Annotated in this window: 33 protein-coding genes and 1 pseudogene (1 of these 34 running past the window's edge); 18 read left to right on the plus strand and 16 right to left on the minus strand. The window is 67.1% G+C overall.

Annotated features, from left to right (window positions below; translation table 11 throughout):
* From ABT115_RS19215 to tnpA, 7 genes are all read right to left on the minus strand, one after another.
* Positions 1 to 780: the 5' portion of an ABC transporter ATP-binding protein gene (locus ABT115_RS19215; RefSeq protein WP_351790990.1), read on the minus strand. It extends 249 nt beyond the left edge of the window; 780 of the gene's 1029 nt are visible here — the first part of the coding sequence; the start codon lies at positions 778 to 780; its stop codon lies off the left edge, out of view.
* Complete coding sequence (locus tag ABT115_RS19220) at positions 777 to 1697, minus strand: ABC transporter permease (protein WP_351790992.1); 921 nt, start codon at positions 1695 to 1697, stop codon at positions 777 to 779. The genes ABT115_RS19215 and ABT115_RS19220 overlap by 4 nt, the downstream gene beginning before the upstream one ends.
* Positions 1698 to 1708: 11 nt before the next feature.
* Complete coding sequence (locus ABT115_RS19225; protein WP_351790995.1) at positions 1709 to 2815, minus strand: ABC transporter permease; 1107 nt, start codon at positions 2813 to 2815, stop codon at positions 1709 to 1711.
* Positions 2816 to 2949: 134 nt separating this feature from the next.
* Positions 2950 to 4836: an ABC transporter substrate-binding protein gene (locus ABT115_RS19230; RefSeq protein ID WP_351790998.1), complete on the minus strand. Its 1887-nt coding sequence runs from the start codon at positions 4834 to 4836 to the stop codon at positions 2950 to 2952.
* 197 nt (positions 4837 to 5033) lie between these two features.
* Positions 5034 to 7748, minus strand: a complete 2715-nt coding sequence (locus ABT115_RS19235) for an SCO5717 family growth-regulating ATPase (protein ID WP_351791001.1) — start codon at positions 7746 to 7748, stop codon at positions 5034 to 5036.
* Between the two features lie 335 nt (positions 7749 to 8083).
* Positions 8084 to 8317: a DUF397 domain-containing protein gene (locus ABT115_RS19240; protein WP_351276327.1), complete on the minus strand. Its 234-nt coding sequence runs from the start codon at positions 8315 to 8317 to the stop codon at positions 8084 to 8086.
* A 201-nt stretch (positions 8318 to 8518) separates the two neighbouring features.
* Positions 8519 to 8947 carry an IS200/IS605 family transposase gene (gene tnpA, locus ABT115_RS19245; protein ID WP_351791074.1) on the minus strand — a complete coding sequence of 143 codons (429 nt, stop codon included), beginning with the start codon at positions 8945 to 8947 and terminating at the stop codon, positions 8519 to 8521.
* Positions 8948 to 8992: 45 nt separating this feature from the next.
* Here tnpA and ABT115_RS19250 point away from each other — a divergent pair, with 45 nt between their 5' ends.
* Positions 8993 to 10153, plus strand: coding sequence for an RNA-guided endonuclease InsQ/TnpB family protein (locus tag ABT115_RS19250; RefSeq protein WP_351791004.1), 1161 nt, complete (start codon positions 8993 to 8995; stop codon positions 10151 to 10153).
* Positions 10154 to 10224: 71 nt separating this feature from the next.
* On the opposite strand, the gene ABT115_RS19255 is transcribed toward ABT115_RS19250, so the two are convergent.
* Entirely contained in the window at positions 10225 to 10950 is a 726-nt protein-coding gene (locus ABT115_RS19255) for a hypothetical protein (RefSeq protein WP_351791007.1), read from the minus strand.
* Positions 10947 to 12287 carry a type VII secretion protein EccE gene (gene eccE / locus ABT115_RS19260; RefSeq protein WP_351791010.1) on the minus strand — a complete coding sequence of 447 codons (1341 nt, stop codon included), beginning with the start codon at positions 12285 to 12287 and terminating at the stop codon, positions 10947 to 10949. Before eccE ends, ABT115_RS19255 begins: the two co-directional genes overlap by 4 nt.
* Before the next feature lie 183 nt (positions 12288 to 12470).
* Here eccE and eccB point away from each other — a divergent pair, with 183 nt between their 5' ends.
* The 3 genes from eccB to ABT115_RS19275 all read left to right on the plus strand — a co-directional run bounded on the left by eccB (position 12471) and on the right by ABT115_RS19275 (position 15907).
* Entirely contained in the window at positions 12471 to 14003 is a 1533-nt protein-coding gene (gene eccB, locus ABT115_RS19265) for a type VII secretion protein EccB (protein WP_351791013.1), read from the plus strand.
* Positions 14004 to 14014: 11 nt separating this feature from the next.
* Positions 14015 to 15274, plus strand: coding sequence for a type VII secretion-associated serine protease mycosin (gene mycP / locus ABT115_RS19270; protein WP_351791015.1), 1260 nt, complete (start codon positions 14015 to 14017; stop codon positions 15272 to 15274).
* Between the two features lie 189 nt (positions 15275 to 15463).
* On the plus strand, positions 15464 to 15907 hold the full coding sequence (locus tag ABT115_RS19275; protein ID WP_351791017.1) for a DUF2563 family protein: 444 nt from the start codon (positions 15464 to 15466) through the stop codon (positions 15905 to 15907).
* 179 nt (positions 15908 to 16086) lie between these two features.
* Here ABT115_RS19275 and ABT115_RS19280 read toward each other — a convergent pair whose 3' ends face one another.
* Positions 16087 to 16491: a hypothetical protein gene (locus tag ABT115_RS19280; protein WP_351791020.1), complete on the minus strand. Its 405-nt coding sequence runs from the start codon at positions 16489 to 16491 to the stop codon at positions 16087 to 16089.
* A 1191-nt stretch (positions 16492 to 17682) separates the two neighbouring features.
* On the opposite strand from ABT115_RS19280, the gene ABT115_RS19285 reads away from it, so the two are divergent.
* From ABT115_RS19285 to ABT115_RS19305, 5 genes and pseudogenes are all read left to right on the plus strand, one after another.
* Entirely contained in the window at positions 17683 to 18936 is a 1254-nt protein-coding gene (locus tag ABT115_RS19285; RefSeq protein ID WP_351791023.1) for a S8 family serine peptidase, read from the plus strand.
* A gap of 80 nt (positions 18937 to 19016) precedes the next feature.
* On the plus strand, positions 19017 to 19376 hold the full coding sequence (locus tag ABT115_RS19290; RefSeq protein WP_351791025.1) for a WXG100 family type VII secretion target: 360 nt from the start codon (positions 19017 to 19019) through the stop codon (positions 19374 to 19376).
* Between the two features lie 64 nt (positions 19377 to 19440).
* A complete protein-coding gene (locus tag ABT115_RS19295) occupies positions 19441 to 19740 on the plus strand; it encodes a WXG100 family type VII secretion target (RefSeq protein WP_351791028.1) in 300 nt (99 codons plus the stop codon).
* 387 nt (positions 19741 to 20127) lie between these two features.
* Positions 20128 to 20445 carry a Scr1 family TA system antitoxin-like transcriptional regulator gene (locus ABT115_RS19300; protein WP_351791030.1) on the plus strand — a complete coding sequence of 106 codons (318 nt, stop codon included), beginning with the start codon at positions 20128 to 20130 and terminating at the stop codon, positions 20443 to 20445.
* An 11-nt stretch (positions 20446 to 20456) separates the two neighbouring features.
* Positions 20457 to 20612, plus strand: a pseudogene (locus ABT115_RS19305) (DUF397 domain-containing protein); the annotation flags it as partial.
* A gap of 41 nt (positions 20613 to 20653) precedes the next feature.
* On the opposite strand, the gene ABT115_RS19310 reads toward ABT115_RS19305, so the two are convergent.
* The 4 genes from ABT115_RS19310 to eccCa all read right to left on the minus strand — a co-directional run bounded on the left by ABT115_RS19310 (position 20654) and on the right by eccCa (position 28887).
* Entirely contained in the window at positions 20654 to 21364 is a 711-nt protein-coding gene (locus tag ABT115_RS19310) for a hypothetical protein (RefSeq protein ID WP_351791033.1), read from the minus strand.
* 606 nt (positions 21365 to 21970) lie between these two features.
* Entirely contained in the window at positions 21971 to 24277 is a 2307-nt protein-coding gene (locus tag ABT115_RS19315; protein WP_351791036.1) for a hypothetical protein, read from the minus strand.
* The gene (locus ABT115_RS19320) at positions 24277 to 24747 is read right to left on the minus strand and encodes a hypothetical protein (RefSeq protein WP_351791039.1); all 471 of its coding nucleotides are present in this window, start codon (positions 24745 to 24747) and stop codon (positions 24277 to 24279) included. The genes ABT115_RS19315 and ABT115_RS19320 overlap by 1 nt, the downstream gene beginning before the upstream one ends.
* 165 nt (positions 24748 to 24912) lie before the next feature.
* Complete coding sequence (gene eccCa, locus ABT115_RS19325; protein WP_351791042.1) at positions 24913 to 28887, minus strand: type VII secretion protein EccCa; 3975 nt, start codon at positions 28885 to 28887, stop codon at positions 24913 to 24915.
* A 268-nt stretch (positions 28888 to 29155) separates the two neighbouring features.
* Between eccCa and eccD the strand changes: the two genes are divergently transcribed.
* The 6 genes from eccD (at position 29156) to ABT115_RS19355 (ending at position 36247) form a co-directional block, all read left to right on the plus strand.
* Entirely contained in the window at positions 29156 to 30658 is a 1503-nt protein-coding gene (gene eccD / locus ABT115_RS19330) for a type VII secretion integral membrane protein EccD (protein ID WP_351791076.1), read from the plus strand.
* Between the two features lie 189 nt (positions 30659 to 30847).
* The gene (rpsO, locus tag ABT115_RS19335) at positions 30848 to 31138 is read left to right on the plus strand and encodes a 30S ribosomal protein S15 (protein WP_189546018.1); all 291 of its coding nucleotides are present in this window, start codon (positions 30848 to 30850) and stop codon (positions 31136 to 31138) included.
* Between the two features lie 272 nt (positions 31139 to 31410).
* Positions 31411 to 33624: a polyribonucleotide nucleotidyltransferase gene (locus tag ABT115_RS19340; RefSeq protein ID WP_351791079.1), complete on the plus strand. Its 2214-nt coding sequence runs from the start codon at positions 31411 to 31413 to the stop codon at positions 33622 to 33624.
* Positions 33621 to 35000 carry a M16 family metallopeptidase gene (locus ABT115_RS19345; protein WP_351791045.1) on the plus strand — a complete coding sequence of 460 codons (1380 nt, stop codon included), beginning with the start codon at positions 33621 to 33623 and terminating at the stop codon, positions 34998 to 35000. Before ABT115_RS19340 ends, ABT115_RS19345 begins: the two co-directional genes overlap by 4 nt.
* Positions 35001 to 35023: 23 nt before the next feature.
* Positions 35024 to 35776 carry a 4-hydroxy-tetrahydrodipicolinate reductase gene (dapB, locus tag ABT115_RS19350; RefSeq protein ID WP_351791048.1) on the plus strand — a complete coding sequence of 251 codons (753 nt, stop codon included), beginning with the start codon at positions 35024 to 35026 and terminating at the stop codon, positions 35774 to 35776.
* Between the two features lie 12 nt (positions 35777 to 35788).
* Positions 35789 to 36247 carry a tetratricopeptide repeat protein gene (locus ABT115_RS19355; protein ID WP_351791051.1) on the plus strand — a complete coding sequence of 153 codons (459 nt, stop codon included), beginning with the start codon at positions 35789 to 35791 and terminating at the stop codon, positions 36245 to 36247.
* Positions 36248 to 36335: 88 nt separating this feature from the next.
* On the opposite strand, the gene ABT115_RS19360 is transcribed toward ABT115_RS19355, so the two are convergent.
* Positions 36336 to 36887: an SCO5741 family PH domain-containing membrane protein gene (locus tag ABT115_RS19360; RefSeq protein WP_351791054.1), complete on the minus strand. Its 552-nt coding sequence runs from the start codon at positions 36885 to 36887 to the stop codon at positions 36336 to 36338.
* A 94-nt stretch (positions 36888 to 36981) separates the two neighbouring features.
* On the minus strand, positions 36982 to 37221 hold the full coding sequence (locus tag ABT115_RS19365; RefSeq protein ID WP_351791056.1) for a hypothetical protein: 240 nt from the start codon (positions 37219 to 37221) through the stop codon (positions 36982 to 36984).
* 185 nt (positions 37222 to 37406) lie between these two features.
* Between ABT115_RS19365 and thyX the strand changes: the two genes are divergently transcribed.
* The 3 genes from thyX to ABT115_RS19380 all read left to right on the plus strand — a co-directional run bounded on the left by thyX (position 37407) and on the right by ABT115_RS19380 (position 41010).
* Positions 37407 to 38144 (plus strand): FAD-dependent thymidylate synthase, encoded by a 738-nt coding sequence (gene thyX / locus ABT115_RS19370; RefSeq protein ID WP_351791059.1) that lies wholly within the window; start codon positions 37407 to 37409, stop codon positions 38142 to 38144.
* Positions 38145 to 38295: 151 nt separating this feature from the next.
* Positions 38296 to 39195, plus strand: a complete 900-nt coding sequence (gene dapA / locus ABT115_RS19375; RefSeq protein WP_351791062.1) for a 4-hydroxy-tetrahydrodipicolinate synthase — start codon at positions 38296 to 38298, stop codon at positions 39193 to 39195.
* Between the two features lie 129 nt (positions 39196 to 39324).
* A complete protein-coding gene (locus ABT115_RS19380) occupies positions 39325 to 41010 on the plus strand; it encodes a ribonuclease J (protein ID WP_351791065.1) in 1686 nt (561 codons plus the stop codon).
* The last annotated feature ends 370 nt before the right edge of the window (positions 41011 to 41380 follow it).

The raw sequence follows: 41380 nt of genomic DNA on the forward strand, positions 1-41380 counted from the left end.
CGGAAAGGCACCGGACAGGGCCTTGCCGTACGGGTGGTGCGCGTTTGCGTAGACCTCGGATGCCGGGCCCTCCTCCACGACCTGGCCCGCGTACATCACCGCGAGCCGGTCGCAGGTGTCCGAGAGCACCGCGAGGTCATGGCTGATCACGATCAGGCCGAGGTCCTGCTCGGACACCAACTGCTCGATCAGCCGCAGGATCTGGGCCTGGATCATCACATCGAGAGCTGTGGTCGGCTCGTCCGCGATGATCAGGCCCGGATCGCAGGCGAGCGCCATCGCGATCATCACGCGCTGCCGCTGCCCGCCGGAGAGTTCGTGCGGGTAGGCGTCCGCGCGGGCGGCCGGCAGCCCCACCTGTTCCAGGAGTTCACCGGCCTTCTTCGCCGCCCCGGCCTGCGTCGCCTTCCGGTGCAGCAGGATCGGCTCGGCGATCTGATCCCCGATGCGGTGCACCGCGTTGAGCGAGTGCATCGCGCCCTGGAACACGATCGATGCCCCCGCCCAGCGCACCGCCCTGATCTGGCCCCACTTCATGGTGAGGACGTCTTCGCCGTTCAGCAGGATCTGGCCGAAGACCTTCGTCCCGGCGGGCAGCAGCCGCAGCAGCGCGAGCGCCAGCGTCGACTTCCCGCAGCCGGACTCGCCGGCGATGCCGAGCTTCTGTCCCGCGTCGACGGTGAGGTTCACGCCGCGGACGGCCTGCGCTCCGCCGGCGTACGTCACCGTGAGGTCCCGTACGTCGAGGAGTGGTGTCTTCCGGATGCTCGTTGTACTCAACGGGCCACCCCCAGCTTGGGATTGAGGACGGACTCGATGGCGCGGCCGCACAGCGTGAACGCCAGCGCCACCACGGCGATGGCGATGCCGGGCGGTGCCAGGTACCACCAGTGGCCCGCGCTCACCGCGCCTGCCTCGCTGGCTTCCTGGAGCATGCCGCCCCAGGAGGTGGTGGTCGGGTCGCTCAGGCCGAGGAAGGCCAGCGTGGCCTCCGTGAGGATCGCGCTGGAGATCACCAGCGTGGTCTGCGCGAGCACCAGCGGCATCACGTTCGGCAGCACGTGCCGGACCATGATGTGTCCGTGACCGCCGCCCAGGGCGCGGGCGCGCTCGATGTACGGGCGGGATTCCACGGCGAGGGTCTGGGCACGGACCAGCCGGGCCGTGGTCGGCCAGGTCGTGACGCCGATCGCGATGACGACCGTCCACATCGAGCGGTCCATCACGGTGGCGAGCGCGGTCGCGAGGACCAGGGTCGGCATCACCAGGAACCAGTCGGTGATCCGCATCAGGACCGTCGAGTACCAGCCGTGGAAGTGCCCCGCGACGATGCCGACGACCGTACCGATGGCGACGCACAGGAACGCAGCGAGCAGGCCGACCGTCAACGAGACCCGGGTGCCCCACACCAGCAGGGCCAGCACGCTGCGTCCGAACTGGTCAGTACCGAGCGGGAATTCACCGCTCGGCGACTCCAGCGCACCACCGGGCGCGTCGGTGACGCTCTGCGAGTCGGCGCCGACGAGCTGCGGTGCGAACAGGGCGATCAGCGCGATCAGGGCGAGTGCGGCCAGGCCCCACAGTCCGCTCCTGTGACTGCGGTACTCCCGCCAGAAGCGGGCGATGGACCGGCGCTTGCGCGCCCGGGCCAGAGCGCGCGGGTTCTCGGCCGGAGCGGCCTTCGTGGGCGTGGGCATGGATTCGGTCGTCATCGGCCCACCCGGGGATCGAGCAGCGGATACAGCACATCGGCAAGGGTGTTCGCCAGGATCACCGCGGTAGCGAAGACGAAGAACAGCCCCTGTACGAGGGGCAGATCGGGCACGCTGAGCCCCTGGTAGAAGAGGTCGCCGAGGCCGGGCCAGGAGAAGACCGTCTCGACCAGGATCTGCCCGGCGACCACATGCCCCAGGTTCACGAACATCAGCGTGAACGTCGGCAGCATCGCGTTCGGCACGGCGTGCTTGCGGCGTACGACATCGTCCCGCAGCCCCTTCGCGCGGGCCGTTGTCAGATAGTCGCTGCCCATCTCGTCCAGCAGCGAGGAGCGCATCACCAGTAGCGTCTGCGCGTACCCGACCGCGACCAGCGTGATGACCGGGAGGACCAGATGATGCGCCACGTCGAGGACGTACGCGAATCCGCTCTCGCCGCCCGATTCCATACCGCCCGTCGGGAACATCCCGGGGATCGGGCCGATGCCCACCGAGAAGACGATGATCAGGAGCAGGCCCAGCCAGAACGCCGGCACCGAGTAGAGCGTGAGCGCGAACGCGGTGTTGAAGCGGTCACTCATGGAGCCGTTGCGCCAGGCGGTCCGGGTGCCGAGCCAGATGCCGAGTGCGGTGTAGAGGACGTACGACGTGCCGGTGAGGAGCAGGGTCGCGGGGAGCGCCTCGGTGATCTTGTCGGCGACAGGCGTGTGGAATTGGAACGAGGTGCCGAAGTCGCCTGTGAGTGCGTCGCCGATGTACGTGGTGAACTGCCGCCACATTGGTTGGTCGAGGCCGAACTGATGGCGGAGCGACTGGAGTTGTTCGGCGGAGACGGGACGGCCGCCCGTCATCTGTTTCACCGGGTCGCTGGGAATGAGCCGGAACAGGAAGAAGCTGGTGACCAGCACGGCGAACAGGGAGACGACCGCGCCCGCGATCTTCGCCGCGACGTACTGGAGATAGGCCTTGGTGTTACGCGCCCGTGGACCGCGGGCGGCCGACGGTCCGGCCTGAGCCGGACCGTCGGTGCCTGAACGTGTTCCCGCATTCTGGACGAGCGCCGGAGTGCTTTCAGCTGTCGTGACTCCTCCTCCCCGCAAGCGGGGCGGCCTCTCACTCGGTTCCATGGAACCTCATGACGGCCAAGCCCTGACCGCTGCCCGTGGGCAGGGTCCGAGTGTACGGTGCCGCTTCGCGAAGGCGGCGGTTTCCGCAGGAACCTGGGGATACGAACTTATTCACGGTCGTCCACCGTGTTTCGCCGGCGGTTGCCGAGGAAGATCCCGCCGCCGATGACGACGAGTGCGGCGACGACGATGCCGATGACGACACCGGTGGAGCTGGACCCGCCGGAGCTGTCCGAACCGCTGCTGCTCGCCGGAACGGCCGACCACCAGCTCCAGTACCCGTCCTGGCCGTAGATGTTGCCTGCCGCTTCGGGCATGGTCGTGATCGACTTGATCTGGTCGGTGCGGTAGGCCTCGACCGCGTTCGGGTAGGCGATGACGTTCATGTACCCGGAGTCGTACAGCCACGACTGCATCTGGTTGACGATGTCCGCGCGCTTGGCCGGGTCGTACTCGGCGAGCTGCTTCTTGTAGAGCTCGTCGTACGTCTTGTCGCAGATGAAATTGTCGGTGGCGGCACTGTCCTTGGCCTTGACCGGCAGGGCGTCGCAGGTGTGGATGCCGAGGACGAAGTCCGGGTCCGGGTTGACGGACCAGCCGTCGAAGGCGAGGTCGTACTCACCGGCGTACCAGGGCACGGAGACGTCGTTGAGGCACTCGACCTTGAGGCCGATGCCGAGCTTGCCCCACCACTCCTTGAGGTACTTGCCGACCGCCTTGTCGTTCGGGTCGGTGGCGTGGCAGAGGATGCGCAGGTCGAGCGGCTTGCCGTCCTTGCCGACGCGCTGGTCGCCCTTGAGCTTGTAGCCCGCCTCGTCGAGGAGCTTGGCGGCCTTGGCCGGGTCGTACGCGAGGCTCTGCTCGGCGGACGGCTCCCAGTGGTACGCCGAGAAGCGCGGCGGGATGTAGCCCTGGCCCTCGACGGCGTGGCCCTGGAAGACCTTGTCGATGATGGTTTTGCGGTCGATCGACAGGAAGAGGGCCTGGCGCACCTTCTGGTCGAGAAGCGCCTCGTTGCCGTTGCCGAACTTCTTGCCGTCCTTGGTCTGGGCGCCCGGGTTGACGGCCAGTGAGAAGAAGCGGCGGCCGGGGCCCTCGTTGACCTTGACGTTCTTCTCGCCCTTGAGGGAGGCGGCCTGAGCGGGCGTCAGCGCGGGCGCGCCGGCGACGAAGGAGACCTCGCCCTTGCGCAGTGCGGCGACCGCGGCGTCCTGGTCCTTGTACGTCTTGAAGACCAGCTCGTCGAACTTCGGCGTTCCGCGCCAGAAGTTCTTGTTGGCCTTGAGCTTCACATACTGGTCGACCTTGTAGTCGGTCAGGATGAACGGCCCGTTGCCGACGATCGGGAACTTCGTGTCGTTGTTGAACTCGGAGAAGTCACCGACCTTCTCCCAGACGTGCTTCGGGACTATCGGCACGTCGAGCGCGGCCATGGTGGCCTGCGGCTCCTTGAGCTGGATGACCAGCTGTGTCGGGCTGGGAGCCGTCACCTTCTCGAAGTTCGCGACGAAGTTGCCGTTGGCCTGCGCGGCGCCCTCGTCGGTCATCATCTTGTTGAACGTCCACGCCGCATCCTCGGCGGTGACCTGCTGCCCGTCCGACCACTTGGAGTCGGACCGGATGGTGTACGTCCAGGTCAGCTTGTCCGCGGACGGCTCCCACTTGGTGGCGAGGCCGGGGATCGCGTGGTTGTCCTTGGTGTCGTAGTTCGTCAAGAAGTCGTACATGAGCCGGCTGATGCTCGTGCTGATCAGCTTCTGAGCGAGGAAAGGGCTCAGCGAGTCGACGCTCTGTGCGACGGCGACGGTCAGCGTCGACTTGCCGCTGTCGGCAGCCTGCGCCTGCTGCGGCGCGGCCCCCAGGGGCACGCCTGGGACGATGGAACCGGCGGCCAGTGCCAGAGCGGCGGCACCGGAGGCCAGGAGGACACGCAGATGTGAGCGTGGCTGGGCGGGGAGTGGCTGGGCGGAGCGCGGTGGAACTCTTTCGACCATGGTCAGGGACCTCGCGTCATGACTCGCACGGAGAAGGCGGGTTGATCTATGGTTCGCCAGCTGGTGAAGCGAAGGTTTATCAGCGGTGGTCGAGCCGCGTCAACGGTCATTGAAACGGCGTGTGGTCTGCGGGAATGCGGTGAGGGCCCGCACCGTGGAAACGGTGCGGGCCCTCATTGGTGTAAACCTCTGTTGCCTTACTGCTGAGGCGCTGGCGGCGGCTGCTGCGGCCAACCGGCGGACGGTACGGGACCCTGCGGTCCGGGCGGGAGCGGCTGACCGGGTTGACCTGGCTGACCGGGCTGCTGCTGATGAGGCGGCGGCGGTCCGGCCGGGCTCGCCGCGGACGGGGCCTGGGAGGGCAACGACTGCTGCCAGCCGTTCTGTTGCACTCCGGGGCCGGGCTGCGGGGGGTACGGCTGCGGGGGCTGCTGCCCGCCGTACGGCTGTTGCTGCGCCGGGTACGGCTGCTGCGGGGCGTACTGCTGCTGGCCGGGCATCGGCGGGGCGTACTGCGGGGGCGGGTTGGAGCCGTTCGACGTCCAGAGGCCCTGCTGCTGCTGGGCGCGCGCGAAGTCCTCGGCGACCATCGCGGAGAGATTGAAGTACGCCTCGCGGGTCTTGGGGCGCATCATGTCGAGATCGACCTCCGCACCGGCCGCCAGATGCTCGTCGAACGGTACGACGACCACGCCGCGGCAGCGCGTCTCGAAGTGCTGCACGATGTCATCGACCTTGATCATCTTGCCGGTCTCACGGACACCCGAGATGACGGTGATGGAGCGCTGTACGAGCTCCGCGTACCCGTGCGCCGACAGCCAGTCCAGAGTGGTGGACGCGCTGGACGCACCGTCGACCGACGGCGTCGAGATGATGATCAACTGGTCGGCGAGGTCCAGCACTCCGCGCATCGCGCTGTAGAGCAGACCGGTGCCCGAGTCGGTGAGGATGATCGGGTACTGCCTGCCCAGCACGTCGATCGCGCGCCGGTAGTCCTCGTCGTTGAACGTCGTGGAGACCGCCGGGTCCACGTCGTTGGCGATGATCTCCAGGCCGGAGGGCGCCTGCGAGGTGAAGCGGCGGATGTCCATGTAGGAGTTGAGGTACGGGATCGCCTGGACCAGGTCACGGATAGTGGCCCCGGTCTCCCGGCGCACCCGGCGGCCGAGCGTGCCCGCGTCCGGGTTGGCGTCGATGGCGAGGATCTTGTCCTGCCGCTCGGTGGCCAGGGTCGAGCCGAGGGCAGTGGTCGTCGTGGTCTTGCCGACGCCCCCCTTGAGGCTGATGACCGCGATCCGGTAGCAGGACAGCACGGGCGTACGGATCAGTTCGAGCTTGCGCTGCCGCTCGGCCTCCTCCTTCTTGCCGCCGAGCTTGAAGCGGGCCGCGCTGGATGGCGTACGGCTGCTCTTCGCCTTCTGCTTGCCCCGGACGAGCCGGTCGGAGGAGAGCTCCACGGCCGCCGTGTACCCGAGCGGGGCGCCGGGCACGGAGCGCTCGCGCTGGTCGTGGGTGACCGGGGTCGGCCAGGCGGCGCCGGTGCGCGGGTCGACGGGCTGTCCCTGCGGTTGTTGCTGCTGCGGAGGCTGGGGGTAGGCGGGCTGCTGGTGCTGCGCGGGCGGCTGCGGGGCGACCTGCGCGGGCGGATTGGGCGAGCCCTGGACCGGTTGCTGGGACGCCTGGGGGACCTGCGGCGGCAGGGGCATGCCCTGCTGCGCGGGCCACTGGGGTGCCTGCGGCTGCTGCTGCGGCTGCTGGGGCGTCTGAGGAGGTTGCGGGAATCCGTAACCGCCCTGCACCGGTGTTTGTGGCGCTTGAGGGGGCTGCGGGAATCCGTAACCGCCCTGCACCGGTGCCTGCTGTGCGGGGGGAGCGGGCTGCTGCGGGAATCCGTAACCGCCCTGGGGCGGCTGTGGTGCCTGCGGCGGTTGAGGCGCTCCGGCATGCGGGAATCCGTAGCCGCCGGGCGCCTGGTCGGCCGGGGCCCGAGCGGGCCACTGCGGCGCCGACTGGGGCACGGAGGGCTGCGGCGTGGCGGGTTGGAAGGTGGGCGGCAGCGGCGGCAGACCGCCCTGCGGCGGCGCCGGGGCCCAGGCGGTCGCCGCGGCGTCCTGCGGTGCGGTGGGGGGCGGCACGTCCTGGGGAACCGCATCCGTGACGGCGTCCGAGGGCGCGGAGCCCTCCGGTCCGCCGACGGCATCGCTCGTGCCGCCGCCCGGTGCCTCGGCATCAGCCGCCGCAGCGTCGACGCCGGAATCCGCGGCAACAGCGGCGTCGGGCTCCTCGGCGGGCGCGTCCCCCGTCCGGGCGGAGCCGGAACCGGTGGCTTCGCTTTCGTCCGTACTGTCAGCACCGGTGCCCACGGAACCAGGACCAGTACCCGAACCCGAGCCGTCCCCCTCCGTGTTCTTCGATGCCTCCTGGCGCTCCGCGATCTCCCGCTTCAGCGCGGCCGGCGAGAACCGCATGGTCGCGCCGCTCTCCACGTCACCGCCGCCGAACGGGTCCGTCATCCCGTCGGAAGTCCCCGCCCCCTCCGGAGCGGAGGGAGCGGCGTCACCCGCCGCGGAAGGAGCCGGAATCGGAGCAGGAACTGGAACCGGAGCAGGAGCCGGAGCGGTGGCAGGAGCAGGGGCGGAGGCCGGCGCGGGTGGTGCCGGAGTCCAATTGGGGTCGAAACCGGTCCCGGCCGGCGGCGCGGGCACGGACAGCGGCGCCATGCCCTGCGGCGGAGGCGGCGCCAGGTGTGCTCCGGCACCGCCCGACGAGTCCCCCGGCGCGTTCTGCGTGTACCAGGCGGGCGGGGTGTAGTCGATGGTGAACTCACCCGTCATCTCGGCGGGCTCCGCGTCGGACGACTCGTCGACGGGCATGTTCCAGCCCCCGCGGATCTCGTCCCGATCGCCGTTCACTTTGCCTCCTGGTGTGGTCGAGCACCCTTGTGCCGTGGTGGGTGGGGGCGACCGTTCCCGCTCTGCGATCCGCCCGGCTCTCCCCCTTGCGACGCGCAGCGCCTGCCCGCAGGCTCCTGTGCCGCGCCCTGGCCCACCCTAATCGCCGTCGAGTTCAGCGCGGCAGGCCGTACCGCATAGCAGTAACTGTCCCTCAGGTCACTACAACGCTCAAGTGAACCGGGTGCGGCAGAACGTGAACGAAGAAGCAGACGGTGTGTCACAGACCGGGACATGTCCGGGCGTAGCGAGAGGGCGGCCTCGTCCGGACAGCCGCCCTCGCACCGGACTGTTACCTACGTGAGGTCGAATTCACCATCCCGTGCGCCCAGCACGAACGCGCGCCACTCGGCCTCCGTGTACCGCAGTACGGTCTCCGGATCCAGCGAGGAACGCATGGCTACCGCACCCCCGGGGAGGTGCGCGATCTCGACTCGTTCCTCGACGTTCTCGGTACCGGGTGCGCTCAGCCACTCCACATCAGAGATGTCGAGAGCATAAAGCTCGTCCTTTTCCTGCTGGGTGCCCATGCGTACGTCCCTTCCATCGAACTGTGTCGTTCCCCGCCATGATCCTGAACGGCGGCGGGTCCGGGGTGCAAACGAGACAGGATTCAGCGTGCTCTTGCGAGGAACCCCGGCCTTTGAGGGCTCGGGAGGAATTGCATCCTGAGCCGGGCGGCGCGGAGCGTCGCCGCATCGCTCGGGATTCTCCCACGGCGAGGGCCGCGCTCAGTCGGGCTGCTTCTGGTTGTCGATGTATTCCTTGACCGCTGCTGGTGGAGCACCAGTGCAGGAGGCGGCGAAGTAGGAGGGGGACCAGAGGTGGTTGCCCGACAGGTGCTTGTGGATGTGGTCGGGGAATTCCTTGCGCAGGTAGTGGGCGGAGACGCCCTTGAGTGAGCCGACGAGGGCGGAGAGCTTGACCTGGGGCGGGTAGTGCACCAGCAGGTGGACGTGATCGGTCTCGCCGTTGAACTCGCGCAGCTCCGCGTTGGCCTTCGCGCAGACCTCCCGCATCACCTCCTCGCAGCGGGTCAGGATCTCACCGGTGAAGACGTGACGCCGGTACTTGGGGGTAAAGACCAGATGTGCGTGGAGGGTGTGGATGACGCTACGACCCCTGCGAACATCGGGGTTTGGTTCCCATCGAGGTGACATAGACACGATGTCATGCTCGTGAAACTCGTTGTGCAGGTTCGCCTCATGCCGGATGCCGTGCAGGCGTCGGCTCTTGAGGCGACCCTGCATGCGGTCAACAAGGCGGCGAACCGGGTGTCGTCGGTGGCGTTCGAGCACTTCGGGCTCAGAGGAAGGGAAACTCCGCTGCGGAAGCTGTGTTACGGCGAGCTCAAGGCCCGTGGGCTGGGGGCGCAGGCCGCGCAGCATGTCATCAAGCGCGTGTGTGACGCTTACAGCACACTTCGTGCGAACATCCGCAACGGGAACCTCGGGTCCGAGGGGTCGAAGCGGCGCCGGAAGGCGGAGTCGAAGCCGATCGTCTTCCGCCCTGATGCGGCGCACACCTACGACGACCGGTGCCTGTCCTGGAAGTACGACGTGCAGACAGTCTCGGTCTGGACCCTCGCGGGCCGGGTGAAGGACCTGAGGTTCGCCTGCTCACTCAAGGCGCTCAAGCAGCTCGCCGGGAACCGTAAGGGCGAATCCGACCTGGTGATGCGGGACGGCAAGTGGTTCCTGGTCGCCACCATTGACATGCCCGAGCCCGAGGTTTTCGAACCGAAGGACTTCATCGGGGTGGACCGGGGCATCGTCAACCTCGCCACCACCTCGGACGGAGACAACCACTCCGGTCGCAGACTCGGCCGCTACCGCAGGTGGCAGGCCCGCAAGAAGGCCGAGATCCAGGCCAGGCGCACCCGCTCATCCAAGCAGCTCCTCAAAAAGCGTGCTCGCCGCGAGGCGAGGCACGCCACCCACATCAACCACAAGATCTCCAAGCAGACGGTTGCCGTCGCGCAACGCACCGAACGCGGAATCGCCCTCGAAGAACTGAGGGGTATCCGCGAGCGGGTCACGGTTTCTCGCGACCAGCGGGCCCGTCTGTCCTCCTGGCCGTTCCACCAACTCGGCGCATTCCTCGCATACAAGGCCCGCCGGGCCGGAGTGCCGTTCATCGAGGTGGACCCGGCTTACACCTCGCAGCGCTGCCCGCGTTGCGGTCACACCGCGAAGAACAACCGCCCTTCGCGTGATCATTTCTCTTGTCGCCGGTGCGGCCTCGCTGGGCCGGCCGACCACGTCGCCGGGGTCAACGTGCGCAACCGCGCACGCTCGGCGTGGGTATTCGTCAACATGCCCGATCCGCTTCCGGCCCGAGCCGGGAGCGGTAGATGTGACCCGTGACCGCCCTGTCGTAGGGGGCAGTCGGGAGCATAAACAAAGCCGTATCGAACCGGGTCAGCAAGCTCGGTCGTTCACGGTCGAGTAGTTGACTCCATCCTGCGAGCAGCACCCAGCAATCCGGCCTCGACGTCCGTGGCACTGGTCATCACCCAGTGGCGCTCGCGGCCCGCCACCCAGAGCGTGACACCGTCCGCCAGAGTGGGCAGGGCCTCGCTCTCGGCCCGTGCGAGCCCCAGAATCCTGCCGATCTGCTCCGCCTCGGCCGGCGAGACCCGCTGAACGCCCACGAGCGTCGAAGCTCGCAGCAACCGAGGTGCCACGGGGCTCAGATAGGGCAGCAGCGTCAGCACCGACTGCCACGGCGAAGACACCACCCGGCCACGGGGCGGGCGCATGCCGCAGTCACGCACCACCAACACCGGGCTGCTCACGGTCGCTCCTGTCGGCGGAACCCGGCCCACGTCATGGAGGGAGATGCACTCGAGACCGGCGCCCGCAGACTGTGCCAGCGTGGTCCACGCCTGGGTGCGCCCCGTCTCGACCGCCACCCGCGCACCGGTAGCGGCAGCGCGCAGTGCCAACACCTGCGCGGTCCACAGTCCGCCGATCAACAGGACGTCGTACGGCGCCGGTCGGTGGAACCCAATCATCTGCGGGCGTCCCTCGGCGTCGTCGCCGATGATCACGCCGTCGTCCCCCACCGGCAACGACAGCGCGCCCAGATGGTCCGCCGCCAGGGTGTGGCCGGCATGACGCGGGCCGAGCAGCCCCCGCCTCGGAGCGATGTGCTTCGTCACTGTGCGCCTCCCAGCGGGAGCGTCGCCAGGACACCCGGCAGCTGTTCGCGGTCCAGCCGTACCAGGCCGACCTTCGCATGCCGGGCGGCTTGCTCCAATGTCCTTCGCACCCCGACGAGTTCGGTGTCGGAGCCACCGGTGATCCGTACATGGCCGCAGACGGACATGTGGCCCTGGTGCGCACCGCGGCGCACCGTCAGGCTGAACGTCGTCGCATACGCGGGGACCGAGGTCAACAGCGAGACGAGCCGCGGGAGCGGAGTGGCCCCCCGGCCCAGCTCGGGCCAGTGATCCACCGCGTAGGTGGTGTGCCAACGGTCGTCGCAGCGCCAGACCCGAGATGTCTCCATCGTCCGTCGCTGCGGCGCGGCATCCGGGCGCCCGGCGCGCGCCGACAGGATGGGGCTGGCACACGCGGACGTCGCCATGGCGGAGTTCAGCTCCTGCTGATCCAGCACCGCGGCCCGGAACCCGGCGCCGGTGATCCGGCTCGCCACGTGGTCCGCGACCCGCACCAGACAGCGCTGAGCTCCTCCGATTCCGCCACCGCGTGCCGCCACGGCCTCCCGGCACAGCTCCGGATCCAGCTTCAACGCCACCCAGGTCATCCGCAGCGCGGGCGCCCCGGTCCGGTCCTGAAGAGGGGCGTACGAGAGCCGGGCCACCGAGCGTTCCGGCAGATGCGGCGCCGGAGCGGGGCGCACCTGCTGCACGAGCTGAGCGGACTCCAGCACGATGTCGTCCACCGTGAGGGCATCGCCCAGGAGGGACAGCGGAAGCGCCCGCGCCCCCAGCGCCTGGCGAAGCGATTCACCGCTCGCCTCGACCCGTACGACAGCGGTCAGAAACGTGCCGTCCCCGAGCATGCCCACCGTGCGGCGGTCCCGGTCCACATAGATGTACGGAGCGAATCCCGGCACGTTCTCCGCCACCGGCGCCAGTTGCGGCTCCGTGTCAGCGGGGGGCGCCGCAGCGGTCCGCCTGCGATCGCGGAGGAACAGCAGCGTCGACAGCCAGTCCTGAACGGCCCGGCCCCGGCGACGTACCACCGCGAGAAGAATCAGCAGGCAGGCGACCGCGACGCCGGGCACCAGCCACAGACCGCCGAGCGCGGCGCCCACCAGGGCGACCGCCAGAGCTGCCTCGACGAGCACCATCTGACGCAGTGCCGGCCCGACGCGACCAATCCGGGAGATCGAGCGCAAAGTGGTCGCCGCAGGGGCGTTCGCCGATGGGCGGGAAGCTGCGTCGGCCGACCCGTTGCTGCGTTGCCGCCGGGAAGATTCGGGCGATCGGTGGGTAGACCGCCTCGTACGCTCGCGCGTCGCTGGACCCATCGCCGCGTTGCCCCCTCGTGTCCCCATTTACCGTTTTTTTCACGGGCGTTGATCGGGCGATCACCCTACCCGAGCAGTGAGAGCCAAGTGCCAACAGGCATAGTAGGGGACCCAGTCGACGGCAGCGGCTCACGGCGGGTGTGGGAACCTGGTCGCCCACTGGGGAGAAGGGGCAGCGCGCACATGGCATCACGGCGGGACGAACTCAATGCCTACACCTTCGCGAAGCGGAGGTTGATCGCACAGTTCCTGCAGCCCAACCCGTCCGGCTCGGAGGAGGGTGCGCCGCGCCCCCTGCGTGCGGTGATGCCCGGGGCGGTCGTCGGTGCCGTCGTCCTGGCGGTCTTCGGAGCCTGGGGGATGTTCAAGCCCGTGGCTCCCCAGAAATGGGACACCCCCTACGAGAACGTCATCATCGCCAGCAAATCCACCACCCGGTACGTGGTGTTGAAGACCGACGGCAAAAAGCAGCTCCACCCGGTGCTGAACATGTCCAGCGCCAAACTCCTCCTCGCCCCGGACAAGGGCAAGGTCATCAACGTCGACGAGTCGGTCCTCGACAGCGGCAAGATCCCGCACGGCGCCACCCTCGGCATCCCGTACGCCCCCGACCGGCTGCCCGACAAGACCGAAGCCGGCTCCAACAAGCGCTGGGCAGTCTGTGAGCAGCCCGGCGAGGGCGGCAGGGCCATCCAGAAGGCCACGTTCGTCTTCGCGGAGCGCGAGCAGAAGAAGACCGAGGGCACAGGCCGACTGCACGGCGGTGAAATGATGTACGTCGAGGGGCCCGGACCGGACAGGACCCGCTACATCGTGGACGCCACGGGCAAGGCGTACCCGGTGCAGAAGGACGAGTTGCTGCTGCGCACCCTCGTCGGTGAGAACCGTGTCCCCCAGCGGGTGTCCGCCGCCTGGCTCGCCACACTGCACACCGGAGACGAGATCACCTTCCCGGTCATAGAGGGAACTCCCGGCGCCGACGCGGGTGTTCCGGGAAAGCTGCAGCCCGACGCGAACAAGGTGGGCATGGTCCTCGCGGCGCCCTCCGGTACCAGCACCCAGCAGTACGTGGTCCTGCCGGGCAGGGTCGCCCCGGTATCGGACTTCGTCGCCAAACTCCTGCTCAGCAGCAGCGCCCTGGTCAACCTCGACCAGGACGGCAAGGTGAAGCACGTCAGCGCCGGAGCGTTCGAGCCCGGTGAGGCGTTCGGGCAGGAGAGGGACTGGCCCACGAGCGAGTTGGCCCCCGTCAACTCCGCGAGTACGGCGAAGGGAAGCCGCAACACCGTGTGCAACGTCCTGCGCGACGTCGCCGAGAAGGACGGCACCACCACGCTCAGCACCTGGGCGGGCACGAGCTTCCCCGCCACGCTCCCCACCGGATCCAGCAGCGCCTACGTCACCCCCGGATCAGGCCAGCTCTTCCGCCAGTTCAAGGGGGCCAACGCCGACTCCGGCCCTCTCTTCCTGGTGACCGACACCGGTCTGCGCTACGCCATGCAGTCCAACGCCGACAGCGCCCAGGACGATTCCGGCATCGGTGAATCCGGCACGAAGGAGGAGAGGGAGCAGCGTCAGCAGGAGGCCCAGCAGGCGCAGAACCGGCTGGGATACAAGGACGTCGATCCCGCACCCATTCCGGCTGCCTGGTCCACGTTCCTGCCGACGGGACCGCGCCTTTCGACCGGCGCCGCCCGCCAGCCGCAGGGTTCGTGAGGAGCGACCACGTGACGACGTATCCCTCTCCTCGCCCCCGGCGCCTGCTGACAGTCGCGGCCGCCACCGCCGTCCTCTTCGTCACGCTGCCGGTACCGCCCGCGGCCGCGGACGATTCCACCCAGTGCACCTTCCCTTCGAAGAAGTACCCGGGCCGCCCCTGGGCATTGCAGCGCGTTCTGCTGGACGAGCTGTGGAAGCAGTCCACCGGCAAGGGCGTACGGGTGGCGGTCATCGACACCGGCGTCGACGTCAAGAACCCTCAGCTGACCAAGGCCGTGGATACCGGCAGTGGCCGCAACTTCCTGCCGAAGGACCTCAAGGACGACAACGGCAGCAAGATCGAGCGCGGCAAGGAGAACGGCACCACCGACGTGGTCGGCCACGGCACCAAGGTCGCCGGAATCATCGCCGCGCGAGAGGCGAAGGGCACCGGTTTCACCGGCCTCGCTCCGGACGCGACGATCATCCCGATCCAGCAGAACGACGCCGAGGGCCACGGAACGGCGGAGTCGCTTGCCGCTTCCATCCACTACGCCGCTAACGAGGCGGACGCCGACATCATCAACATCTCCCAGGACACGGCCAACGCGGTGAAGCCCGCGCCCGTCCTGAAACAGGAGGTGGACGCCGCCCTGGACAAGGAGATCGTGATCGTCGCCTCGGCCGGCAACGACGGGCTGGGCGGCAACGTCAAGGAGACCTACCCGGCCTCCTACGACGGTGTCCTGGCAGTGGCCTCGTCGGACCGCAACAACGAACGGGCCGCCTTCTCCCAGTCCGGCGAGTTCGTGGGCGTGGCTGCCCCCGGCGTCGACATGATCTCGACGGTCCCCGGCGGCGGACACTGCGCCGACAACGGCACCAGTTTCTCGGCCCCGTACGTCGCGGGAGTCGCCGCCCTCATCAAGGCCAAGCACAAGGACTGGACGCAGGAGCAGATCGTCGCCCAGATCCAGCAGACGGCGGAACGCTCGATCGCGGGCCACGACAGCCGGGTCGGCTGGGGTGTCGTCGACCCGGTGCGCGCCTTGACCGAGGACGACAAACCCATCGAACACCCGGTGGCGAACGAGGGCGTGAGCAAGGGCGAAGCACCGGTCCCGGCCGCCCTCCAGCTGGGCGAGACAGCGGACGAACGCAACGCCCGCTTGGCGACCTACGTGGTGGTGGGCGGGGGCGTACTGGTCGCCGCCATAGCGGGTGCGGCCGTGGCCTTGCGCGACATGCGACGGAGGTCGGGGCGCCTGGGGCGAATGGGCGGTAGCTGACATTGCGGCGGCGATCGGCGCTCGGACACGTCGATGACGTCAGTCCGAGAAGTCACTTGATGGACAAGTGAGTTGGTCATGTCAGTGCCATTGGCTAGAGTTGACGTTATGGGGCCAGACCTGTTCACGCGGGTGCGATAGCAACGCGAGACGGTCTGAGTAAACGGGGAATCGGGGAAGGGCAGTATCGTGACCGACGGTACGAGCGGGGATCTCCAGCGCGGCGTAGGCGCCCTCGAGCAGTTCCAGAAACGCGTTAACGCGTTGCTGGCGGAATTCGAAGGTTCGGCAGCCGGCAAGTCGAACATCGCGGCACAGACGGTGTCGCGCGCCTCCTTGAGCGGTCAGAACGCGTGCTTCGCGGAAGCGGACGGGCTCTACACGCAGTACAACCGCGTCCACGAGTCGCTCGTCACGCTCTCGAAGTCCCTGGGCGACCAGATCGAGTATCTGAGCCTCGGCGTGCACGCGGCGGCTGTGGGATTCGACAACGTGGAGGACGACGTGCGGCGGCGGTTCTACGAGATCCAGGTGCGTTTGGACGCTGAGCGCGAGAAGGCGCAGGCCGAGAAGACGGGCACGCCTGAGCGGAACGCTGACAAGCAGAGCGACTCGGGGTGGGCAGCCGAATGAGCGAACCGAAGAAGCCGGAACCGGGTTCCGAGTCTCAGCCGGAACTGACTCCGCAGCAACAGCAGCAGCAGGATCAGGTACGCGTCCAGGGCCAGTTGCTCGCCACCGACGTCAACCGGCAGCTCGAGGGCGCCCTGAAGGTGTTCGGCTTCCGGGGTTCCGGCTCCTCGGGGCGGACCTCATTCGAGGGGCACGAGCTCAACGCGATGATCGACCTGATCGAGAACTCCAACCCCGAGCACCTCGAGGACGCAGGTGAGGCGCTCCTGAAGGCCAGGACCGCGATCAACGAGGCCGCGCAGGAGTTGGGCGACTTCATCAAGGCTGTCCACTGGGAGGGCGAATCCGGCATCGCCTTCCGGGACTGGGGCAACGGCTTGGTCGCCCACGCCAGGAAGCTGGGCGAGTTCGCGGAGACAGCCGGCACTCAGATCACGGTCGCGGGCACAGGCCTCGCCTCGGTGCGTAACTCCCTCCCGCCTCGCGACAGCCGCGTCAATCGCAAGTCTCCCGAGGACATCGAGGCCCCGAAACGGATCGATGGCAACCCGGAGTACGCGGCGGCGGTGAAGGTCGAGAAGCACCGCCAGGAGGCGATCAACCAGGCGAACCGGCTGGCGTCGTACTACTCGGTCTCGGAGGAGAGGCTGGCGGCGCAGGAGCCGCCGCGGTTTGATAAGCGGCTTGATGTTGCGATGCCGCGGCCGCGGGGCCGTATCGTAAGGCCCCCCGATTCCAGCAACCCGTCAGCAAGATCCGAGACGTCGGGTAGTAGCACGACACGAGGTGTATCGGAGCCCTCCGCGAGGGGCGAAGCTCACAGCTCAGGCAATACCGGAAGTAGTTCCTCCGCCGAGGTGCTCGGGGCGGCCACGCCTGTCCTGGACAAGAACACATCAACTGAGATCGACAGCGTTGCTAGTCCGCCAGCCCCAGTGACCGCTTCCGGCACATCCCCTGTGCCTTTGGCCACAAGTCCTGCGGGGCCGGGTGGAGGCTCGACTCCGCCCGTAGCGAATGGCTTTGTGAACCCGATGACGGGTAGCTCGCGGTGGTCCCAGGGGTCGACAGGAGTGCCCAGGACAGTCGGGCAGCCCGGGGGCAGCGGATCCAGAGTCGGCAGTTCCACTGGCCGTGGCCCTGCGGCGAATGGCCGCGCCGGAGACCCGGTGGGGCGTCCGGCCCCCATGGGCGGGAGTTCGGCCTCAGGGACATCTGGACGCGGCGGCGGGGGCCAGCCCCCTGTTGCCGGCCGGTCCGGTGTGACTGGCGGAAGGCCCGTGGCAGGCGGCCGTGCAGGTGCATCCGGAACCTCCGGGCCGCGTGCTGGCCGGGCCAGCGGCATCGTAGGTGGAACTCCGCAGCGTGCTACCCCGGGGGGAGCCCGTGGCGTTCCGCGCAGCACGGCCATCGGAGCCGGAGGTGCAGCACAAACGCGCGGCTCTGCCGGTGGTGCCAACCCACGGGGAGTGATCGGAGCCGGGGGAACGAGCAGCGCGCCTCGGCCTGGTGGACGAGGCACTCCCAGTTCGAACGGAGTCGTGGGTACGCCTCGTGGTGGTGCTGCCGGATCCGGCGGCGCAAAGGGCTTCACCGCTGGAGGCGCAGGCCTCGTACGTGGACCCGCAGGTCGAAGGGACTCTGATGACGAGGACCAGAACGGGGGCACGCCTCGTCCGGACTACCTGACGGAAGACAGAGAGACGTGGGAGGCCGGACGGCGTGGAGTCGCACCGCCGGTGATCGAGTAGGTACAGGGAAGTTCGGGAGTCAGGATGACAGAAGGAATGAGCCAGACCCGGAAGCGCCGCATGCCTCTCGGATTGCGAGGACGCCTGCTCGGTACGGTGGTTGTCGCCGCTGCCTGGAGCGTGGGATTCGCAGGGGCTGCTCCCTCTGCGGTGGCCGCGGACGTGCAATCGAAGCAGTGGTACCTCAGCGCGATGCAGGCGGAGGAGATGTGGAAGGTCACCACGGGCGAAGGCATCAAGGTTGCTGTCATCGACACCGGCGTCAATGCGTCCACGCCTTCTCTGAAGGGGCAGGTCCTGAAGGGGTTTGACGCTACAGGGGCTGACGGCGATGAGTACGACGACTATGACGGGCACGGCACAACGATGGCTGAGTTGATTGCCGGAACGGGGAAGGGTGGTGGCCTGCAAGGCCTCGCTCCGGGCACGAAGATTATCCCGATGCGAATCACCGATACAGAGTTCCAGAATGGGCATTCGGTGAACGCCCATGACTCCGAAGATGCTATCCGGGCCGCAGCGGACAGCGATGCACAGATCATCAGCATGTCGTTTGCCAGTGACTTCCCTGGGCGGGAGGAGCGGGAAGCGGTGAAGTACGCCCAGAGTAAAGGGAAGTTGTTCTTCGCGGGTGTGGGAAATAATGCGGAGACGAGCAACAGGGATCAGTACCCTGCCGCGTACCCACAGGTCGTAGGTGTCTCCTCGGCTGACCGCGACGGTAAGGTAGCCGAGTACTCCCAAAACGGCGGCATTGTGGATATCGCTGCTCCTGGTAGTGACATTCCGTACTGGTGTGATGAGACCTTCCAGAGGTATTGCGATGGCGATGGCACCAGCCAAGCAACCGCCATCGCATCCGCCTCCGCAGCCTTGGTGTGGTCCGCCCACCCGGACTGGACAGCAAACCAAGTCCTCAACGTTCTCTTCGACACGGCCAGCCGTGACTGGGAGAAGGGAACGCTCAGCAAGTACCTCGGCCACGGCCTGATCCGCCCCTCCATGAACATCCTGAAGGGCAAGGGAGACCCCGGCGACCCGGACATCAGCCCTCTCACCAAAGAGAAAACGTCCGGCTCCTCGACCTCCCCTTCCCCGTCAGTATCAGCTTCGTCACAGCCCGAAAAGAATGAGAAGCCTGATGACGTCGCCATGACAGGCTCCAGTGCTGAGAAGGACGACAACAGTCAACTGGGTCTGGTCTTGGGCGGAGCGGCAGCGGTAATCGTGCTCGGCGTCGGAGCCTTCGCGCTGGCCCGTAAGCGCCGCGCCGCCTGACTGGCCCGACGTTCTACACCCGTACCACCGGCGAGTGATGCCGGACCGAACAAGAGCACCAGAAAGGAAGCCGAAAAACCATGGCTGATCAGAAGCTCTCAGATGCCGCTCTCCTCAAGCTGGAGGGTGAGCTCTCCACGCGGTTCGACTCCGTGAAGGGCCAGCTGAAGACGCTACAGGGGACGATCGACAGCCTGGAGGGCGCTTGGAAGGGCATCGGCGCCGGCGCCTTCAACTCGAAGCAGGAAGAGATCAATCGGAAGATGGTCAGCATCGCCAATCGGCTTGTCAATTTCCAGGAGGCCATCAAGGCGGCGCGAACCATTTCAGGTAACACCGAAGACGAAGTCAAGCAGGCCCTCCAGGGTGTCGATGTCGTCAGCGGTTACTCGGGTGATGCGACGGTGGAGGCCAGGACCTCGAACCTCAACAACTTCTGATCCTGTCGCGCCCGTACCACGTACAAGGCCTTCATACCGAACCTAGATAGCACGGGAGGACCGCATGTCGAACAACGACGGCACGATGGTTGTCACTTACGCGAGCCTGGACTTGGCCGCCGGGGCCATCGACCGGCAGAGCAAGCAGCTCCAGGAGGACCTTGCGTCCATCAAGCAAATGATCGCCAATGTGTCCGAGCTCTGGGTGGGCGAGGCCAAGGAGGCGTACGACACCGCTCAGGCTGGTTGGGACCGCGACGCCACCGGGATTCACACCGCCCTGAGCGAGATCTCTCGCAAGGTGCGCGAGGCCGGAGCTGCGTACCACGCCGGCGACAAGCGGGCGAGGGCCAACTTCGAGTAATTCTCAGCAGGACACAGTCAGGGTGGGCACGCACGGGAGGTGCCCACCCTGACGTATGTCCCGACCACAAAGCCGAGCACGGCGCATCGCGCTTGTCAGCAGGTGAGGGTGCTGTCACCGGCCGCCCCCGGAGCAGCCCCATCCCCGTCTCGGAGGCTCGGCAGATACTGGGTGAAAAAGTCGAACTCTGTTAACTCGCGGGCGTAGTTAGGGTGGTTAGCCCGGGCCACACCAGGCATCCGATGCTTCCCGGGTGCAGGGAAATCAGCTGGGCCGCACGGTCGGGAGTGCGCAGCGACATCCGGAACCTGTCGTCCACAGCGGCGACCTGGGCGCTCCGGTCCTCGTGCGCGAGGCCCCACGCGGCGACACGGGCGCGCGCTACGTATGCGATTCGGTGGATCTGAGGTCACTCGAGCGCAGTTGCTTCACATGGCCGCGATGATGGAACAGGAGAACGTCACGATCCGAGTGATTCCCTTCGAGCGCCAGGATTTCCCCGCTGCTGGGCAGCCGATCACCTACGTCGCGGGGCAGGTGCCGCAGTTGGACACCGTTGTGCTGGATTCCGATCACGGTTGCGATTTCCTCGATGCTGAGGCACAGCTTGCTCGCTATAGATCTGTCTTGGATCGCATGGAGAGCTGCGCGCTCAGCCCGGCGCAAAGCCGGGACTTCGTCCAAAAGGTTGCTAGAAGTCTCTGAGAGGCCATTTCATGTCCGAGTACAACTGGCAGAAGTCCTCGTACAGTACCGAGGGCGCGAACTGCGTCAATATCGCCGGCGCGTCTGATGGCACGTTCCGGCTGCGAGAGAGCGACGAGCCAAACGTGATACTCGTCGTCAGCAGCGTGGGCCTGTCCGCACTGCTCGCGTCGATCAGAGCGGACTGGGCGATTCACTGCCCCAGTGATCAGCTGCCGAGTGTGGCGGAGGGCCTGTCGCCCTTCTGGGCTTGCTCGGCACGCACGCTGAACAGCGAGGCCATGTCTTTAACGAGGGCGTCGTCGATGTCGCCCTTTCGGGTGCCGGTGACCTGAACCCAGAGCAGCGTCGTGCCGACCCGCACCTGTGCCACCGCACCCGGCTCGCCCCTAAAATCCACAGTGCCGACACGAGCGTTGCTCTCTTCTCCGAGCGCGCCGAGATCCAGGTTCTTAGCTTTCGGCCCTGGGCCCCGACTGTTGATCTTCCAGAGGGCTTCGTATGCCGTCTCGGCTGTCTGCTCGTCCTTGTAGGCTGCCATTTGGAAGTAGGCATTGGCGTTCTTGTCGTCGCGGTGGAAGGTCGAGAGGCCGTAGAAACGAGCGTCCTCGCAGCCCTTGTTGCCCTCATTGGGGCACACAAGCTGCTTGTGCATGCTATTCATGGGAATTGCCTCGGGCTCCTCGGAAACCGTCCAGCCCGGCATGGCCGCACCACCCGGCAGCGCAGCCTCTACCTGCTTCGCGCTCAGCGCAGTGGACTTGCTGTCATCGCTGCCGCACCCCGTCTGTAGAAGCAAGGCCGCCCCGGCAGCCCAGGCTGCGGTGGAACGTCCGACTTTACGCCTGATCACTGCCGTTCCTCTCTTGGAAGTCGATCGCAGCAGAGGGGGATAACCTTGTTGAATCATGTCACTCATTGCGCGTGCACTGATCCGAGGAGCTCATACTCTCCGTGTATCCCGTGATGAGGGCCTTCACCGCGTCAGCATTTGCTCTACCAGGCTCGGGTACCTGCACCACGGTGAATAGCTCGTTGCCGGGTTTGACTGGTCTTGCGCACTCCGCCTTCCCTACCGCACCTCGCTCGGAATGGATGTACCTTCCGTCGTCCGAGAAATTCTCGAGCTCTACGTAGGCTTGCCCCTGTGCGATTTCTGTCAGGTTGGGTTTGTCGCTCCACCATTCCCGGCTGGCCACCAGTACGACCTTGCCGTCCACCAAAACTTGGCAGCGTGCGATCCCGTCCGCAGGTGTCAAGGATTTCTCCGATACCTTCTTCCCCGGAGGGAGAAAGGGAGACAGTAATCCGGGCGATATTGACGTGCCGCACAGGGAGTTCGGTGCGCTGTACTCGCGCTCTGCCTCGTCCGAGCAACTTACGAGTGCGAGACTCGCACAAGCTGTAAAAACTGCAGCTCTTTGCACTCCTCTATGAAAAACGAGGTATGCGCTATGGCCTTTCAATTCTCTCATTCCGGGGCTCGTGATGGGTGGGTTATTGCCTGAAAGAAGAGAGGTTCAATCTAAATGTCTGTCTTCAGGTCGGGCCCCATCGCCGTGGTATTGGGGCCGGCATCCGTGAACCCGTCGCGTGCGCCGGTGCGGGCGTAGGTGGCAAGGTCCTCCAGCGGTATTCCATGAGCCTTTGCCGCCAGAATCACCGCTTCTTGACTGTGCTTGAAATTATTGTCGCGTCCATTCTCCCAATGCTCGGCCATGACCGCTCCTGCCTCGCTCTTGGCGTCCCCCTCATAATCCTTGAAGATTTGCTCAAGGAGCATTCCGCTCACGGTGCCCGCTGCGCCTCCTACCGCGGCGCCAACGGCAGGGGTGGCAATGAATGATGTGCCCACGCCGATACCGATCCCGATACCTCCCGAGATGGCGCCCTTTGTTTGGGTCATTGCGTGACCATAGGCTTTGTCTTTTTCCTCAGCGTCGCCCGCAACTTCCTCTTGCCGCCCGATGGCCAGCGTTCCTGCAATTTCTCCCGAGCCGTAAGCGATCTGTGACACGGTCAGGTTCTTTTCCGAAGAGAATCGCTGGTCTGCGGGCAAATCGGGGTTCAAATGATAGTCCATGAGGTTTGCCATGTATTGCTTTTGGCCGAGTTCGACCTGGGCATAACCCTCAGGGGTCTGACCGACTGCCAGCAGGAAGCGAGTGGTGTCCCTGTGGTTCATCTCCGCCGGATTTCCCGTGATCGGGAAGAGTTTGCTGACGTCTCCGTTATCTCCCTCCTGCAGGACCTCTGGGTCGTCTGCCATTGCCCGGTTCATATCGGGAAGATATTCGGATGAGATCTGACCGATGCTGTCACCCATGTAACTGTAATCCGTCAAGCGCTTGCTGTTTTCAGAGATTGAGGCGACAAGACGTTCCATCAGCTTTGCCTGCTGCGGGCTATGTGCCGGAGTGTCAGCTGTCGGCATTTCACCCGCGGGGTGGCCTGTTGTCGCTGCTTCAAGGGCCAACGCCATGGAGTTCCGGCCGGTGACGCTTTCCTTGCCCTTGTCGTTCTGATCCTTCGGCCAGTCCCGCTCCTCGAAGAGGTAGTCGAAGTTACTGAGCTCCCTCTTCTCGTTCTTTCCGTTCTTGTCGGCGTCTTCCTCGAAGTCGTGATCCTCGTCCTTCGTCACGAACGTGTCGCTGAAGAAGTCCGTCGCGGCGTCGGGGCTGTTCGACAGGGCCTTCATGAAGCCGGTCATCGGATCAGTTCCGGAATCCGTGCCGGTGCGATTGAGGAAAGGGTCCATCCCCATGTGTGTCCAGGCGCCGTGGCGTCCGTTGTCGGTGAACTTCTTCTCGGTCTTGATCAGTTCGCTTCCGTAGCTCTTGAGGAACTGGTCGTCATAGTTCCCCCACCGCATGAGGTTGCTCATCACCTGGAATCCCAGGGTGCCCGAGTGCTTTGAGATGGGCTGGCTGCCGAGATCCACCATCTCGCGCTTCCAGTCAATCATTCCTCGGCTGTCGCTCTGGGTGGCGGTAGCCAGTGTGAGGCTCAGGTTCTTCTGTAGTTCGTCGTACTGGTCGACCCTCTCCCGGCCGATCTCACGGGCCAAGCGGGGATCGTTCAGCCCGGCCCAGAAGTCCAACGTCCCCTGAGCCCGCAGCTTCTCCGTGAAGCGTGCGGCGAACAGCTCGTCGCCCGACATCTTCTTGAGCCCGGCGTTCAGCTGGTCGAATTCCTTGACGGTGAGATCTTCCGGGTTCTTCTTCGCGATCGCGGACAGCCGGTCGGCTTCCTTGATCGCGTTGGCCGCAGAGTCCCGGTCCCTGTACTCGGCCCCCGTGAATCCCATGTCGGCCTGGTCCGAGAGTGCCTTGAGGGCGACGGCGGCCGTGTGATCGCTCTCGGTCGCTTCATTCAGAATCTTCTGGATCTCGTCCCGTAGGGCGGTGACATCGCTCTGGCTGTGGTCGGGGACGGTTGTCCCCTTGGCCGCGCGGTCCGGGTGGATGTTCATCGTGACCGTGAAGCCACCACCGCCGGTGGTGGTGACCGTCAGGTTCTTTCCGCTTGCACGTTCCAGGGCTGCGTTGAGTTCGCTGTGGTATCCCTTCAGTTCGTCCCGCACATCCTTGAGGATGCTCCACAGGGACTTGGCCTGCTTGTGGGCGTCATCGAACTCGTGCACTGTCTTGCCGACGAACTCTCTGGTGACGTTGGCGTTGTCGCCCGCCCAGTTGGCTTTGTCGGCTTTCGCCTTGAGGCCTTCCCTGGCGTCCTTTTCCAGATCGGCAAGGTTGGTCACCATGGTCGACCAGTCGGTGATGGCCTCGTCCAGCAGTCCGAACTTGGCGAAGCGCAGCGTTTCGAAATCCATCAGTCGTCCGCCTTGTTCGTCTTGCCCTTGGGTGCGTAGTCGTCATCGAATCCCTGGTCGAGCGAGGCGATACTGCTGATGTTGCTCCTCACGTACTGATCGTCACTGTTGTGCACATATTTGGTGAAGTCCATGTGGTTCGATATGTGCCCGCAGGCGTCACTAAGGGACTTGAGCTGTCTATCCCACCGATCCGCCACGTGCTGGAGGGCTCCGCCGAGTTCCAGTCCTTGGGTGGTGAGGTCGCTCGCTGCTGTCTCGCTGGTGGGCACTGCGACACGGCCCTCTTTCCACAAGCGCCCGTGCAACTTGGAGGCCTCGTCACGGACGGCCGAGAGGTCGGTCTGATCGACCTTCAGGTCGCCCTGCCCACCGCCGCCGCCTGTAGGTGCGGCTTTATTGAGCTGCATCTGTGCGCCGCTCTTGTTGGCCGCATCGGCCTTCAGTTGCTCCCACTCGGCCCATGCCATGCGCGGAACCCTCCAGTGTGTGCCGGGAATGCCGGACTTTCGGAATCTCTGCTGAGACGGGCAGCCGCATCAGCCGCCCGCCCGGTGCGGGGCGAGGGGGGAGCGGGACACCACGCACTGCGGCCGCCACCGGTAGCCCCCGCCGCCCCGCCTCCGCACGTACTCCTACCGCTCCCCGCCCATGAGCCCCGACTGCACCAGCGGATTCCCCCGTCGCCGCGTGACGAAGACCCCGCGCCCCGGAGGCATCGGGCGCGGTCGTACGTTGCCGAGAACGTCCCCCTCGATGGGGTCGCCCGAGAGCATCAGCCCCTGCGCGCCGAGCTCCATGATGCGCTGCATGAACGGCTCGTACAGGGCCCGGCCGGCCCCCGCCGTGCTACGGGCGATGATGAACCGGACGCCGACGTCACGTGCGAACGGCAGCATCTCCGCGAGCTTGGCCATCGGGTTTCCGCTGGACGTGGAGACCAGGTCGTAGTCGTCGACGACCACGAACACCGTCGGGCCGCGCCACCAACTGCGTTCGCGCAGTTCCTGCGCCGTGACGTCGGGCGACGGCGTACGGCGCTTCATCAGGTTGTACAGCGCGTCCACGTGGTGCTCCATGTCGTTGGACATGGGCACGTACTCCGCCAGGTGCGTCGCGGGGGTGGCGTCCAGCAGTGCTCGTCGGTTGTCGATGACGAAGAACTTGCAGGCGTTCCCGTCGTACCGCTCGGACAGCTGCTTGATGAGCAGCCGCAGCAGATTGGACTTGCCGGACTCGCTCTCGCCGAACACCAGGAAGAACGGGTCGCGCTCGAAGTCGAGGAAGACCGGCTCCAGGTTGTTCTCGTCGATACCGAACGCGATGCCCCGCTCCGGATGCGCGTAGCCCGCGGGCAGTTCGTGCGCCGGGAGTTCGCGGGGCAGCAGACGGACCGCCGGGGCGGGCGCCGCGGTCCAGTGCCGGGCGACCTCCTGGTTCATGGCCGCCGTCGCCTCGGAGAGGTCGCTGTCGGAGTTGATGCCGTCGATCCGCGGTACCGCGGCCATGAAGTGCAGCTTCTCCGGTGTGAGACCACGACCGGGCACACCGGCCGGCACGTTGACCGCGACCTTGCGGTCCAGTTCGGAGTCCATGACGTCACCGAGCCGCAGTTCGAGCCGGTTCATCAGGTGGTCCTTGAGGTTGGCCCGGACCTCCATGGAACGCGACGCCGTGACAATCAGGTGGATGCCGTATCCGAGCCCGCGCGCCGCGATGTCCACGGCCGCCGCTTCCAGGCCCTCGTAGTCCGTACGGAAGTTGCCCCAGCCATCGATGATCAGGAACACGTCGCCCCACGGCTGGTCCGTCACCGAGATCTCGCCGCGCGCCCGCAGCCTGCGGAAGGTGGCGATGGAGTCGATGCCCGCGCTGCGGAAATACTCCTCACGCCGCGCCATGATCCCGTACACCTCGGAGACGGTGCGTCGCACCCGCTCCGGGTCGAGCCGGGACGCGATCCCGCCGACGTGCGGCAGTCCGGCGATCGAGGCCATGCCGCCGCCACCGAAGTCGAGCCCGTAGAACTGGACCTCGTGGGGCGTGTGGGTGAGTGCGAAGCCCGCGATGAGTGTGCGCAGCAGCGTGGACTTGCCCGACTGCGGACCACCGGTGATCTGCATATGGCCCGCCGCACCGGAGAAGTCCCGGTAGAGCGTGTCGCGCCGCTGCTCGTACGGCTTGTCGACCACGCCCAGGGGTACGACGAGGCGGCCCGATCCCTCGAATCCGGGCTGGGTCAGCCCACGGCCCTCGACCGCGGACAGCCCCGGCAGGAGCTCGTCCAGCGACGGCGGATTGTCCAGCGGAGGCAGCCACACCTGGTGTGCGGAGGCCCCCCGGCCCTCCAGCCGGCGCACGATCACATCGAGCACCGTGTCCGCCAGAGCGTCGTCCTCCGCCGTACGCGCATCGGGTACAACGGCCCCGGCCTGCGGGCTCGGCTGTACGTACTGCACCGGCACCGGAGCCGCAGTGAACACCACCGGCCTGCGGTCCACCGGCAGAGGGCCGGAGGACACGGCCGGCTGGGCGCCCGAGCGGTACACCCCGGAGACGTACGCGGCCTTGAACCGCACCATCTCGTCCGTGCCGTACTTCAGGTAGCCGGAACCGGGAACATTGGGCAGGTGGTACGCATCGGGCACACCCAGCGCCGCCCGGGACTCGCCCGCGGAGAACGTACGCAGACCGATCCGGTACGACAGATAGGTCTCCAGTCCGCGCAGCCGCCCCTCTTCGAGGCGCTGCGAGGCCAGCAGCAGATGGACGCCCAGCGAACGGCCGATACGCCCGATCTGCACGAACATCTCGATGAAGTCGGGTTTGGCCGTGAGCAGTTCGCTGAACTCGTCGATGACCAGGACGAGGGAGGGAATGGGCTGCAGCGGGGCTCCCGCGGCGCGCGCCTTCTCGTAGTCGTGGATGTTGGCGTAGTTGCCCGCGTCGCGCAGCATCTCCTGGCGGCGGTTGAGCTCACCGCTGATGGAGTCACCCATGCGGTCCACCAGTGTCAGGTCGTCCGCGAGGTTGGTGATCACCGCTGCGACGTGGGGCATCTGCGCCATGCCGGCGAAGGTGGCACCGCCCTTGAAGTCCGCGAGGACGAAGTTGAGCGTCTCCGAGGTGTGGGTGACGGCAAGGCCCAGTACGAGCGTACGGAGCAGCTCGGACTTGCCGGAACCGGTGGCGCCGACGCACAGGCCGTGCGGCCCCATGCCCTCCTGCGCCGCCTCCTTGAGGTCCAGCATCACCGGGCCGCCGTCCTCGCCGACGCCGATCGGGACACGCAGTCGCTCCGCCTGCGAGCGGGCCCGCCAGGTCCGGCTGACGTCGACCGAGGCGGCGTCGCCGAGATTCAGCAGATCGGTGAACTCCAGGTTGGCGAGCAGCGGTTCGTCGTCGTCGCCGCCCGAGGCCACGTGGAGCGGGGCTAGTTGCCGGGCGAGTGCTTCGGCGGCCTCGTGACTCAGCAGGTCGGGAAGGCCGTCGTACACCAGCCCGTGTCCGGACTCCAACTGCAGCGAGTGGGGGTCCACCACGATGGAGAGACCACCGCGTGCTCCGTTGACCTGGCCCGTGACGATCTCGACGACCGTCACGCCCTGAAGGCCCTCGGCCGCGGCGAGCGCGGATGTCGCCGGTACGGACTGGCCGTCGAGCACGACGACGACATGGGGCTGCTCCAGGAGCGGCTGGCCATCGGGCTGGAAGCGCGGTCGGCCTTCGAGATGGCCCGCGAGCATCTCCTCCAGCTCCTCGACACTCGTGGTGATCAGGCGACGGCTGCCGGCACCGTCGACGGAGCCCAGCGCCTGCATGTGCGGGAGCCACTTCGTCCATTCCCAGTGCGGGGCGGCGTTCCGGCCGGTCGCGACGGCGATGATCAGGTCCTCGGGGGAGTGCAGCGAGGCAAGCGCACCGACCATCGCGCGGGCCGTGGAGCGTACGGACTCCGCCTCGCCACTGATCGTCAGGTGGTAGAAGGCGCGCAGCGAGACCGCCATCGGCAGGCCGTCCAGCGTGCTGTGGGTCGTGATGAACTGCTGCATCGCCCCGGCGGTCAGCGGCTCCAGCTCATCGACCGGCGCGGTGTCGGGCGCGACGAGCGGCGTGGCGAGTTCCTGACTGCCCAGGCCGATGCGTACGTGCGCGAAGTCCGCGTCACCGACGCGGCGCTCCCACACCCGGCTGCCCTCGGCGACGAGCGCCCACAGCTGTTCCGGGGACGGGTGGAGATAGAACTGCGCGTCGCGCTGCTCGCGGGCCGTCTTCAGCACCGCGCGCCTGGTCTGCGTCAGATACTTCAGGTAATCGCGCCGCATGTCTGCGAGCTGACCCTGGGTGCCGCGCCGGAAGCGGATGATCATCGCAATGGCCATGGCGACCGTGGACGCGATCATGATCATGCCCATGATCCGCATGACCGGGTTCGGCGTCATGAAGAAGAAGACGACGGAACCGCCCATGCCGAGCATCGGCAGCAGCTGCATCATCACCCCCTCCTGCTGGCCGCGAGGCAGCTCGGGCGGAGGTTGCAACTGCACCTGCTCGCCCGGGACTTCGGAGGGGAGGGCCCGCGGTGGGCGCTTGACGACAATCTGGCTCACAGCTCACCAATTCCCTTGCCGGACGGTGCTGTTCCTATCGGCGCCCCCGTGGCGACCGCTCCGTCCGCGGGAGGATCCTACTGGCGTAGGGGATGACCCGAGGGCGGTAGGGTGTCGCAACGCGTGTACGCATCCGCTAACTACCGCAAAAAAATGGGTCATTCGGGACGCGGTTGACCACGTGATCCATCGGGACGCGGGTCGGGCCCATGACCCCGGGGTGCGTTCCAGGAGCCAGCAGAACCATGAGGGGGAGCAGCACGTGACTATGACGGCCCAAATGGCGGCTACCGGATCCGGTCGGCCGGGTCCCGGAGTTCCGGCCGGCAACGGAACCGGTTTCTGCCGGGTCACGGTCGTCGCGCCCGACAGCCGCGTCGATGTGGCGCTACCCGAGGACATCCCCGTCGCGGACCTCTACCCGGAGATCCTCCGGCTGGCGGGGCAGAGCCCCGCCCCGGGGGCTCCGGTCGGCTATCACCTGGTGCGCCGCGACGGCACCGTCCTGGACGGTGGGCGCACTCTGGCCGGCCAGCGCATCCTCGACGGCGAGTTGCTGTCCCTGCGGCCCTTCTCCGAGTCGCTGCCCCCCGCGGTCTTCGACGACGTCTCCGATGCCGTCGCCACCGCAGTCGCCCGGGACCGCACCCTCTGGGGCGACAGCCTCACCCGATCGGCCGGGCTCTTCGGCGGATCGGTCCTGCTGGTCCTGCTCGGATTCGTGCTGTGGAACTCCGACGTCCGGCACGACATGCACGGTCTGCCGGGCATCCTGGCCGCGGTCACCTCCGTGCTCCTTCTCGCGCTCGCCTGCGTACGCGCGCGTGTGTACGCCGACCGTGGATCGTCCATCGCGCTGGGGATCGGCGTACTCGCGAACGCGGCGGTCGCCGGGGCCGGTCTGTTGCCGCTCAGCGAGGGCCAGGGCACCGGCAGGCTCCAGTTCCTGCTCGCCTGCGCCGCCGTGCTGGTGGCGGCGGTGATCCTCATGATCGCCGCACCCGAAGGCGACGGCACCTTCGTCGCGTTCGTGTTCGCCGCTGCCATCGGCGTGCTGGTGACCTTCGTCGCGATCATGACCGGTATGGAGCCGGCCGAGACCGCGGCCGTGTGTGCCCCCCTCTCCGTGGGGCTCCTCGGCTTCCTGCCTGGACTCTCCACCCGCTTCGCCCGCCTCCCCATCGGCTTCGAGCCGCCCCGTACCACCGTCGGTGACTACGGGACGTCCGACCCGGAGCCGCAGGGCCCGGTCGACGCCGACCGCATCGCCGCTCAGGCGCGGCGCGGCCACGAGCTGCTCCTCGGTCTGGTCGGCGGATGCGCGCTGGTGGCCGTGGGAGCCGCAGCCGTGCTCGGCTTCTCGGACAGCATCTGGGGCCAGCTGCTGGCCCTCGCCACCGGCATCGCGATGCTGATGCGCGCCCACCTGTTCCGTTACACGGCCCAGGTCGGCTGCGTCCTGGCGGCGGGCCTCGGCGCACTGGTGCTCCTCGGCCTCGGACTGTCCCTCAACCCGCCGGCGACGCTGGTGCGCGAGGCGTTCAAGGGGGAGACCGCAGGGCTCGACATCCGTACGATCTGGCTCACCGCCGCGGTGGCGGGCGTCGCCGCGCTGATCACTGCCGTGGGGCTGATCGTGCCGCGCAAGGGAGTCACCCCGTTCTGGGGGCGCTTCCTGGAGATCGCCGAATCGTGTGTGCTCCTGACGCTGCTGCCGCTGTGCCTCGCCGTTTTCGACGTCTACCACTCGATCCGCGCACTCACCAGCTGATCCGTCCGGTACCACGGGCGGCCGGGGTCTCAGTGACTGGTATTCTGACTGACGGCCGTTTGTGTACGCGCTCCCGGATCACCCTGGGAGCTGCGCTCATCGGACCTTCGCCCCCGAGTAACGGAAGACCCCCTGAGATCAAGACCAGGGGCGCTCGTGGACGCATCGAACACCAAAGAGGAGTACCGCGTGTCGCTCGACGCCGCTACGAAGAAGCAGATCATGGCCGAGTTCGCCACCAAGGAGGGTGACACCGGTTCCCCCGAGGTCCAGGTGGCCATGCTCTCCCGTCGGATCTCGGACCTGACGGAGCACCTCAAGACGCACAAGCACGACCACCACTCCCGTCGTGGTCTGCTGATCCTGGTCGGCCAGCGTCGCCGCCTCCTGCAGTACCTGGCCAAGAAGGACATCCAGCGCTTCCGTGCGCTCGTCGACCGCCTCGGCATCCGCCGTGGTGCGGCCGGCGGCGCCAAGTAAGGACGCTGTGAGAGGGAGCGGTACCCCGGGTTCCAGGGGGCCGCTCCCTTTGCTGTACGTGCAGGACCAGGGCCGGGCTCAGTAACCTGGACGTACAACACCAGAGCGAGGAGAGGCGCGCCACGGCCGCCGCCGGTCCTCGGTAGTGGCCCCCGGGACAACGCCCGGGAGCTTCGATCGAAGACCGGCCCGCACACACGGCGCGCTTCTCCGCACCGTCCTCCGCCACACGGGCGGCAGGGCGAAAGACGACGAGTATGGAGAAAACGCTAGTGGAGAACGAGACCCACTACGCCGAGGCCGTTATCGACAACGGAACCTTCGGCACCCGCACCATCCGCTTCGAGACGGGCCGCCTGGCCAAGCAGGCCGCCGGCTCCGCCGTTGCGTACCTGGACGACGACACCATGGTGCTGTCGGCCACCACCGCTTCCAAGAAGCCCAAGGACCAGCTCGACTTCTTCCCCCTCACGGTGGACGTCGAGGAGCGGCAGTACGCCGCCGGCAAGATCCCCGGCTCCTTCTTCCGTCGTGAGGGCAGGCCCTCCGAGGACGCGATCCTCACCTGCCGCCTGATCGACCGGCCGCTGCGCCCCTCCTTCAAGAAGGGCCTGCGCAACGAGATCCAGATCGTCGAGACGGTCATGGCGCTCAACCCCGACCACCTCTACGACGTGGTCGCGATCAACGCCGCCTCCTGCTCCACGCAGCTGGCCGGCCTGCCCTTCTCCGGCCCGGTCGGCGGCACCCGTGTCGCCCTGATCAAGGGCCAGTGGGTCGCCTTCCCGACGCACACCGAGCTCGAGGACGCCGTCTTCGACATGGTCGTCGCCGGTCGCGTCCTGGAGGACGGCGACGTCGCGATCATGATGGTCGAGGCCGAGGCCACCGAGAAGACCATCCAGCTCGTCAAGGACGGCGCCGAGGCCCCGACCGAAGAGGTCGTCGCCGCCGGTCTCGAGGCCGCGAAGCCCTTCATCAAGATCCTCTGCAAGGCCCAGTCGGACCTCGCCGCCAAGGCCGCCAAGCCCACCGGCGACTTCCCGGTCTACCTGGACTACCAGGACGACGTCTTCGAGGCGCTCGCCGCCGCCGTCACGTCCGAGCTGGCCCAGGCGCTGACCATCGCCGGCAAGCAGGACCGCGAGGCCGAGCTGGACCGCGTCAAGGAGATCGCCGCCGAGAAGCTTCTCCCGGCCTTCGAAGGCCGCGAGAAGGAGATCTCCGCCGCGTACCGTTCGCTGACCAAGAAGCTGGTCCGCGAGCGCGTCATCAAGGACAAGGTCCGCATCGACGGCCGCGGCGTCACGGACATCCGTACGCTCGCCGCCGAGGTCGAGGCCATCCCGCGGGTGCACGGCTCGGCGCTGTTCGAGCGTGGCGAGACCCAGATCCTGGGCGTCACCACCCTCAACATGCTCCGCATGGAGCAGCAGCTGGACACCCTCTCCCCGGTGACCCGCAAGCGCTACATGCACAACTACAACTTCCCGCCGTACTCCGTCGGCGAGACCGGCCGTGTGGGCTCGCCCAAGCGCCGCGAGATCGGGCACGGCGCGCTCGCCGAGCGCGCCATCGTGCCGGTGCTGCCGACGCGCGAGGAGTTCCCCTACGCGATCCGCCAGGTCTCCGAGGCGCTGGGCTCCAACGGCTCGACGTCCATGGGCTCGGTCTGCGCCTCCACCATGTCGCTGCTGAACGCCGGTGTGCCGCTCAAGGCCGCCGTCGCCGGTATCGCCATGGGCCTGATCTCCCAGGAGATCGACGGCAAGACCCACTACGTCGCCCTCACCGACATCCTCGGTGCGGAGGACGCCTTCGGCGACATGGACTTCAAGGTCGCCGGTACGAAGCAGTTCGTCACCGCGCTCCAGCTCGACACCAAGCTCGATGGCATCCCCGCCTCGGTCCTGGCCGCCGCGCTGAAGCAGGCCCGCGACGCCCGCCTCCACATCCTCGATGTGATGAACGAGGCCATCGACGTTCCGGACGAGATGTCCCCGAACGCCCCGCGGATCATCACCGTCAAGATCCCGGTGGACAAGATCGGTGAGGTCATCGGCCCCAAGGGCAAGATGATCAACCAGATCCAGGAGGACACCGGCGCCGACATCACGATCGAGGACGACGGCACCATCTACATCGGTGCCGCCGACGGACCGGCCGCCGAGGCCGCCCGCACCACGATCAACTCGATCGCCAACCCGACCATGCCGGAGGTCGGCGAGCGCTACCTGGGTACGGTCGTCAAGACCACCACCTTCGGTGCGTTCGTGTCCCTCATGCCGGGCAAGGACGGCCTGCTGCACATCTCGCAGATCCGCAAGCTCGCCGGTGGCAAGCGCGTGGAGAACGTCGAGGATGTGCTCGGCGTCGGCACCAAGGTCCAGGTCGAGATCGCAGAGATCGACTCCCGCGGCAAGCTCTCCCTCATCCCCGTGATCGAGGGCGAGGAAGACGAGAAGAAGGACGACGCCGCCAAGTGACGTCCCGTAGTCCCGTGACGACGGCCCGCGCCTCCTCGAAGGCGCGGGCCGTCGCCCGTACCCAAACGCTTCTCAAGGGCACCAACGGCATCGGTACGGTCCGCCGCACCGTCCTTCCCGGCGGTCTCCGGGTCGTCACCGAGACCCTGCCGTCCGTCCGCTCCGCCACCTTCGGGATCTGGGCCAACGTCGGATCACGCGACGAGACCCCCACCCTGAACGGTGCGACGCACTACCTCGAACACCTTCTCTTCAAGGGCACCGCCGAGCGCAGTGCCCTGGACATCTCCGCCGCCATCGACGCGGTCGGCGGCGAGATGAACGCCTTCACGGCGAAGGAGTACACCTGCTACTACGCGCGGGTCCTCGACACCGACCTTCCGCTGGCCATCGACGTCGTCTGCGACATGCTGACCGGCTCGTTGATCACCGCCGAGGACGTCGACGCCGAGCGCGGTGTCATCCTCGAAGAGATCGCGATGACCGAGGACGACCCGGGCGACTGCGTGCACGACCTGTTCGCGCACACGCTGCTCGGCGACACCCCCCTCGGCCGCCCGGTCCTCGGCACCGTCGACACCATCAACGCGCTCGACCGCGGCCGGATCGCCCGCTTCTACAAGAAGCACTACGACCCCACACACCTGGTCGTCGCCGCCGCGGGCAACATCGACCACGCCACGGTCGTACGCCAGGTCCGCAGGGCCTTCGAGCGCGCCGGCTCCCTGTCCCGCACCGACGCCGTTCCGGTCGCTCCGCGTGCGGGCTCCCGCACCCTGCGTACCGCGGGCCGCGTCGAGCTGCTGAACCGCAGGACCGAGCAGGCCCACGTCGTCCTCGGCGTGCCCGGCCTGGCCCGCACCGACGACCGCCGCTGGGCGCTCGGCGTACTCAACACCGCTCTCGGCGGCGGCATGAGCTCACGCCTGTTCCAGGAGGTGCGGGAGAAGCGCGGCCTCGCCTACAGCGTCTACTCGTACACCTCGGGCTTCGCGGACTGCGGACTCTTCGGCGTGTACGCGGGCTGCCGGCCCAGCCAGGTCCACGATGTCCTCAAGATCTGCCGGGACGAGCTCGACCGGGTAGCGTCCGAAGGACTGAGCGACGAGGAGATCGGTCGCGCAATCGGGCAGCTCTCCGGCTCCACGGTCCTTGGCCTGGAGGACACCGGCGCACTGATGAACCGTATCGGCAAGAGCGAACTGTGCTGGGGCGACCAGATGTCGGTCGACGACATGCTGGCCCGGATAGCGCAGGTAACGCCCGATGACGTACGCGCGGTGGCGGGAGAGGTCCTCGGACACCGCCCCTCGCTCTCCGTCATCGGCCCGCTCAAGGACAAGCAGGCCGACCGCCTCGACGAAGCGGTCTCCTAACTCCCCCGTAAGGAAGCAGATCAATGAGCAAGCTGCGCGTGGCCGTTCTCGGCGCCCAGGGCCGTATCGGATCCGAGGCGGTACGAGCCGTCGAGGCCGCCGACGACATGGAGCTGGTGGCCGCCCTGGGGCGCGGTGACAAGCTGGAGACCCTCGCGGAATCCGGCGCCCAGGTCGTTGTGGAGCTCACCACCCCCGCGTCGGTGATGGGCAACCTCGACTTCTGCATCCGGCACGGCATCCACGCCGTCGTCGGTACGACGGGCTGGTCCGACGAACGGCTCGCGCAGCTGAACACCTGGCTCTCCGGCTCCCCGGAAACCGGTGTGCTCATCGCGCCGAACTTCTCCATCGGCGCCGTCCTCACGATGAAGTTCGCGGAGCAGGCCGCCCGCTACTTCGAGTCCGTCGAGGTCGTCGAACTGCACCACCCCAACAAGGTCGACGCCCCCTCGGGCACCGCCACCCGTACCGCCCAGCTGATCGCCGAGGCCCGGAGAAAGGCCGGCTGTGCCCCGCAGCCGGACGCCACCACCACGGCCCTGGACGGTGCCCGTGGCGCGGACGTCGACGGAGTCCCGGTCCACGCGATCCGGCTCCGCGGGCTCCTGGCCCACCAGGAAGTGCTGCTCGGTGGCGAGGGCGAGACACTCACCATCCGCCACGACTCCCTGCACCACAGCAGCTTCATGCCGGGCATCCTGCTCGGCACACGCCGTGTGGTGACCACTCCCGGCCTCACGTTCGGCCTGGAACACTTCCTCGACCTGAACTGACTGAGCCCTGTCATGCGCGCAAAGATCACCTACTTCGTCACCGCTGCCGTCCTGGTGTTCTACTTCGCCCTGGTCGGTAGCCGTGGCGTCCTGCTCATCCAGCACGGCACTCTGCTGACGGTTACCTTCGGCGTCGCGGTGTTGATCCTGCCGTTGATCGGTTTCTGGTTCCTCTGGAAGAACACCCAGTTCGTGACGCGGGCCAACGCGCTGGCCGCGGAACTGGACGCGGAGGGCGGCCTGCCGGTCGACGAGCTGGTGCGCACCCCGTCCGGCCGAATCGACCGCGCCTCGGCCGACGCAGTGTTCGCACGCCGCCGCGAGGAGGCGGAGGACTCCCCGGACGACTGGCGCTGCTGGTTCCGCCTGGCCGTCGCTTACCAGGACGCCAGGGACACCCCCCGAGCCCGAAAGGCCATGCAGCGCGCCATCGCTCTGCACAGGAAGCCAACCCAGCCCAGCACGCCCTGACGCTGGCCGATGGGCCGTCCGGTGAAATCAAGCCCAACCGGCGCTTGAGGACACAACTGCCAGCGGACGGCCCCGGCTACCACACGCCTCAGCCCAGCCGATACTCGTCTCCCCACGCCTCAACCGTGTCGGCCGCACGGTCGAATGCCTCACCCCGCGCCAGGAAATCCGCATTGCTGTCGGTGAGCAGGGGCGGAATCGTCTCGCCTCCCTCGCGTACGACGATCAACGCCTGCCCCTGCACCGTGCGCGGAAGCCCCAGCCACTTCACCGGCTGCTGCACCGTACGGACGGCCGCGACGCGGTTCCACGGCACGGTCGTCGTCGTGAAGAAGCCGACCCGGCGCACGCCATGCCGGCTCACCCAGGCGCCGACCCGCAGCAGCCGCAGGGCACAGCCGAGGACCACGCCGGCGAGCCCCAGGCACGCGGCGGCGCCCGCCGCCGCTCCGGCGAACGCGGTGATCACGCCCGCGAGCAGGATGAACGACGCGAGCAGCAGCAGGCAGGCTGCTGCCGCAACGCGCCAGGGGCCTGGGCGGTACGGACGCCGCCAGCTGTCGTGGTCGTCGAACGGCAGCGCGATGTCCTCAACGCTCGCGTCAAACGCGCGGTCGGCCGTCAGGAAGGGCAGGGGCACGACTGATCCTCACTCACAAGCACGCTCGATTGCTGTGCCCGGTGAGGCTACCGAGGAGGCCGCCGACCAGACCAATCCAGGGGACCCGTGGGAGTCAGCGTCCCTGGGAGGCCTCGGTCTGCTGGGTGTGCGACGGCCCCTGAGTGGGGCTCAGAGCGGGGAGGCCGAGAACCAGCGACCCGACAAGACCTGCGACGACCGTCAGTCCGACAAGGGAACGGCTGGCCAGCTGGGAGACGGTGGCGCGCTCCCGCTCGGGAGGAGTGACGTTACTGCGGAATCGGTCGGCCTCGGCTACAAACGAGAACGGGACGGATTCACGCCGGAAGAACATGAGGAAACTCTCCTTGATCTCTCGAACGGATGCTGTTACTGAGTCAGACGCACGGCAGGCCCGTTCGGTGCCCCGAATCGCCGAATTCGTCAAAGAAATCCCTGCACGACCCTTCGGCCCTCGGTGTCAGTGGCGGCCCGTAGAGTGGGCGCCGCCCGAGCGACGCAAATGGAAGGACCCCGCCGGTGACCGAGACCTCCGAGCCAGCACAGCCCAGCTTCCGTAGCGATGTCACCGTTGAGCTGGTGAAACACGCCGCAGGCGACTCCGACGTCCTGTTCGCGGCCCGTGTCTCCACGGCCGGTGAGCAGTCCCTGGAGGAGGTCACCAAGGACCCTGAGCGCTCCAAGGGGCTCATCAACTTCCTGATGCGTGACCGGCACGGCAGCCCGTTCGAACACAACTCGATGACCTTCTTCATCAGCGCCCCGATCTTCGTGTTCCGCGAGTTCATGCGCCATCGCGTCGGCTGGTCGTACAACGAGGAATCAGGCCGCTACAGGGAGCTGGAACCGGTCTTCTATGTTCCGGGGGAGTCCCGCAAGCTCGTGCAGCAGGGCCGCCCCGGCAAGTACGAGTTCGTCGAGGGCACTCAGGCCCAGCAGGAGCTCACCGGCCGCGTCATGGAGGACTCCTACCGCCAGGCGTACGAGGCGTACCAGGAGATGCTCGCCGCAGGAGTGGCCCGCGAGGTCGCCCGCGCGGTGCTTCCTGTCGGCCTGTTCTCCTCGATGTATGCCACATGCAACGCCCGCTCGCTGATGCACTTCCTTGGCCTGCGCACCCAGCACGAGCTGGCGAAGGTGCCGTCCTTCCCGCAGCGGGAGATCGAGATGGTCGGCCAGCAGATGGAGGAGCACTGGGCCCGGCTCATGCCGCTCACCCATGCAGCCTTCAACAAGAACGGACGCGTAGCCCCGTAAGCGGTGTCCGTATTGCGGCGTTTCGTGAAGTTCATCTAGGCTGATCAAACGGACCCGGCACTGCTTGAACCCCCGAGCAGGCAGTGCCGGGCTCCTACTGCGTGTCCCCCGAGGGGGCATTGGGTGCTGTGCAACGAGTAGCGTGTTACCCATGGCTCCGATCTCCACTCCGCAGACCCCCTTCGGGCGGGTCCTCACCGCTATGGTCACGCCCTTCACGGCGGACGGCGCACTCGACCTCGACGGTGCCCAGCGGCTCGCCGTCCATCTGGTGGACGCAGGCAATGACGGCCTGATCATCAACGGCACCACCGGCGAGTCCCCCACCACCAGCGACGCGGAGAAAGACCAGCTCGTACGGGCTGTACTGGAAGCGGTGGGAGACAGGGCCCACGTCGTCGCCGGTATCGGAACCAACGACACCCGCCACAGCATCGAGCTCGCGCGCACGGCCGAACGCTCAGGCGCCCACGGCCTCCTCGCGGTGACGCCGTACTACAACAAGCCGCCGCAGGAAGGCATCTTCCGCCACTTCACGGCCATCGCCGATGCCACCGGTCTACCAGTGATGCTCTACGACATTCCTGGCCGCAGCGGCGTGCCGATCGACACGGAGACGCTGGTACGGCTCGCCGAGCACCCGCGCATCGTCGCCAACAAGGACGCGAAGGGCGACCTCGGCCGTGCCAGCTGGGCCATCGCCCGGTCCGGCCTTGCCTGGTACTCCGGCGACGACATGCTGAACCTGCCGCTCCTCTCGGTCGGGGCCGTTGGATTCGTCTCCGTCGTCGGCCATGTCGTCACCCCGGACCTGCGGGCCCTCATCGAGGCGTACCTCGGCGGCGACGTCCAGAAGGCCACGGAGATCCACCAGAAGCTTCTGCCGGTCTTCACCGGCATGTTCCGTACCCAGGGCGTGATCACCACCAAGGCCGCGCTGGCCCTCCAGGGCCTCCCCGCAGGCCCCCTGCGCCTTCCTCTGGTGGAGCTCACCACACAGGAAGCGGCGCAGCTCAAGATCGATCTCGCCGCCGGTGGGGTAGAGCTGTAACCACAGACTTCACAACTGAATAAGCGAAGAACACTCGCAAGAGCGACATCACAGACAACAGCAAGTGCACGAATGACATGCGCGCCACGTGCCCAAGCGGTACGTGGCGTGCGTGGTAAGGAGAGTCTTTTGAGTCATCCGCATCCCGAACTCGGCACCCCGCCGAAGCTCCCGAAGGGCGGCCTCCGGGTCACCCCGCTCGGCGGCCTCGGCGAAATCGGCCGCAACATGACGGTCTTCGAATACGGCGGCCGCCTGCTCATCGTCGACTGCGGAGTTCTCTTCCCGGAGGAAGAGCAGCCCGGAATCGACCTGATCCTGCCCGACTTCACCACGATCCGGGACCGTCTCGACGACATCGAGGGCATCGTCCTCACGCACGGCCACGAGGACCACATCGGTGGTGTCCCGTACCTGCTGCGACTGAAGCCGGACATTCCCCTCATCGGCTCCAAGCTGACCCTCGCGCTGATCGAGGCGAAGCTCCAGGAGCACCGCATCCGTCCGTACACCCTCGAAGTCGAGGAGGGCCAGCGCGAGCGCATCGGCGTGTTCGACTGCGAGTTCATCGCGGTCAACCACTCCATCCCGGACGCTCTCGCGGTCGCCATCCGCACACCTGCGGGCATGGCCGTCGCGACCGGTGACTTCAAGATGGACCAGCTCCCGCTGGACGGCCGGCTCACCGACCTGCACGCGTTCGCGCGGCTGAGCGAGGAAGGCATCGACCTTCTCCTCTCCGACTCGACCAACGCGGAGGTCCCCGGCTTCGTACCGCCCGAGCGGGACATCTCCAACGTCTTGCGCACGGTCTTCGCCAATGCCCAGAAGCGCATCATCGTGGCGAGCTTCGCCAGCCATGTGCACCGCATCCAGCAGATTCTCGACGCGGCACACGAATACGGCCGCCGGGTCGCCTTCGTCGGGCGCTCGATGGTCCGCAACATGGGTATCGCCCGTGATCTCGGCTATCTGAAGGTCCCCGCGGGCCTGGTGGTCGACGTCAAGACGCTCGACGATCTGCCGGACGACGAGGTGGTGCTGGTCTGCACGGGATCCCAGGGCGAGCCGATGGCCGCGCTGTCCCGTATGGCCAACCGCGACCACCAGATCCGCATCGTCCAGGGCGACACAGTGATCCTGGCGTCGTCCCTGATCCCGGGCAACGAGAACGCGGTCTACCGCGTGATCAACGGCCTGACCCGCTGGGGCGCCAATGTCGTCCACAAGGGCAACGCCAAGGTCCATGTCTCGGGCCACGCCTCGGCCGGCGAGCTGCTGTACTTCTACAACATCTGCAAGCCGAAGAACCTGATGCCGGTCCACGGCGAATGGCGCCACCTCAGGGCCAACGCCGAACTGGGTGCCCTCACCGGTGTACCCAAGGACCACATCGTCATCGCCGAGGACGGCGTCGTCGTCGACCTCATCGACGGCAGGGCCAAGATCGTCGGCAAGGTCCAGGCGGGCTACGTATACGTCGATGGCCTCTCGGTCGGCGATGTCACCGAGACCTCTCTCAAGGACCGCCGCATCCTCGGCGAGGAGGGCATCATTTCGGTCTTCATCGTGGTCGACAGCTCTTCCGGCAAGATCACGGGCGGGCCCGACATCCATGCCAGGGGGTCCGGTATCGACGACGCGGCATTCACCGCCGTCGTACCGAAGATCGAGGAAGCGATCAACAGGTCCGCCCAGGACGGCGTGATGGAGCCGCACCAGCTGCAGCAGCTCGTCCGTCGCACGGTGGGCAAGTGGGTCTCCGACACCTACCGCCGGCGCCCGATGATCCTCCCCGTCGTTGTCGAAGTCTGACCCTCCGACAGGCGCGAACTCCGGAGCGGGGCCCTCGATTTGCATCGCGCGCCCCGCTCCAGTACGTTTACGGCTCCGACTGACCGGGAAACACCGCGCACACTCATGTGCACTGGGCACCCCGAACGGAGCGGGAATTCCGACTCAGAACTTCTGATAACGTCGGATCCGCCGAAAGGCAAGGCCACTCCAACGGCCACCTGAATTCAAATTCGGACCGGAAACGGAACGAAAAGAGTCTGGTAAGGTTGGAGCCGCCGGAAAGGGAATCGCGGAAGCGAGGAACTGGAAAGCGCAGTAAAAATTCTCCTGCTCCGCAGGGGGCCGCTTCGACCGGGAATCGGACACGAAAGAGTCTGATAGAGTCGGA

It is taken from the genome of Streptomyces sp. NPDC001832 (assembly GCF_040297265.1).
Taxonomy (GTDB): domain Bacteria; phylum Actinomycetota; class Actinomycetes; order Streptomycetales; family Streptomycetaceae; genus Streptomyces.

Bases quoted from the DNA above. Each gene is read 5' to 3' on its own strand.
- ABT115_RS19220 (WP_351790992.1), bottom strand. From the start codon at position 1,697: ATGCCCACGCCCACGAAGGCCGCTCCGGCCGAGAACCCGCGCGCTCTG.
- ABT115_RS19230 (WP_351790998.1), bottom strand. From the start codon at position 4,836: ATGGTCGAAAGAGTTCCACCGCGCTCCGCCCAGCCACTCCCCGCCCAG.
- ABT115_RS19240 (WP_351276327.1), bottom strand. From the start codon at position 8,317: ATGGGCACCCAGCAGGAAAAGGACGAGCTTTATGCTCTCGACATCTCT.
- tnpA (WP_351791074.1), bottom strand. From the start codon at position 8,947: ATGTCACCTCGATGGGAACCAAACCCCGATGTTCGCAGGGGTCGTAGC.
- ABT115_RS19250 (WP_351791004.1), top strand. From the start codon at position 8,993: ATGCCGGATGCCGTGCAGGCGTCGGCTCTTGAGGCGACCCTGCATGCG.
- eccE (WP_351791010.1), bottom strand. From the start codon at position 12,287: ATGGGTCCAGCGACGCGCGAGCGTACGAGGCGGTCTACCCACCGATCG.
- eccB (WP_351791013.1), top strand. From the start codon at position 12,471: ATGGCATCACGGCGGGACGAACTCAATGCCTACACCTTCGCGAAGCGG.
- ABT115_RS19285 (WP_351791023.1), top strand. From the start codon at position 17,683: ATGACAGAAGGAATGAGCCAGACCCGGAAGCGCCGCATGCCTCTCGGA.
- ABT115_RS19290 (WP_351791025.1), top strand. From the start codon at position 19,017: ATGGCTGATCAGAAGCTCTCAGATGCCGCTCTCCTCAAGCTGGAGGGT.
- ABT115_RS19295 (WP_351791028.1), top strand. From the start codon at position 19,441: ATGTCGAACAACGACGGCACGATGGTTGTCACTTACGCGAGCCTGGAC.
- ABT115_RS19300 (WP_351791030.1), top strand. From the start codon at position 20,128: ATGCGATTCGGTGGATCTGAGGTCACTCGAGCGCAGTTGCTTCACATG.
- ABT115_RS19310 (WP_351791033.1), bottom strand. From the start codon at position 21,364: ATGAGTGACATGATTCAACAAGGTTATCCCCCTCTGCTGCGATCGACT.
- ABT115_RS19315 (WP_351791036.1), bottom strand. From the start codon at position 24,277: ATGGATTTCGAAACGCTGCGCTTCGCCAAGTTCGGACTGCTGGACGAG.
- ABT115_RS19320 (WP_351791039.1), bottom strand. From the start codon at position 24,747: ATGGCATGGGCCGAGTGGGAGCAACTGAAGGCCGATGCGGCCAACAAG.
- eccD (WP_351791076.1), top strand. From the start codon at position 29,156: ATGACGGCCCAAATGGCGGCTACCGGATCCGGTCGGCCGGGTCCCGGA.
- dapB (WP_351791048.1), top strand. From the start codon at position 35,024: ATGAGCAAGCTGCGCGTGGCCGTTCTCGGCGCCCAGGGCCGTATCGGA.
- ABT115_RS19355 (WP_351791051.1), top strand. From the start codon at position 35,789: ATGCGCGCAAAGATCACCTACTTCGTCACCGCTGCCGTCCTGGTGTTC.
- ABT115_RS19365 (WP_351791056.1), bottom strand. From the start codon at position 37,221: ATGTTCTTCCGGCGTGAATCCGTCCCGTTCTCGTTTGTAGCCGAGGCC.
- dapA (WP_351791062.1), top strand. From the start codon at position 38,296: ATGGCTCCGATCTCCACTCCGCAGACCCCCTTCGGGCGGGTCCTCACC.